The organism is Paenibacillus sp. NPDC056933 (assembly GCF_042674385.1).
Lineage (GTDB): Bacteria > Bacillota > Bacilli > Paenibacillales > Paenibacillaceae > Paenibacillus.
Genome location: NZ_JBHUQN010000012.1, coordinates 1 through 50826, shown reverse-complemented (window position 1 = coordinate 50826; position 50826 = coordinate 1). Strand labels below are relative to the sequence as shown.

Annotated in this window: 46 protein-coding genes, 1 tRNA gene, 1 other RNA gene and 1 riboswitch; of the genes, 37 read left to right on the top strand and 11 right to left on the bottom strand. The window is 46.9% G+C overall.

Going from position 1 to position 50826, the window contains the following annotated elements:
- Positions 1–390: 390 nt before the first annotated feature.
- The 10 genes from guaB to ACFTRD_RS31995 all read left to right on the top strand — a co-directional run bounded on the left by guaB (position 391) and on the right by ACFTRD_RS31995 (position 9573).
- Positions 391–1848, top strand: a complete 1458-nt coding sequence (gene guaB, locus ACFTRD_RS32040) for an IMP dehydrogenase (protein ID WP_192272285.1) — start codon at positions 391–393, stop codon at positions 1846–1848.
- A 422-nt stretch (positions 1849–2270) separates the two neighbouring features.
- Entirely contained in the window at positions 2271–3659 is a 1389-nt protein-coding gene (locus ACFTRD_RS32035; RefSeq protein ID WP_379387003.1) for a D-alanyl-D-alanine carboxypeptidase family protein, read from the top strand.
- A gap of 244 nt (positions 3660–3903) precedes the next feature.
- On the top strand, positions 3904–4785 hold the full coding sequence (gene pdxS, locus ACFTRD_RS32030) for a pyridoxal 5'-phosphate synthase lyase subunit PdxS (protein ID WP_056698065.1): 882 nt from the start codon (positions 3904–3906) through the stop codon (positions 4783–4785).
- A gap of 17 nt (positions 4786–4802) precedes the next feature.
- Positions 4803–5384 (top strand): pyridoxal 5'-phosphate synthase glutaminase subunit PdxT, encoded by a 582-nt coding sequence (gene pdxT / locus ACFTRD_RS32025; RefSeq protein ID WP_379387000.1) that lies wholly within the window; start codon positions 4803–4805, stop codon positions 5382–5384.
- 275 nt (positions 5385–5659) lie between these two features.
- Positions 5660–6943, top strand: a complete 1284-nt coding sequence (serS, locus tag ACFTRD_RS32020; protein ID WP_379386998.1) for a serine--tRNA ligase — start codon at positions 5660–5662, stop codon at positions 6941–6943.
- A gap of 320 nt (positions 6944–7263) precedes the next feature.
- A tRNA-Ser gene (locus ACFTRD_RS32015) sits at positions 7264–7352 on the top strand.
- Positions 7353–7496: 144 nt separating this feature from the next.
- Positions 7497–7838: a hypothetical protein gene (locus ACFTRD_RS32010; protein ID WP_379386996.1), complete on the top strand. Its 342-nt coding sequence runs from the start codon at positions 7497–7499 to the stop codon at positions 7836–7838.
- A gap of 25 nt (positions 7839–7863) precedes the next feature.
- Positions 7864–8040, top strand: a complete 177-nt coding sequence (locus ACFTRD_RS32005; protein WP_192272293.1) for a hypothetical protein — start codon at positions 7864–7866, stop codon at positions 8038–8040.
- 24 nt (positions 8041–8064) lie between these two features.
- Entirely contained in the window at positions 8065–8217 is a 153-nt protein-coding gene (locus ACFTRD_RS32000; RefSeq protein ID WP_024628810.1) for a small acid-soluble spore protein P, read from the top strand.
- Positions 8218–8478: 261 nt separating this feature from the next.
- Positions 8479–9573 (top strand): hypothetical protein, encoded by a 1095-nt coding sequence (locus tag ACFTRD_RS31995; RefSeq protein ID WP_192272297.1) that lies wholly within the window; start codon positions 8479–8481, stop codon positions 9571–9573.
- A gap of 95 nt (positions 9574–9668) precedes the next feature.
- Here ACFTRD_RS31995 and ACFTRD_RS31990 read toward each other — a convergent pair whose 3' ends face one another.
- Positions 9669–10238: a GNAT family N-acetyltransferase gene (locus ACFTRD_RS31990; protein ID WP_379386992.1), complete on the bottom strand. Its 570-nt coding sequence runs from the start codon at positions 10236–10238 to the stop codon at positions 9669–9671.
- Between the two features lie 33 nt (positions 10239–10271).
- On the bottom strand, positions 10272–10772 hold the full coding sequence (gene tadA, locus ACFTRD_RS31985; RefSeq protein WP_192272301.1) for a tRNA adenosine(34) deaminase TadA: 501 nt from the start codon (positions 10770–10772) through the stop codon (positions 10272–10274).
- 335 nt (positions 10773–11107) lie between these two features.
- On the opposite strand from tadA, the gene ACFTRD_RS31980 reads away from it, so the two are divergent.
- A complete protein-coding gene (locus ACFTRD_RS31980; protein WP_379386990.1) occupies positions 11108–13447 on the top strand; it encodes an ATP-binding protein in 2340 nt (779 codons plus the stop codon).
- A gap of 18 nt (positions 13448–13465) precedes the next feature.
- Positions 13466–14167 carry a 23S rRNA pseudouridine(2604) synthase RluF gene (gene rluF / locus ACFTRD_RS31975; protein WP_192272305.1) on the top strand — a complete coding sequence of 234 codons (702 nt, stop codon included), beginning with the start codon at positions 13466–13468 and terminating at the stop codon, positions 14165–14167.
- 127 nt (positions 14168–14294) lie between these two features.
- On the opposite strand, the gene motB is transcribed toward rluF, so the two are convergent.
- Both motB and motA read right to left on the bottom strand, forming a co-directional pair.
- A complete protein-coding gene (gene motB / locus ACFTRD_RS31970; RefSeq protein ID WP_192272307.1) occupies positions 14295–15113 on the bottom strand; it encodes a flagellar motor protein MotB in 819 nt (272 codons plus the stop codon).
- Positions 15100–15900 (bottom strand): flagellar motor stator protein MotA, encoded by an 801-nt coding sequence (motA, locus tag ACFTRD_RS31965; protein ID WP_192273033.1) that lies wholly within the window; start codon positions 15898–15900, stop codon positions 15100–15102. Before motA ends, motB begins: the two co-directional genes overlap by 14 nt.
- 234 nt (positions 15901–16134) lie before the next feature.
- Between motA and ACFTRD_RS31960 the strand changes: the two genes are divergently transcribed.
- The 3 genes from ACFTRD_RS31960 (at position 16135) to rbsK (ending at position 18005) form a co-directional block, all read left to right on the top strand.
- Positions 16135–16428, top strand: coding sequence for a hypothetical protein (locus ACFTRD_RS31960; RefSeq protein ID WP_379386986.1), 294 nt, complete (start codon positions 16135–16137; stop codon positions 16426–16428).
- 248 nt (positions 16429–16676) lie between these two features.
- Positions 16677–16973, top strand: a complete 297-nt coding sequence (locus tag ACFTRD_RS31955) for a 4a-hydroxytetrahydrobiopterin dehydratase (protein ID WP_192272309.1) — start codon at positions 16677–16679, stop codon at positions 16971–16973.
- Between the two features lie 45 nt (positions 16974–17018).
- A complete protein-coding gene (rbsK, locus tag ACFTRD_RS31950) occupies positions 17019–18005 on the top strand; it encodes a ribokinase (protein WP_379386984.1) in 987 nt (328 codons plus the stop codon).
- Positions 18006–18339: 334 nt separating this feature from the next.
- Here the strand turns inward: rbsK and ACFTRD_RS31945 are convergent, their stop codons facing one another.
- The 5 genes from ACFTRD_RS31945 to ACFTRD_RS31925 all read right to left on the bottom strand — a co-directional run bounded on the left by ACFTRD_RS31945 (position 18340) and on the right by ACFTRD_RS31925 (position 23450).
- Positions 18340–18699 (bottom strand): c-type cytochrome, encoded by a 360-nt coding sequence (locus tag ACFTRD_RS31945; RefSeq protein WP_192272313.1) that lies wholly within the window; start codon positions 18697–18699, stop codon positions 18340–18342.
- Positions 18700–18848: 149 nt separating this feature from the next.
- Complete coding sequence (locus ACFTRD_RS31940) at positions 18849–19343, bottom strand: GNAT family N-acetyltransferase (protein ID WP_379386981.1); 495 nt, start codon at positions 19341–19343, stop codon at positions 18849–18851.
- Positions 19344–19740: 397 nt separating this feature from the next.
- Positions 19741–20211, bottom strand: coding sequence for a C40 family peptidase (locus ACFTRD_RS31935; protein ID WP_379386979.1), 471 nt, complete (start codon positions 20209–20211; stop codon positions 19741–19743).
- Between the two features lie 3 nt (positions 20212–20214).
- Positions 20215–20352, bottom strand: a riboswitch (cyclic di-AMP (ydaO/yuaA leader).
- Between the two features lie 253 nt (positions 20353–20605).
- The gene (locus tag ACFTRD_RS31930; protein ID WP_379386977.1) at positions 20606–21448 is read right to left on the bottom strand and encodes a hypothetical protein; all 843 of its coding nucleotides are present in this window, start codon (positions 21446–21448) and stop codon (positions 20606–20608) included.
- A gap of 10 nt (positions 21449–21458) precedes the next feature.
- Positions 21459–23450: a M1 family metallopeptidase gene (locus ACFTRD_RS31925; protein WP_379386975.1), complete on the bottom strand. Its 1992-nt coding sequence runs from the start codon at positions 23448–23450 to the stop codon at positions 21459–21461.
- 100 nt (positions 23451–23550) lie between these two features.
- Here ACFTRD_RS31925 and ACFTRD_RS31920 point away from each other — a divergent pair, with 100 nt between their 5' ends.
- Positions 23551–24054, top strand: a complete 504-nt coding sequence (locus tag ACFTRD_RS31920; RefSeq protein WP_062329637.1) for a YwhD family protein — start codon at positions 23551–23553, stop codon at positions 24052–24054.
- Positions 24055–24244: 190 nt separating this feature from the next.
- On the opposite strand, the gene ACFTRD_RS31915 is transcribed toward ACFTRD_RS31920, so the two are convergent.
- Positions 24245–26323 (bottom strand): transglycosylase domain-containing protein, encoded by a 2079-nt coding sequence (locus ACFTRD_RS31915; RefSeq protein ID WP_379386972.1) that lies wholly within the window; start codon positions 26321–26323, stop codon positions 24245–24247.
- A gap of 414 nt (positions 26324–26737) precedes the next feature.
- On the opposite strand from ACFTRD_RS31915, the gene speE reads away from it, so the two are divergent.
- From speE to argS, 7 genes are all read left to right on the top strand, one after another.
- Positions 26738–27565, top strand: a complete 828-nt coding sequence (gene speE, locus ACFTRD_RS31910) for a polyamine aminopropyltransferase (protein WP_379386970.1) — start codon at positions 26738–26740, stop codon at positions 27563–27565.
- Between the two features lie 14 nt (positions 27566–27579).
- On the top strand, positions 27580–28449 hold the full coding sequence (speB, locus tag ACFTRD_RS31905; RefSeq protein WP_379386968.1) for an agmatinase: 870 nt from the start codon (positions 27580–27582) through the stop codon (positions 28447–28449).
- A gap of 1184 nt (positions 28450–29633) precedes the next feature.
- A complete protein-coding gene (locus ACFTRD_RS31900) occupies positions 29634–30821 on the top strand; it encodes a beta propeller repeat protein (protein ID WP_379386966.1) in 1188 nt (395 codons plus the stop codon).
- A gap of 217 nt (positions 30822–31038) precedes the next feature.
- A complete protein-coding gene (locus ACFTRD_RS31895) occupies positions 31039–32520 on the top strand; it encodes an alpha-N-arabinofuranosidase (protein ID WP_379386964.1) in 1482 nt (493 codons plus the stop codon).
- A gap of 4 nt (positions 32521–32524) precedes the next feature.
- Entirely contained in the window at positions 32525–32818 is a 294-nt protein-coding gene (locus tag ACFTRD_RS31890) for a DUF6171 family protein (protein WP_379386962.1), read from the top strand.
- A gap of 262 nt (positions 32819–33080) precedes the next feature.
- The gene (locus ACFTRD_RS31885; RefSeq protein ID WP_192272334.1) at positions 33081–33506 is read left to right on the top strand and encodes a YwiB family protein; all 426 of its coding nucleotides are present in this window, start codon (positions 33081–33083) and stop codon (positions 33504–33506) included.
- The gene (gene argS / locus ACFTRD_RS31880) at positions 33503–35182 is read left to right on the top strand and encodes an arginine--tRNA ligase (protein ID WP_379386960.1); all 1680 of its coding nucleotides are present in this window, start codon (positions 33503–33505) and stop codon (positions 35180–35182) included. Before ACFTRD_RS31885 ends, argS begins: the two co-directional genes overlap by 4 nt.
- A 245-nt stretch (positions 35183–35427) precedes the next feature.
- On the opposite strand, the gene ACFTRD_RS31875 is transcribed toward argS, so the two are convergent.
- The gene (locus tag ACFTRD_RS31875; protein WP_192272338.1) at positions 35428–36582 is read right to left on the bottom strand and encodes a S8 family peptidase; all 1155 of its coding nucleotides are present in this window, start codon (positions 36580–36582) and stop codon (positions 35428–35430) included.
- Positions 36583–37039: 457 nt separating this feature from the next.
- On the opposite strand from ACFTRD_RS31875, the gene rpoE reads away from it, so the two are divergent.
- The 14 genes from rpoE to ACFTRD_RS31805 all read left to right on the top strand — a co-directional run bounded on the left by rpoE (position 37040) and on the right by ACFTRD_RS31805 (position 50437).
- Positions 37040–37612: a DNA-directed RNA polymerase subunit delta gene (gene rpoE, locus ACFTRD_RS31870; protein WP_192272340.1), complete on the top strand. Its 573-nt coding sequence runs from the start codon at positions 37040–37042 to the stop codon at positions 37610–37612.
- Positions 37613–38112: 500 nt separating this feature from the next.
- Positions 38113–39717 carry a CTP synthase gene (locus ACFTRD_RS31865; RefSeq protein WP_192272342.1) on the top strand — a complete coding sequence of 535 codons (1605 nt, stop codon included), beginning with the start codon at positions 38113–38115 and terminating at the stop codon, positions 39715–39717.
- 219 nt (positions 39718–39936) lie between these two features.
- Entirely contained in the window at positions 39937–40323 is a 387-nt protein-coding gene (locus tag ACFTRD_RS31860) for a response regulator (protein ID WP_379386955.1), read from the top strand.
- A gap of 260 nt (positions 40324–40583) precedes the next feature.
- Entirely contained in the window at positions 40584–41438 is an 855-nt protein-coding gene (fba, locus tag ACFTRD_RS31855) for a class II fructose-1,6-bisphosphate aldolase (RefSeq protein ID WP_062329669.1), read from the top strand.
- Positions 41439–41587: 149 nt separating this feature from the next.
- Positions 41588–42841 carry a UDP-N-acetylglucosamine 1-carboxyvinyltransferase gene (locus ACFTRD_RS31850; protein ID WP_063567653.1) on the top strand — a complete coding sequence of 418 codons (1254 nt, stop codon included), beginning with the start codon at positions 41588–41590 and terminating at the stop codon, positions 42839–42841.
- A 466-nt stretch (positions 42842–43307) separates the two neighbouring features.
- A complete protein-coding gene (rho, locus tag ACFTRD_RS31845) occupies positions 43308–44633 on the top strand; it encodes a transcription termination factor Rho (RefSeq protein ID WP_379386952.1) in 1326 nt (441 codons plus the stop codon).
- 97 nt (positions 44634–44730) lie between these two features.
- Positions 44731–46005 carry a radical SAM family protein gene (locus ACFTRD_RS31840; protein WP_379386950.1) on the top strand — a complete coding sequence of 425 codons (1275 nt, stop codon included), beginning with the start codon at positions 44731–44733 and terminating at the stop codon, positions 46003–46005.
- A 103-nt stretch (positions 46006–46108) separates the two neighbouring features.
- Positions 46109–46306, top strand: a complete 198-nt coding sequence (gene rpmE, locus ACFTRD_RS31835) for a 50S ribosomal protein L31 (protein ID WP_062329678.1) — start codon at positions 46109–46111, stop codon at positions 46304–46306.
- Positions 46307–46458: 152 nt separating this feature from the next.
- An RNA gene (ffs, locus tag ACFTRD_RS31830) (signal recognition particle sRNA large type) lies at positions 46459–46726 on the top strand.
- Between the two features lie 174 nt (positions 46727–46900).
- On the top strand, positions 46901–48661 hold the full coding sequence (dnaX, locus tag ACFTRD_RS31825; RefSeq protein WP_379386948.1) for a DNA polymerase III subunit gamma/tau: 1761 nt from the start codon (positions 46901–46903) through the stop codon (positions 48659–48661).
- A 48-nt stretch (positions 48662–48709) separates the two neighbouring features.
- Positions 48710–49021 carry a YbaB/EbfC family nucleoid-associated protein gene (locus tag ACFTRD_RS31820; RefSeq protein WP_024628773.1) on the top strand — a complete coding sequence of 104 codons (312 nt, stop codon included), beginning with the start codon at positions 48710–48712 and terminating at the stop codon, positions 49019–49021.
- Between the two features lie 34 nt (positions 49022–49055).
- Positions 49056–49655: a recombination mediator RecR gene (gene recR, locus ACFTRD_RS31815; protein ID WP_062329683.1), complete on the top strand. Its 600-nt coding sequence runs from the start codon at positions 49056–49058 to the stop codon at positions 49653–49655.
- A 212-nt stretch (positions 49656–49867) separates the two neighbouring features.
- Positions 49868–50143: a DUF2508 family protein gene (locus ACFTRD_RS31810; RefSeq protein WP_228469668.1), complete on the top strand. Its 276-nt coding sequence runs from the start codon at positions 49868–49870 to the stop codon at positions 50141–50143.
- Positions 50144–50167: 24 nt separating this feature from the next.
- Positions 50168–50437: a pro-sigmaK processing inhibitor BofA family protein gene (locus ACFTRD_RS31805; RefSeq protein WP_192272349.1), complete on the top strand. Its 270-nt coding sequence runs from the start codon at positions 50168–50170 to the stop codon at positions 50435–50437.
- Positions 50438–50826: the final 389 nt, after the last annotated feature.

Below are 50826 nucleotides of genomic sequence, written 5' to 3'. Positions count from 1 at the left end.
GGTACTTGGACCGCAGGGTCCTGGGAGAGTAGGACGCCGCCAAGCAAAGAACCACTGCCGATGTTATTCGGTGGTGGTTTTTATTTGTTTATAAGGAAGTATAGATAACTTTGAATACAGTGTTCTAACTGAATTACCATAGATAAACACCACCCGTTTGAGGTGGTGTTTTTGATATATACTAGGAACTTGTCCGCTCATGAAATACAGTTGTATGCATCAGACAACACACCTGATATAACCAGGGACTTTCCCTTGACAGTCTAAATAACGCTTTGCTAAGATGGCAATAATAAATTTTTCAGAAAACGTATTTTCGGCATAAAATACAGCCTGGGATCTTCGGGTTTTGGACCGTAAAGCTGAGCAAACATAAGGAGGAACACCCGCGTGTGGGAAGATAAATTTGGTAAGGAAGGTTTTACCTTCGACGATGTACTGCTGGTGCCACGGAAATCCGAGACACTGCCTAAAGAAGTGGACGTATCTGTTCGTTTGAGTGACAGCGTAAAACTGAATATCCCTTTGATCAGTGCTGGTATGGATACTGTTACCGAAGCGACATTGGCTATTGCGATTGCTCGTGAAGGCGGTATTGGTATCATCCATAAAAATATGTCTGTTGAGCAGCAAGCGGAAGAAGTGGATCGGGTTAAGCGTTCAGAGAGTGGCGTTATTACCAATCCGTTCTCATTGACAGCGGAACATTTGGTGTCTGATGCTGAATCCGTTATGGCGAAGTATCGCATTTCCGGTGTGCCAATTGTTGATGGAGACCAGAAGCTAGTGGGTATCCTGACCAATCGTGACTTGCGTTTCATCCACGACTTCTCCATTAAAATCAGCGAAGTCATGACTCGTGAGAATTTGGTTACTGCGCCTGTAGGGACTACATTGCAAGAAGCAGAAGGCATCCTGCAAAAGCATAAAATCGAGAAACTTCCATTAGTAGATGAGTCCAACACATTGAAAGGTCTCATTACCATTAAAGATATCGAAAAAGCAATTCAATTCCCTAACGCAGCCAAAGATGCACAAGGACGTTTGTTGGTTGGTGCAGCAATTGGTATTTCCAAAGATACCTTCGAACGTGCTGATGCTTTGGTCCAAGCTGGCGTTGATCTGATTACGGTAGACTCGGCACACGGACATCACATTAACATCATTGATGCGGTTCGTCAGCTGCGTGAGCGTTTCCCGAACCTGACGATTGTTGCAGGTAACGTTGCTACAGGTGATGCAACCCGTGAACTGATTGAAGCAGGAGCATCGGTTGTCAAAGTAGGAATTGGTCCAGGCTCCATTTGTACAACTCGTGTAATTGCAGGTATCGGTGTTCCACAAGTAACAGCAGTATATGATTGTGCAAATGTAGCACGTGAATATGGTGTACCAATCATTGCTGATGGTGGCATCAAGTACTCTGGTGAAATTACCAAGGCTCTTGCTGCAGGCGCTCATGCAGTTATGCTGGGAAGCTTGTTTGCAGGTACGGCAGAAAGTCCGGGAGAAACGGAAATCTTCCAAGGACGTAGCTACAAAGTGTACCGCGGTATGGGTTCGATGGCGGCGATGAAACAAGGAAGTAAAGATCGTTACTTCCAGGATGATGACAAGAAACTGGTTCCGGAAGGAATTGAGGGTCGCGTTGCTTACAAAGGTCCATTATCTGATACTATTCACCAGTTGATTGGTGGTCTGCGTTCAGGTATGGGATACTGCGGTACAAGCAATTTGGAGCAGCTTCGTAACAACACACAGTTTATTCGTATTACAGGTGCGGGACTTCGTGAAAGTCATCCGCATGATGTACAGATTACGAAAGAAGCCCCTAACTACTCGTTGTAATCTGAATTGTGTAAATAATTTCCAGGACAGGCTGGGCGATTTTCGCCAGGCCTGTCTTTTTTTGCGGATACCCCTGTGATAGAATAGAACAAGCGGTAATGATCCTTTAATGGATTAGGGCGTTGCGGCGGTTTTTTGACGTGGATCTATGAAACTGCTAATTACAATCCGTTTTACCTTACAGAAAAGGTTGCCCAGCTAAAAAGAAGCGCGGACGTCCTTTTACATAAGCATTCTACACAATGCTAATTAAGTGACAATCGATATTGAACTTCAGGAGCAATGTTATTGCTCTTTCGATAAAGCGCATATATTTCACATCTCACACATCATCTCCACTTGTTAGGGAAGACGAAAATATTGCAGCTCAAGCTGCACTGAAGCTTAGTATAAAAAGCTTCGGACCGAAGGGAGTATTATCATTGAAAGCTAAACAAATGAATAAGAAAAAGCGTCAAATGCTCAAAAAAAGCGTAGCCTCGGTTATGCTGATCAATATGCTCTGCATGTCTGCGGTAATGCCGGTTATGGCTGCTGCTAACGACTCCGGCCAGGTACTGACTGCTGCGGCTACAACAAAAAAGGCTGAAAAAGCCGTGGACATTCCTTCAGTGGACTCACTGGGACTCGAGGTTAAGTCAGCCATACTGATGGAGGCTTCAACGGGTCAGATTCTACTCAATGTTAATGCTGATAAAGCTATGCCGCCTGCTAGTATGACTAAAATGATGACCGAGTACATTGTGGCTGAGCAAGTCAAACAAGGGAAATTTAGCTGGGATGATGTTGTTACAGTTAAAAAGAACGCAGCGCAAAGTGAAGGCTCACGCATTTTCCTTGCAGAAGGTGATCAGCATACTATTAAGGAACTATACATCGCCATGGCTGTAGGATCAGCCAACGATGCCACTGTGGCTTTGGCTGAACACATCGCTGGTTCCGAACAAGCTTTTGTGAAAATGATGAATGATGAAGCGAAGCGTATGGGAATGAAAGATAGCTACTTTATTAACTCCACAGGACTGGATCGTGCAGATATGCCTGCGGATTTCCGCCCAACTGAAGATAAAGAAATCGTTATGTCAGCACGGGATGCGGCCATTTTGTGCAGATATATCATCATGGACCACCCGGACTACAAAGATTTTACAACGATTCAATCCTACAAATTCCGTCCCAATGATAAGGCTCCAATTGTTAACTATAACTGGATGCTGGAAGCGAATAAAAATATAACCAACTTCAAAAGCTATGCCTATGAAGGTCTGGACGGGATGAAAACAGGTCACACCACGAACGCAGGGAATAACTTTACAGGTACTGCTGAACGTAATGGCATGCGTCTGATCAGTGTGGTTATGGGTACCGATTCGGAGTCTGCGCGTTTCAGAGAAACGAAGAAAGTATTGGACTTTGGGTTCAATAATTTTGAAGTGAAACAGGCGGTTGCCGCCAAAACCAAAGTCACGGGCTGGGAAAATGTACCTTTGAAAAAAGGGAAGGAAACCACAGTGCCTGTAGTCACTGACAATGCAGTGAGTTTTGTTGTACCCAAGGGTACTCAAAACCTGAACGTGACTTTTAAAGCCAATGTAACTGCAGTGGATAAGCTGGTTGCTCCAATCAAGGCTGGAACCAAAGTGGGTACGGTTACTTATACGTATAAAGCCGAGGGAATTGAACCTCAGGAGAAAACCGTTAACCTTATCACCGCAGAAGAAGCAGAAAAAGGCGGTTGGTTCCGTCTCTTCTTCCGTGCAGTCAAAGACTTTTTCGTTGATCTGTTTGACGGTATCAAAAACCTGTTTTAATAGGCAAGAGACCAACAGTGGTCAGAGTATTATGATACTTTTAATATAGTTGGGTTAGATCACTGACAAAATACAAGTAATTCCGACCGGGTGGATTGTATATTTACAATTTTTCCGGTAAAATATCAAGTTAGAATTCTACGTATGATTCAGTTAAATAGTTTATTGTTCTCCGGCCTGGCAAGGCAGGTTATTCACCTTTTCAGAGATGAGAACGACACATACATTACGGGGGGATAGGAAGATGGAAACGGGAACATCGCGCGTTAAAAGAGGTATGGCTGAAATGCAAAAAGGCGGCGTCATTATGGATGTTATGAATGCCGAGCAAGCTAAAATTGCTGAAGCAGCAGGTGCAACAGCAGTTATGGCTCTGGAGCGTGTTCCTTCTGATATTCGTGCAGCAGGTGGAGTAGCCCGTATGGCTGATCCAACCATTGTCGAAGAAGTGATGAAAGTTGTAACCATTCCCGTTATGGCCAAAGCACGGATCGGACATTATGTTGAAGCCAAGGTATTGGAATCCCTGGGCGTGGATTACCTGGATGAGAGTGAAGTGCTGACTCCCGCCGATGAAGTGTTCCATATTGACAAGCATGAGTTCACTGTACCGTTTGTATGTGGTGCCAAAGATTTGGGTGAAGCATTGCGCCGGATTGGCGAAGGAGCTTCCATGATTCGTACGAAAGGTGAGCCGGGAACAGGAAACATTGTTGAAGCGGTTCGTCATATGCGTTTTATTAACAGCCAAATTCGTAAAGTTACCAATATGTCCAAAGACGAATTGTATGCTGAAGCGAAAAACCTTGGCGTAGCTTATGAGCTTTTGCTTGATGTACATGAGAACGGCAAGCTGCCTGTAGTAAATTTCGCCGCTGGTGGCGTGGCTACTCCGGCTGATGCTGCACTTATGATGCACTTGGGCGCTGATGGCGTATTTGTAGGTTCAGGGATTTTCAAATCGGACAGCCCTGAGAAATTTGCACGTGCCATTGTAGAAGCGACTACACATTATACGGATTACAAATTAATTGCTGAAGTGTCCAAAAACCTTGGAGCACCGATGAAAGGCATTGAGATTTCCAAACTTTCACCTTCCGAGCGCATGCAGGATCGCGGCTGGTAAGAGAAGGAGACTTGCAAATGAAGATCGGCGTTTTAGCTCTTCAAGGGGCTGTAACTGAGCATATTCGCAGTATCGAACGGGCTGGAGCAGAAGGATTGGCGATCAAACAGGTTCAGCAGCTAGAGGAACTGGATGGTCTGATCCTTCCAGGCGGTGAGAGTACCACGATTGGCAAACTGATGCGTAAATATGGCTTCATGGATGCTATTCGTGCATTCGCTGCTGAGGGTAAACCGGTATTCGGTACCTGTGCTGGTTTGATTGTTATGGCTAAGCGTATCGCAGGACAAGAGGATGCTCATCTGGAGCTGATGGATATGACCGTATCCAGAAATGCATTTGGACGGCAAAGAGAAAGCTTTGAAACGGATCTCCCGGTAAAAGGTATCGAGGAAATGGTTAGGGCTGTATTCATTCGAGCACCCCTAATCGAAAGTGTAGGGGACGATGTAGAGGTTCTTTCCACTTACAAGGATGAGATCGTTACTGCTCGCCAAGGGCATTTGCTGGCTTGCTCCTATCATCCTGAACTGACAGATGATTATCGACTGCATGCTTACTTTGTAGACATGGCCAGGTCGTATAAACAGTCTGTATAAAACCAATCGTGATTGATATACAACCTATGATCTGCCGGTGAACCGGATCAGTCCTCCAGAGGCTCACAGGCTTACTGGGTTGGGCTATCTGGTCGGATACCTGATGTTGCCCGTATCTGCTTCCAAAGCGGGAATCGCAGCGTAGGGTACCACCGGAGCTTCATAGGTTATTTTTTTACCATTGAGGAATGATGAAGGAATACGAACCTGCAAAGGTATTGGGTTGTTTTAATAAGAACGTTTCACTTTGTGGTGTTATTTAGGAGGGGTATGTAGTGCTTGATGTGAAAATATTGCGGAATGAGTACGCACGTGTTGAAGAAGCGTTGACGAAACGTGGCAAATCGCTGGATTTAATCACTGGATTCTCGGAAATGGATGCCAAACGTCGGGAATTGCTTCAAGAGAGTGAAAATCTGAAAAATCGCCGGAATACTGTGTCCGGGGAAGTCGCGAAACTTAAAAAGAGTGGAGAAAATGCGGACGAGCTGATCGTTGAGATGCGTGAAGTTTCGGATCGGATCAAAGCAATGGACGAAGAAGTTCGCGAGCTGGAAGTGAAGATTAATGATCTGACCATGGCAATTCCAAACATCCCTAATGAGAGTGTACCTGTTGGTGCTTCCGAAGAAGATAATGTGGAGATTCGTCGTTGGGAGGAGCCCAAGTCATTTTCATTTACACCAAAAGCACACTGGGAAATCGCCCAAGATCTCGATATTCTTGATTTTGAAGCAGCTGCAAAAGTAACAGGTTCCCGTTTTACGTTCTATAAAGGAATGGGCGCACGTCTGGAACGTGCCTTGATCAACTTTATGATGGATCTGCACAGCGATCAGCATGGGTATGAAGAGATTCTGCCTCCGTATATCGTTAACCGTGACAGCTTGTTTGGTACAGGTCAATTGCCTAAATTCGAGGAGGATCTGTTTAAGCTGAAAGATACGGAGTATTATCTGATTCCTACGGCTGAAGTTCCGGTAACGAACTATCATCGCGAAGAGATTCTCAATGCCGATCAACTGCCTAAACATTTTGTGGCGTACAGCTCTTGTTTCAGATCCGAAGCTGGTTCTGCTGGACGGGATACACGTGGTTTGATCCGTCAACACCAGTTCAATAAGGTGGAATTGTTGAAACTGTCTTCTCCTGAAACTTCGTATGAGGAATTGGAGAACATGACACAAAATGCGGAACGTGTTCTTCAACTACTGGGTCTACCTTACCGTGTTTTGACGTTGTGTACAGCAGATATGGGCTTCACGTCTGCAAAAACGTATGATATTGAGGTCTGGTTGCCTGAAAGCAATACGTATCGTGAAATTTCGTCTTGCTCCAACTGTGAGGATTTCCAAGCACGTCGGGCTAATATCCGTTTCCGCAGAGAACCCAAATCCAAACCAGAATTTGTTCATACGTTGAATGGTTCAGGACTGGCAGTAGGACGAACTGTTGCAGCTATACTGGAGAACTACCAACAAGAAGATGGAACCGTAGTGATCCCTGAAGCGCTGCGTTCTTACATGGGCGGAGTAAGTGTGATTACGCGTCGTTCCTAAGAGAAATGAATGAAAAAACCGTCTCCTGACAAATGGAAGAGCAGAACGTTCCGTTTGGACAAGGAGACGTTTTTTTGTTGTTTATAACCGTGGTCATTCACTACCTCATCATGGAAAAGTCTAAATTCGATTATAAAGGGAAGGTCAGAACCAATTCTGGACAAGAATAGTGGTGGTCAGGCCAGATGTTTTTTACAGTTACCACAATAAGCAGCAATTTTTTTAGATGAAAGAATTTTAAAATGATATAAAGGGTTGCTTTTTGGTATATAATTATGGTATGATCATTTTCGTGGCAAGTTTATAAAAGTTAATATCCTGGAGAGGTACCGAAGCGGTCATAACGGGGCGGTCTTGAAAACCGTTAGGGTGCAAGCCCACGTGGGTTCGAATCCCACCCTCTCCGCCATACTACAATAATGATAAGGATTCGAGCGATAAGCTCGGGTCCTTTTTTGCATTTTACAGATGAGACATAATCGAATACAACGTTGGCTACATGATGCATAAAAATAACCGAATCGCCGCACTTTATAGGAGTGGAGGTGGTAAGATGAACCGCGAATTAAACATAGATCAGACGGAGCTTGTAGATGCTTGGCAAGAGAGATTGCCTGAAGTGTTAAATGTCGGAGATCGAGCTCAGGTAATGGCAGACGAGGCTGATCAGCAGGCTATTCGAATTCACATTGCAACAGCCGGACACCAGATGTATTCTTTTGATTTCAAGTGTGCTTATGTGGACTCTCGTGAAGTCAGTGTGCAACTGATTGATGTGGAACGGGATGGACAAACGACAGATGAGCGTACAGAACCGATTCAGGAATTGGCTCAGGATTATACAAGGCACATTCATGAATGCGCCCAGTCGTTACAATCCAAAACAAGACAATAGGTTAATGTCAAAGGAGTGGTTATAAGTGAGCAAAGCAAAAGACGGAACAGACAAAAACCTGCAAAATGTAGTCGCTGATCTGGGTCAGACAGCTGTGAATAGTCATCATGCGCAGCAGATTCAGCAGGATGCGAATGATCGTCGACATCAGGATTCCCTGAATCACGATAAAACGGAAGATATGGATCCATCCCATTCCTAAATCCAATGAAGAGGGGGAAACGACATGAGCAAACCCAAAACAACACCTGTGCCTGAAGCTCAGGCCGCTGAACAGCATCGAAAACCTGAGAAGCATTCTTCCATGCAGGAACCGTTGTCAGGCTCCAAAAAGGTGAAAAACCAGAACCATGTGGATCATAACAATCCTCAAGGGTAACCTGGAAAAGATACAATCCCTTTGCACATATAATATGCATAACCATAGCCAACAACTCCGGTTAACATACCGGGGTTTTTGCGCGTTCATACATTATTTAAAGGTGGAATCCATTGATTTCTCATGCTTACATAGGTCTTTGTAGCCAATTTAGAGAGCAAAGATCACAAATTTCCCAAATCGTGTTTCCGTTTCAGAATAAATGGTATATCATTGATGTTGAACTATTTTTTTGGGGTTATCACGAGAGGAGAGAAACAAATGACTAAACGTATGGGGGCGCTTCTTCTTACGTTGCTGTTAACCGTATCTTTGGCACTGACAGCATGTAGCAGCAAGCAAGAACCAAAAGAGGCATTGAAGACGGCGGCAGCCAATGCTTCCAAACTGACTTCGTATGAGATGAGTTCCAATTTCACAATTAATGAATTGAGCTATAAACCTGCAGACGAATCACAACAGGATCCAACGATGTCTCAGTTTATGAACATGCTGAAGGATGCCCAGTTGAATGTAACTGGTGTATACCAAAACGAGCCAATGCAAACCGAAATGACGGTAGGCATTGAACTCAAGGGTGATATGGGGATGACATTTAATATTCCAATGGTTATGACCGCTGAGAAATTATATGTTAAGGTACCAAGTATTCCATTCTTCCCAATCCCAGAAACGGTTGTTGGTAAGTTCCTGGAGCTGGATCTGAAAGAACTGGCTGAACAAGAAGGAACCGAATGGAACCCGGATGCTATGGATGCAGCGAAGACACAAAAGCTGAGCAATGAAGTCATGGATGCTGTTCTGGGCGAGTATGATCAGGATAAATTCTTTAAAAACCTGGATGTGAAGGATGCACAGCTTCCTGAAGGTGTGGATGCCAAACAGGTGGTACAATTTTCGGTCAACAATGACAATGTGAAAGAAGCAGTTACTGTTCTGGTAACCAAAGCATTGCCAAAAGTGCTGGATATTATCTCTAAAGAAGAATATCGTGACATGTTGCAAATGAGTCAGGAAGATATCAATCAAGCCAAAGAGGATCTGAAGATCTCTGAAGCGGATCAAGCTGAAATGGCTAAGGATCTCGACAAACTGAAAGACACCCTGACCATTAATCAGTTCCACATTGATTTCGCATTGGATAAAAAGGACTTCCCGGTATATCAAAAAATGGTTGCTGATATGTTGATCAAACAACCGGATACCAAAGATGAAATTAAACTTGCATTCACGGGTTCAAACACATACACCAAAATTAACGAGAAGCCAGCTTTCAAAATCAATATCCCTACTGGTGAAAACGTAATTACAATGGATAAGTTTGAAGAACTGATGAATGCATCTTACGGATACTAAGTTCTCCGATTCATTAGTTAAATCAAAGAGCCGCTCGACCTTAGGGTTGAGCGGCTCTTTGTATGTTTTCCATAGTCTGTTCAATTACTGTGCATTTACTGCAAAGATTCACCCAAGTCCTCGGCCAGCACAGCGTATATCTGATGATCCTGATACTCTCCATTAATCTTGAGGTATTTACGAGCGATACCCTCCGCTTGGAACCCGTTTTTCTCCAGAACCCGTTTCGAACCCGTATTGGATAACAGGATGGCTGCCTGAACACGATTTAACTTCAAAGCACGGAAAGCGTAGGATACAGCAAGCTTGACGGCTGCAGTCATCCGTCCACCGCCCTGATAGTCTGGATGTATAAAGTACCCCATGTCTGTATAATTGGCCACGCCATGAACGACATTATTCAGGCTAACCTGGCCAATCAGAAGGCCATCATCGATAGTGAAAATCCCGAATTGATAACCGGTTCCATCCTCGGCTGCCTGCATTCTATCCTGAATACGTCTGGTTTGTGCATGAAGCGTGTAGAACTCATCATCTCGAATAGGTTCCACGGATTGATAGGGAAGGCGAGTGGTTTGAATAAGAGCAAGATACGCTTCCGTATCTTGTAAAGTAAGTAACCTAAGACTTATTCCTTTGGGTGTATCATATAGTGTGAGCGGCATGAATGCACTCCCTTTCTTAATGGATGTTAAGGTTTATTTTTTTCGTAAACGCCGGAAGAATTGAGTCAGCATACTGGAGCACTCCAGTTGCAGAATATCAGCAACGACTTCGGTTCGGTGATTAAAACGAGGTTCCTGCAGCAGATTCATTAATGTTCCTGCACATCCAGCCTTGGGATCAGCTGTACCATATATAACAATAGGCACTCTAGATTGCACAATGGCACCTGCACACATGGGGCAGGGCTCCAAAGTGACGTACAAACTGCAATCCAACAATCGCCATGCCCCGATCGCTTCACTGGCCTGCCGAATGGCAACCATTTCAGCATGAGCTGTGGAATCGAGTGTCGTCTCACGCAGATTATATCCACGACCAATAATGCGATTATGTTGAACAATTACTGCCCCAATGGGTACTTCCCCAAGAGCTTCGGCTTTGTGTGCCTCGGCGATCGCTTCTCGCATCCAGTATTCGTGTTGAGACTGTACCGGGAGATGCGAAAGATCAGGGTGAAGAGCGTCGTCTTTCATTACTATTAAAACTCCTTCCAAAAAGCACTTTTGTACGGCGAACAAACATTCGTTTGTTAACATACTGTGTATAAGTCTGTGGATAAGTACCGAGTTGCTCACAGAGTTATGAACATACTATCCACATGCCTGTGGATTTGTGTATAGTTTTTAGCGGTTATTCCCATTCAAGGCATCAAAAAGACAAAATACAATTAATTTCGCGCTTTTCAGCCAAGCGGTAACTTTTGGACAAGGGTCGATTATCCTTTTCAAATAGAGATACAACAGTTATGATGGATATAGGTTTTGCCATATATCGCCAGAGGGTACAAGCCGAGAGGTGAACGAAAAAGTTGTCTATTAAAACGAAATTATCCATGATTATGTCGTGCTCAGTGCTCGTCATTTTGGTTCTGAATATAGCTCTGAGTTATTATACTACAGAAGAGAATCTAAGGCAGGACAGCGAGAACAAAATGGTGCTTACGGCCAAGCAAATTGCAATTGCTGTCGAACAAAGCCAATCCAGTTCGGAATATGTAAAACGGCAGATTGGGAACAACCTGTGGCTGGCATCAATCATGGCGGCAGCAGAACTGGACCCGGATATTAATAATATCACAAATGAAGATCTGGTTCGCATGAGCGAAAAGGTTGGGGTCTCCCATATTTCTTTGATGGAGCAGACAGACGATGATATCGTTGTTACACGTTCTTCCGATCCAAGGGAGATCGGATTGTCTACAAAGTCTATGACGTATTGGTATCAGGCATTTAAACAGCTGTTTGAAAAACATCAGGTTACTATATCACAGGGGCAGACATTTGACCATTTTTGGTCGGATGGATTTGAATATTCGACATCAAGTCCGTCAGATATTGATATCTGGGGATACTATCATGATGGGAAGAGGAATTACATAATTAATCCCTTCTATAACAATGCTGCTGTTGATGACTATGTGAAGATCTCTGGTCCAGACGAGATTCTGAACAAGATTCGTGAAGTTAATTCTTCCATTCTGGAGATCACAGGCATTAATCCACTGACCTTTGGTAGTCCAACAATGAATAATGACGGAAGGGATACAAACCATAGCAAGTTGAACAACAGACCCATTCGTTTCGGTACGTACCAATATGGTGCGGCAGAAGAGGACCATAAGGCAGTCGTACGGGCGATTCGTACCGGACAGAATGTATCTTTTGTCAGTGAAACTCATGATCAGAAGGTTCTTAAAAGTTTCATTCCGATATTCACCCCGAATGAATCGTCCTATGTCATTAGTATTGTCATGGATTATAAGCAAATATCCTCGATGGTGTCGGAACAATTGGTCAGCCATGCCTCCATATCCCTTGTGTTGCTTGAGATCGTGATCTTTGGCAGCTATTTGCTTGCAGGATATATTACTCGCCCCATTCAATTAATTCTGGGCAAAGTGAACGACGTGGCTGACGGACATTTTGATTTCCGTCTGAAAGTGAGAAGGAAAGATGAACTGGGTCAATTAGCTAATCGCATTAATGCCATGATTCGCAATTTGGGTCATTATACGAATCGCTTGAAACAGATGTATGAAGAAAATCGGGCCGTAAAAGAGCATCTGGAATCGATCATTAACCAAACGGCGGATGCCATTCATATTACCGATCTGGATGGGAACGTGCTGCGGGTCAACCGGGCCTTTGAGCAGTTATATGGCTGGCGCAGCCGTGAAGTTGAAGGCCGCCAATTGAAGATTATTCCTCCTGGCTCTGAAGAGGAAATGAAAGTGCAGCATGCTCAGCTGATTGAGGGGATGTCGATTACATCCAATGAGACAACATGGATGAAGAAGGATGGCAGCCGCGTCGAAGTCAGCGTGAGTACAGCACCGGTCAGAGATGAAGCAGGCGAGATTACTGCGCTGATTAGTGTGTCCAGAGACATTACAAGTCGTAACCGAATGGAGGAGCTGCTCAGACGTTCAGAGAAGCTCACGACGGTAGGCCAGCTGGCAGCTGGGGTTGCACATGAAATACGTAATCCACTCACAACCCTGCGAGGGTTCCTTCAACTTCAACAGGAAACGAACAAGCTTAATCATCGCCATTTGGATTTGATGTTGTCTGAATTGGATCGAATTAATCTTATTGTGGGTGAATTTTTGATCCTGGCCAAACCGCAGGCGGTTCATTTTCAGGAGCGGGATATTCGCTTCATTCTAGGTGATGTCATATCACTGCTGGACAGCCAGGCACATCTGCATGGTGTGGAATTTGTACTAAGTGCTTCATCCGATTCGGCTATGGTACACTGTGAAGAGAATCAGTTGAAGCAGGTTTTCATCAATTTGCTGAAGAATGGGATGGAGGCCATGCCAGACGGAGGCAATATTCGCATTAAACTCCATCATGATGAAAAGACGAGTCGGGTGCGGATTGAAATCAAGGATGAAGGAACCGGGATTCCTGAAGAGATGATGCCCAAGCTGGGAGAACCGTTCTTTACGAGCAAGGAATCGGGAACCGGACTTGGCCTGATGGTCAGCCAGCGCATTATTCAATCACATAAGGGCATGATGGATATTAAAAGCGTCATGAACAAGGGAACGACCGTCATTATCGACCTGCCTGCTTCCAAGCAGCAACCGGAGAGTACAGAGGAAGAAAATAAGGCGGAAAACGAACTTACAGACGAAGAGAACTAGATGAGGTGAGATCTCCTTTTGCGTATTAATAAATTTATCAGTGAAACCGGTTATTGTTCCCGTCGTGAAGCCGACAGATTGGTGGAAAGCGGGAAAGTAACGATTAATGGAGTGCAGGCCGAGCTGGGCAGTCAGGCGGAAGATGGCGATGATGTTCGAATTAATGGCCAGCCTATTAAAGAAAAAAGAAAACATGTATACATTGCACTCAATAAACCGGTTGGTATAACCAGTACAACCGAGCGGCATATTCAAGGGAACATTGTTGATTTTGTAGGGCACAAGGAACGAATCTTTCCGATTGGTCGTCTGGATAAGGATTCAGAAGGTTTGATTCTGATGACCAACGATGGCGATATCGTCAATCGAATTCTAAGGGCGGAAGGGCGCCATGAGAAAGAATATATTGTTACCGTAGACCGTGCCGTAACGCCAAGTTTCCTGAAAGGCATGAGTACAGGAGTCAAGATCCTTGGCGAAATGACGCTGCCTTGTACGGTGACTCGGATATCCGAGCGAGTGTTCCGGATAATCTTAACCGAAGGGAAAAACCGTCAAATTCGCCGGATGTGCAGTGCGTTTGGCTACGAGGTTCGGAAGTTGAAGCGGATTCGAATTATGAACATTCATCTTGGCGAACAGGCTACAGGTCATTGGAGAGAACTAACGCCTGCAGAAAAATCGGAATTGGGCGGTCTGCTGGATTATACGCTAGAATAAAAGATGGCTATCAAAGCGCTGCTTTCCTCTAAGGGGAAGCAGCGCTTTTAATATCAGCAGACAGAAAAAAGCCACTCTTCTTCGATGAAAGAGAGTGGCATGTACATTTGCTTGCTGCATTTAGTCCTTAATTACCTTGTCCGACTGATTTTACAGACGGGTTATTACTTTGATACTTCCGGATAATTGAAACTTCAACCCGGCGGTTCTGAGCTCTTCCGGCATTCGTTTGGTTGCTGGCGACTGGATGATACTCTCCATAACCGCTAGGTGTAAATTTTGCAGGGTCCAGTGAATCATTCAACAGAAGAATTTTGAGGAAATTCAGTGCCCGATCGGCACTTAAATCCCAGTTGTCCTTATATTGGCTGTTCGAAATGGGAACATTATCCGTATGACCAGATACAACCACTTCGTATTCCGGGAATTCCTGCAACATGCTGGAGATAGCTTTAGCCAGTGAGCGTGACTCCGGCTTAACATCAGCCCGTCCTGAGGAGAACAGGGCATTATCACTGATGGTGATCTTGAGCTCTGATTGATTCAGCTTGGTATTAAGCTGATCCGATAATCCGTTTTTATTGATATATTGGTCTAAGCGCTTCTTGAGCTTCTCCAGATCTTCCTGTTCTTTCTTGGCCATCTGGGCATCGGTAATCTGAGCTGGTGTATTCTTGGTGATTTCCTGCGGTTCCTTTTTACTTTTGCCTAGATCTGTACTTGATTGCGTAGGGTTCATGGAAGAATGATCTAGGACACCCGAACCACCATTCAATGCACTGCTAAGCGCCTGGGACATCTCTTCGAATTTTGCTGCATCTATGGAGCTCATAGAGAATAATGTGATAAACAGAGCAAGCAGCAACGTCATCAAGTCGGAATAAGGAAGCAACCAGCTCTCGTCTATATGTTCTTCATGAGGTTCGTGTTTTTTAGCCTTTTTCACCTGATGATCCCTCCTTCTCTTCCAGCTGTCTACGTTCGGAAGGTGTCAGGAATACAGATAGTTTTTGGTTGATGGCAATAGTGGATACTCCGGATTGTATCGATAACAATCCTTCAACCATCATCAGCTTGATCTCCATTTCTTTCTTGGACATCCGCTTCAGTTTGTTGGACATGGGATGCCACAACACGTAACCACTAAAGATACCAAGGAGTGTAGCGATAAATGCCGCCGCAATGGCGTGGGATAGTTTCTCCATGTCACTAAGGTCGGCAAGTGCCGCAATCAGACCTACAACGGCTCCGAGTACCCCGAGCGTTGGTGCGTACATCCCTGCTTGGGCGAAGATCAAGGCGCCGCCGCGATGGCGTTCTTCTGTGGCATGAATATCTTCCATTAATACATCACTTACAAATTCCTGGTCGTTGCCGTCAATGATCATACGCATTCCGCCACGTAGGAATTGATCATCAATCTCTTCTACTTTTGACTCCAGTGCCAGCAAACCTTCACGTCGGGTAGTGGAAGCCCAATCCATAAATGTGCCGATCAGTGAAACACGGTCAATCAGTTGCTGCTTTTTGAAAAGAATCCCAAAGAGCTTGGGGATTTTCTTAACTTCAGACATAGGAAATGCCATGAAAATGGTTCCTGCCGTACCAACAAAGATAATAACGTAGGCTGCCGGGTTGTTAACCAGGTTGATCAGGGGTGCGCCTTTTAGGAACATACCCAGTACAAGTGAAACCAGCCCCAAAACTAGTCCGATAATCGTTGAAATTTCCATCATACACCTCATCCATGAGATAAAATTGAATCCTTTCAAGCGGCTCTATTCGGGCTTCCGGACGAACGTTACGCCGCAATCCGCTAAACGTTAGGCATCCCCTTTAGATGCTGAAACAGTTAAAACGGTCATGTATAGTATTTATCGACCAGAAGGTCTTTTTTTTTAAGGGTTATTTTCAGGTATAATAAGATCAGATCCGCTCCGAAGGGGCCGAACAGGAGTGAAAAGCCAATGGGCGTAAAGCATGGACGGGATTATGAAGGAATATTGACAGATTTGACAGAGGCCATAGGGAGAATACCGGACCGCTACGTTTTCTTTGAAATGGATGCGGAGGAATGGTCGCGTCTGGGGGAGAGGGAGCAACTTGAAGTAGATGAAGCGTTAGCGGAAGATCTGTTCTATGCGCTGGGAACCGAGTCCCTTATACCGGTAGGAGGTGGCGTGGTTATTCACGACAAGAATCAACACCGGATTAATATTTTGATTGGGGAAGAAGAGCTGACATTTGTGCCGCTGATTTAGTAGATGACCTTCGTTATTTGACTTGAAAAATCAGGCGCTTGAATCCCCTAAAGCCTTGCGGCTATTGGGCCCAATGCCATTCGTTATATTGGATTTTGGGGCTTGTCCGTGGTAAGATGATAGTCATGAAACGGGCGAGCCGCAGGGCGGTTGACCTATGCGTTGGGTTGCTGTGATAGCGCCAAAGGTTTCGGTGGCAGCACGGCAGGTGTCTGTGATGAGCCATCATATGGGGAGGAAGATAACGTATGGTTTTTTCGCAAGAGGAAGTCGAAGCTCATCTGGGGAGGCTGGAAGGCTGGGAACTGGAAGAGGGACGGTGGATTGTCCGCAAGTTCGTATTTTCCAACTTCATGAAGGGGATTGCTTTTGTGGACGAGGTCGCAGCGATTTCGGAAGCATTCAATCATCACCCTTTTATTACGATTGACTATACAACAGTCACGCTGCGTCTCACATCATGGGATGAAGGCGGTATAACATCTGTAGACATTAAAGAAGCAGAGCAATATAACGAGGCATTTGAGAAAATGAGGTCGGAATAACCGGGATCGGTTATTAACGTACTACCGGAAATGAGTGAAGCAACCATGTCAGACGATAATCAGAACAAACCTCTTATTGCTGTCGTAGGCAGCCTGAATATGGATCTTGTGGTGAAAACCGATATCATTCCCGAAGAGGGGGAGACGGTAAGCGGGGAGGAACTGCACTATCTGGCTGGTGGGAAAGGCGCCAATCAAGCCGTTGCCGCAGCACGACTGGGCGGACAGACAACGATGGTGGGAGCGGTAGGTTCGGATGCTTTTGGTGAACGTCTGTTACACAGTCTGGCTGAGAGCGGAGCAGATGCCTCGCAGGTTCGTATACTGGATGATACCATCACTGGTACGGCCTCCATCTGGCTCTCCAAAGGAGATAATCGGATTATCGTCATTCCCGGAGCGAATGGGCGACTTGAACCTGCCATGCTGGAGGAAGCGGATACGGTAAAAAGCCTGACTGCAGCGGCAGCGGTGCTGCTGCAGCTGGAGATCCCGCTGCCTGCGGTCACCCGCGCCGCCCAACTGGCGGCTGAAGGCAGCGCACTGGTGGTGCTCAACCCAGCGCCTGCGGTGCCGGGGCTGCCCCAGGAGCTGCTGCGGTGCGTCGACGTTGTCACGCCGAACCGCAGCGAGCTCGCCGTGCTCACCGGCCGGGATGAACTCCGGCCGGAAGACGTGGATGCGGCGGTCGCAGAGCTCGCCGCATCCCTCGGGGCCGCTGTCGTCACGACGCTCGGCCCCGAGGGGGCTGTGTACGCGGCGGCACCTGGCGGCCGCGTACAGGCAGGGCGCGCCGGCGCGTGCCGTGCGCCCGGCTACGCCGTAAGCGCCGTCGATACGACCGGCGCGGGCGATTGCTTCAACGGCGCGCTGGCGGTAGCCCTCGCGCGCGGAGAGACACTCGACGCGGCTGTAGGCTTCGCCATGGGCGCGGCCGCGTTGTCCGTGACGAAGCTCGGCGCCCAGTCCGGGATGCCGTCCGCACGTGAAGTGGAGGCTTTCCTGGCTGAGCAGCAGGCAAAGACGCCGTAGTGTATGACGCTTTAGGACGTGCTATAGACGGCCGTATCGGGATCGCTTATGCGAACCGGGGTAACGATGGCACAGGTTTCTTACCAGAGGAGCACCTTATGGCGTTTACACGTGAATATGACCAAGAGGCTCTTACTCTCCCGGCAGGGGGAATAAGAGCCTCTTCTCAGTATGAACAATTGATAAACTCAGCAACACTGGAATAGGATCGACTACGTGGTGCGTCCAGAGCCATGGTGGCTTAGAGCATGCGTGTAGAGCGGAGGACGGTTGGTGTCCCTCGCTTTAACACGCGTGTAATCTGACCTCATTGATTCGCCTTGACCTTCTTGCCTTATTTCTTCTCAGCCAGCCACATCGCAACATTCGCGATTTCTTCATCCTTCAACTTGTCTTTGAACGAAGGCATACCGCCGCTTTTACCTTTGACAATGGTGGTATAAATCTTTTCCACATCGTCCTGGCTTCCAATCTTCTGCAGACTAGGGCCCATGCCCCCTTGAAGCTGATCACCGTGGCAGGTAATACAGTTTGCTTTGACCAATGTCTCAGCCTGTCCTGCATCCATTGTAACTTCCGGCATGGTTGGTTTCGCTTCTTCTGCCACTTCCTCTTTTCCTGGAAGCGTAAACATTAGTACAATAGCTAAAGCGCACGCTGCAAAAAATACCCCGCTCATGATCCATTTGTGCATCCCTTATGTCCCCTCCAGAATGAAGATCATCTAACCTGAAACTATCCATATCATTATAACGGAACCTGTAGTGACATCATAGCATTTTGTGGTAATTTTTTGAACTAATCACATAACCGGGGACTTTTTAGTGCCATTTTATGATTTATTTATCCCCGAGGACCTTCATAGACCATGCAATAAAAAGGTTTCAATCCACTTGGTGTCTGTCGCTCGTATGTATCCTTCGTGACAAATCCAGCCTTTTGATAGACACGAATAGCCCGGTCGTTCCAGGTTAACACTTCCAAATCAATTTCGTTCAGAGGATTTCGGCGAATCGCCTCCTGTACAATGGCCGATACAAAAGCCGTCCCCTGGCCCTGGCCACAACGTCCGGGATGCATACCAAGCCCAATGCGGGTGACACCCTCAAGTGGGAAGTACTGAGCGAACCCGCAGACCTGATGATCCTCTCCCAGCACCGCCGCATACTGTTCCTTCCGCAGCTGGGCATCCCCAAATTCAACTTCCAGTGCTTTCATCTGCTCCCAGGGCAGCCAGCTATAAATATTATAAGGCGGGTCATACTGCCAATCACAGATTTGCTCCGCATGTTCTTCTTGCATGGGCACAACGTGAAACGTCACAGAGGCTTCATCCATACAACTGCACGCTCCTCTCATTGTGAACAAGCTATAATGATTTTGAATTTGTCCATATAGATATGTCATTCCATAGCTAAGCTTGTTTTCACTCTACAAAAGAGGCGTTCATTTGGCAAGTCCTCGTTTTTGAAAAAAATTGAAACAAAAGTTCTGGTAAATTCGTTTATATTAGAGTGGGATGGGTAAAAACATTATAAGAGCGCGGACGAAGCAATACAAAATAGCTCTATAATAAAGTAAAGGTTAGGTTTGATAGCTTATCCCGAATACTTTTGAAGGAAACAAAGCACAAAAAAACCGCCGGATACATTCCTGCGGAGAATGTACCAGACGGTTCTATTATGCTTCGTTACAGTAGTGTTATGGTTACAGCATGACGTTGCTCAGCTTGTCCCTAGTCGATGGCCAAAGTCTCATATGCGTCCGTGCTCATAATCCGTTTAGCGCCAACATAGCGGTTGGCCCAGTAGCTTTCACTCAAAGCGCTGATTGTTACTCCCTTAGAAGAAGAGGAGTGTGCAAACTTTCCATCTCCTACGAAGATCCCTACGTGCGAAACCCCTTTACCCGTTGTATTGAAGAATACCAGATCGCCTGGTCTCATTTCCATACGGGATACCGAGTCACCCATGTCGAATTGGGAACTGGATTGGCGAGCCAGATCAATGCCCAGCTTGTCGAATACATAACTTGTGAACCCAGAGCAATCAAAGCCGTTAAGCGTTGTTCCCCCGCTTTTGTATGTAGTTCCCATTGCTGAATCAATGACTTGGTCCATTTTTGAATCTGCGAATGCGCTGCTCGCTCCAAGCGATAATGCGAATGTAAGGCTGAGAACAGCTGCGGTTAATTTCTTTTTAAACAAGAGATATACCCCTTCCAATGCCTGCGAGGTTAGCTTAAGGATTCGGTTGAAGGTCCCCTATGATCCCTCTGTTGCAAGATCAATTCACCCATAACTGGTTCCCCCGCTTCCCAGGTGCTAGGAATTTGGCTATGCTAGTTATGCACCTGTGAAATCAAGAAATGACGATTAAATTTTAAGTAGTTACAAATATGAAGGTAAAGATTACAAAGTTGTTACTAAAAACTCACTGCGATTATTGTAACAGAGGTATATCAGTTTGGCAACGTTTAGCAATAAATTTAGCAAAAAAAACCTCGACCTTTGACGGGGAAAGGTCGAGGTTTGCTTATGTAGCAACATTTGGCGAATGTAGCCTTTACATAGAGAGGTTAATCATTTTTAACCGTTCATACTAACCTTTGACCGTCTTGGACTGCCATAATCGGAAGTGCGCACATATTTTCCATAGACTGAGCAGACATCTGGCGAGTGGATACGTCTGTTGTAGTATAAGACCGGTTAAACCGGTTACTAACCATGAGGCAGAAGTAAAGGCTCCAAAGACCAGCAGATGGAGTCCGCCCAGAAGAATAGCGATACCGCTTAGAGCGATGACATGACGTAGTGCTATCCATACAGCATGTAAGGTGCCGCGGACTCCGCCTTCCTCGTCAGGAGCTGAGATACCAAACTGCATATAGAGCAGGGCATAATGGATAACCCACCCGTATATAATCCAGCCAGCCACGTAGGGAATGCCGGGCAAGAGCAGATGTAATGAATGAAAGCCGTCCATAAAAATGGAGTACAGTTTGGGTACGAGCCAGTAGGCAGGCAGCAGCAGTAATATTGTGCGAATGGTGTACAGCAACAGCATCGGTTTCCAAAGATGTTTAATTCCGCGCATGAATGGAACGCGTTCTTCTGAATGATTAAAATGCTGGAGCGAATAGAGCAGACCTGCCTGAATGAGAGGGCTAATGAGCATTCTCAGCAGCAACATGGCCCCCAGAATCCAAAGATAGCGATGAACCTCCGGACTCGTTGACAGGCTGAGCTGGCTCTCCATTTTGAATAACATCGTGCTTAACTCTCCAACATCAGGCTCCGGATAACGCAGGAGCAAAGGGACCACAGCCGACTGTACCATTTGATAGAGGAAGTATCCCCATATTAGTTGATAGATAAATAAGAGAGCTGCAATGAACATATGCTGACGGACGAGAAACCAGCCTTCACGTATTTTTGCTTTCATTGTATCCACCTCACCATGACAGACTTCCGAATATGGCCTCTATAAGTTTGGTTGCGCTCATGCTCCAGCGGGATTTGGTTGGCTCATCCAGTCCGGCTTTCAGAAAATTGTTCATATGCCGATTCTCCAGTACAATCGTGTACAGCGGATCTGTCATAGCCCAGGACACGGGAGAAGAATAGGTTAGTTTGTAAGTAATGCGTTTGTCGCTACCATCCCATTCCTTGGTCATGATCTTCCCATCCTCGAACACGATTCGAACAGGTACCTTTGTATAATCACTGCCTTTTTTCTGCAACGTAACGGAAGACTCATACAACGTTTGACCGTCTTTCGAGACGGGGTTCACGGTAATCTTCTCCACTGCAAAATCGGCCATGCCGTCCCCGTACACATACTGATTAAAATAGTCGGTCCAGGATGTACGCGTCACTTGCTCCACGACGTTTTGGAAATCAGAAGAGGTAGGGTGTTTGAAACGATACTTCTTCACATAGGTCGAGAGAATGCGTTCCATTGTTTTTGCACCAACCTGCTGTTCAATCCCAAGCAATACAAGCTTACCCCGAGTGTACACATTGGCAGCGTAATGATTCTGGGAATCAAACTTCCAAGCCTCCTGTGTTAGTGAAGCCGGAGAGATGATAAGACCTGATTGCACAGGCAGATTAGGGATCAGTCCGTATTCCTGTTCCATCAGTTTGTCTTCTGCATAAGAAGTGAATCCTTCGTCAAGCCAAGCCTCTTCAAATTCATTACTGGCAACCATGCCGTAAAAATACTGATGCCCAATTTCGTGCACGACCGTGCGTTCCAGATCGTAACCAGGAGCGGAATCATCTGCGCCGAAAGCGGTAACCAGCGTGGGGTATTCCATGCCGCCTGCACCATTTCCCGATTTTGGCGGGACCACGATGGAAAGGGTAGAGTACGGATAAGGGCCAAACCACTTGCTGTAATTGGATAGCGCTGCTTTGGCTGCGTAGAAGTACCGTTTCTTCAAATCCTGGTGAGCAGGGTCGAGGTACAGCTTGATTCGTACACCTGGCACATTGGGAGCAGAGAACGGCTCTTCTGCATACACAAAATCAGGAGAGGCTGACCATGCAAAGTCGTGTACATCATCGGCATAGAACTGATAGATTTTCTCCCCGTTTTTCACCACAGCTTGCTGGGTTGGAAATCCGGTAGCAGCCACTTTGTATGTTTCCGGTACCCGGATACGAACACTATAGATGCCAAAATCAGAGTAGAACTCCGAATTGCCGTGATACTGATGCAGGTTCCAGCCTTCGGCAGTCCGTCCTCGGGTGCCTGCTGGTTCATATACACTAAGCTTGGGGAACCATTGACCTGCCATCACAAAATGGTCCGCCGTCCCCATACGGGCAAAGATTTTCGGCAGCTTGACCTCAAATCGGGTGTGGAGCGTGATACTTTCGCCGCCTTTGACAGGTTTGGGCAGTCGTACCTTAATGAGCGTAGTATCCTTTATATTTCCGTCATCCGGTTGCACATACTGCATTCGGTGCAAGAGAGAGAGCCCGTCCTCTGTTTTCATATCTGTAATGTTCATGGAGCCATAACCGTTTGTAGGCATAGTATCACCGCGAAGTTTCCCGCCGGATTCCTTCATAAAGGTGGTGTCGGCAGAAGAGAACGCATTGGGATACATGTGAAAATAAAGCTCACTGACGGTTTTCTTTCCTGGATGTGTCCAGGTTAATGTCTGGGTGCCTTGTAGCACATTCCCGTCTACCAGCTTCACATCCATGTGATATTCCACTACACGATTGCTGAATACCTCAGCGGTTGGGGTCTGTACGCTTTCTGGAGGTGTCTGGTTATTGACGGGAGCCGGGGGCTTGCCCGATTCCGGTGCGAGCGTAGGCAATTCGGATGGATTGGAGCGTGTGGAACCCAGAGCGAGCCATATTCCTCCGGTAAGTACACATAGGGCTATAATTGCGGTGAGCCAGCTCTTGGCGCGTCGTGGAATCATCGATAAATACCTCCCGTTGACAAGCATCTACAGCATGTATATGTTTGCAATGGGACGATTATTAGTTAAAATATTTGTATCAACCCTTGGAGGCTATAAAATGGACCAAAACGAGCAAAACGGCAAAAAACAGATTGCCTTGAATATCGTTAGTGCAAAGAGCAAACACAAAGGATTCGGTGCAGGCTCCATTGATTTGAACAACCTGTCCCCCGTTATTATTGATAACGGCGAAGCGAAGATTGACGTCGGTGCGATGCACGCAAAGAGCAAGGTGGAGCGTGGCATCAAGTTTTCAACCAATCGTGAAGATGTACCTAACGGACGTCAGGTATGGCTGGTATGGGTCGCTGTGGATCGTACAGAGCAGGGACAGCTGTATGGCGGGGCAACCGCATGTGAGATGTGGATCGATACAGAAGCGAGACGTGGATGGAAACTGCTGGCGGATCATGTGAATCGAATGGATTATGCGATGAAGCGCCGTTTCATGTTGGATGAACTTGGCCCTGAAGATCGCGCAGCACTCAAGAAATTGCTGATTACCCATAATGAAGAATGGTGGAACGCTTCCCCGGACGAATTGAAGGAAGCACTCGCCTAATTTTTCTAGCTTGATCATTAAAAAACAAAAGTCCCGTAACCGAGCGTATCGGTTCGGGGCTTTTGTTATGTGGCGATGGAAGGCAGTAAAGTGAATACAGGAGTGGATACATGATCTATGAAGGGAATGGTTGAGACTAAAACCAGAAGGACAGACGCATTTACGCCATTACGTATTTGCGTCATTTTGGTTATTCCACCCACCAGCGTTTGAAATCCTTCCACCATGAATGCTTCTCTTCCTGTATTCCTTGCTGGTTTTGCACCTCAAGACTGTCTTTATCTTTTTCTGAACCTGAATCGTCCGAAGCGCTGCGACAGACCTCGGTCGGTTCCGTCCCGTCTATAAAAACTTCCAGCCGTTTCTCGGCGCAGCCATTACCAGCCAGTTTGCCGGACTCGGGATCGATATACACACTGACGACGTTATCAGGTACGGTGAAAATCTTCGGTGGAACACTTGCAAGAGCCTTTTCCGTGAACTGGGCAAACATCGGTGCTGCACGACGTCCATCCGAAGTGGAAATGGCTTTACCCTGATCATAACCGACCCAGACCGCCGTTGAGAGCTCTGGGGTGAAGCCGACCAGCCAGGCGTCCGTATTCGTTGTTCCGGTTTTGCCAGCAACAGGCCGTTTGATGGCGGCGGAGACCCGGTTACCCGTGCCACCATTTTCGAACACACTTTCCATTAAACGGGTTAATACATAGGCTGCAGCGGGTTCTACAACCGTCTCGGCCTGGGTCTGCGGTGCTTCATATAGGATACGCCCAGCGGCATCCGTCACTTGCAGGATAGCCACAGGTGGTGTACGTTTCCCGCCAGCAGCAATGACAGAAAAGGCTGAAGCCATCTCCAGTGGACTGACTGGTGAGGTGCCGAGTGCAAGAGAGGGAACCGGACTCAGGTTGCTCGTAATCCCCAGACTCTGGGCCATATCTACCACCTGTTCAGGTCCAATCTGCATAATCGTATTCACTGCATAGATATTGTCCGAAGCGGCGATGGCTTGCCTCAGGTCAATCTCACCCAGGTATTTGTCTCCGAAGTTACCGGGTTTATAGGTCTTGCGATCATTGTCATAATGAAACAGGGTTGGCTCGCTTTTAAACATGGATGCACTGGTAAGCTGTTTGGATTCCAGGGCAGCCAGATACATGATCGGTTTAAAAGCAGATCCTGGCTGGCGTGTAGTCGCCAGTACATGGTTAATCTGATTGGTGCGGTAATTTTTGCCGCCCACCATCGCTTTGATATATCCTGTACGAGGGTCGATGGACACGAGGGCGGTTTCCAGCTCACTTTTGGCGTCCATGCCGTTGGCTACGGCGTCTTCTGCCGCCTTTTGCACACGCAGATCCAGAGTGGTGTATATATTCAATCCGCCATGATCCAGCATCGCTTCACTGATACCCAATTCCTTGATGGCCAGATTCCGGATATAGTCTCTGAAGTAGGGGGCACTTTCCACGGTTTTACGTTCGCTTTCCGGTTTGAACGAGAGCATTTCCCCATAAGCTTTGTCTGCTTCGGCTTGCGTAATCTTGCCGGTTTCCACCATCGCATTTAATACGACCTTTTGCCGATCCTTGGCGTTCTTCATATGGTTATATGGAGAATAGTAGGTTGGACCCTTTGGAATGCCTGCAAGCATGGCACTTTCGGCAAGGGTCAACTGTTTGGCTGATTTGCCAAAATACATCCGCGATGCTGCTTCAATCCCGTAGGCGCCATGACCGTAATAAATTTCATTCAGGTACATCTGCAGAATTTCATCCTTGCTGTATTTCATCTCCAATTGTGCCGTGTACATGGCTTCCTTGGCTTTGCGAGTCCATGTCTTTTCATGCGACAAATACAAGTTGCGTGCGAGCTGTTGGGTCAGTGTACTTGCGCCCTGAGACATCTGCATATGTTCCAGATTAACGAGTACAGCCCGTCCCATTCCTCGGATGTCGAAGCCGACATGATCATAGAATTTGCGGTCCTCTACAGCCAGTGTGGCATGGACCAAATCGGGGGAGATGTCTCCCAGTTGCACAGGTACCGAGTCTTTGCCCCCTGCAGAGAATGTAGCGATCACTTCACCTTGGCTATCGAGAAGTCTGGAATTGCGATCCGAGTCGGCCAGCGGCAGGCTGGTTGCGTATAGATAGACCAATCCTGCTGCCATGGCGATCAGGCCGAGAATAGCGAGCAGAGTGAGGCTTTTAATGATTTTTCGTATACGGAACCCGCGTTTGCGGGTCTGTTGGCGTGGTTGGGTCATGGGACGGGCTCCTTTCTTTTCTTTCCAGTATGGGAATTCAATGACACGGATATTCAATCTGCCCGTTTAACGGTTTAAAATATAGCTTTTTTGCAGAAAAAACCGTTTTGCAGTATAAACGTCTATCGCGTATAATGCAAAAGGGTAATGAAAAGGTACGGTTCGGTACAATATATCAAAAGGCAAGCAAAGATGAACGGTACCCATTGTCAATGATTTGTTGGTCCGTCAGTCGCTATGCTCGCTGTGGTCAATTTAATCTATAAAATGAAGTGAAACGCGGACCTTTCCCGCAGCCAGCAACCATAACGCTATATGGCGCCGAACGCTGGACGTGCTTGGGCGAATCGGCAGCGCAGGGCGCTTTGTCCGGATATGGCTGATCATTAACTTTACGGAAAGAAGGTAGAGATTATGGAATTGTGGTTTACGGAGAAACAGACCCCGGTATTCGGGATCACCGCGAAAATTAAACAGACGTATGTAAGCGAAAAGACTGAATTTCAAGATTTGGCTATGGTAGAAACCGAAGAATTCGGCAACATGTTACTGCTCGACGGCATGGTCATGACTACGGTGAAGGATGAATTCGTTTATCACGAAATGGCGGCTCACCCTGCACTGAACACACACCCGAATCCGAAAAAGGTTCTGGTCGTGGGTGGCGGTGACGGCGGAGTTATCCGTGAAGTCATCAAGCACGCTGCTGTAGAAAAAGCGGTCCTCGTCGAAATCGACGGAAAAGTGATTGAATACTCCAAAAAATATTTGCCTGAAATCGCCGGTAAATTGGACGAGCCTAATGTTGAAGTGCTTGTGAATGACGGCTACATGCATATTATAGAACATAAAAATGAATACGATGTCATCATCGTTGACTCTACAGAGCCTGTAGGTCCAGCTGCTCCACTGTTCGAGCGCGGTTTCTACCAAGGTATCTATGAGGCGCTGAAAGAAGACGGAATCTTTGTTGCTCAAACGGACAACCCTTGGTTCAAAGCGGATCTGATCCAAAAAGTAAACAAAGATGTAAAAGAAATCTTCCCAATTGTACATGTGTACGGTTGTAATATTCCTACGTACCCTAGTGGTCTGTGGACATTTACATTAGGTAGCAAAAAACATAATCCGCTTGAAGTGGATGAGACGCAAATTCCGGAGATGGATACAAAGTATTACTCTCCACGTCTACACAAAGCAGCATTCGTTCTTCCTAAATTCGTGGAAGATCTGACGAAATAAGGAGGACTAAACTAATGAAACTAGATCAAGCTTATTCAGGTAACGTGTTTATTTGCAGTTCCGAGGATTATGAGAATTCCAAAGCAGTTATTTATGGTATGCCGATGGATTACACCGTCAGCTTCCGCCCAGGTTCCCGTTTTGGTCCTGCCCATATCCGTCAGGCATCGGTTGGACTTGAAGAGTACAGCCCTTATCTGGACAAAAGCATTGTGGATATGACTTATTTTGACGCAGGGGATCTGCTCTTGCCTTTCGGTAATGCTGGGCGCAGTCTCGAAGTCATCGGAGAATATATCGGTGGCCTGCTGGCTGACGACAAATTCCCGATTGGTCTCGGCGGGGAACACCTTGTCACTTGGCCTGTCATTCAGCAAATGTACAAAAAATATCCGGATCTTATCCTGATTCATATTGATGCACATGCGGACCTTCGTGAAAACTATGAAGGCGAGCCATTGTCCCACTCAACGCCAGTGCGTAAAGCAGCTGAATTGATGGGCGGCAAAAATATTTATCAGTTCGGAATTCGTTCCGGTTCCCGGGAAGAGTTCCAGTTTGGACGGGAGAACATCAACTTCTATCCGTTTGAAGTGGCAGCTCCGATGAAGGAAGCTCTTCCGAAAATGGGTAACCGTCCCGTTTACGTGACAATCGATATCGACGTGCTTGATCCATCTGCGGCTCCGGGTACAGGAACAGCAGAAGCGGGCGGTATTACGTCCAAGGAACTGCTTGAAGCCATTCACATGATCGCAGGATCAGATGTAAATGTGGTGGGTTGTGACCTGGTTGAGGTGGCCCCTATTTACGATCCTACGGAACAGACACAAATTGTGGCTGCGAAGATGATCCGTGAAATGCTGCTTGGATTTGTGAAGTAATAGCAAAATAACAGCGTCCTCTGTCTGTGCCAGGTTGAAGCCTGCGTAGGAGAGGGCGTTTTTCATTGTCAACATTTCTCTGTGTGTTCCTCAACTACTCCTGTTTGAGTAACTGACTGAATGATTGAGCCGACACTATTCTGCCAAGCGGAATAACGAAGTTAAATTAAGTTAACTTAACTTAATTTAATTTAACTTAATTTAACTTCTGCCCAGAGCTGTGTTATAATGACTACATAAGTATTCAGTAATATATTTATTGATATATTACATTCGTGAAGTATATGGTGATCGGGTTCGACCATATACTAAAAAAGAGCCTTCACCGCTGGAACGGTAAGACTCTTAGGACCTGAAAGGCTGTGGATTGCCACGGCGCGCATGAAACAAATAAATATCTCAAGCGAAACCCACCGTCAGGCGATCAACCTTATGAGGTGGGTTTTCGCTTGCTACGAAACTTTTTGCGCAACCAACGGTAAAGCTTTCGGATACTCAGCACTAGACTGAGGATCGCAGCAATCCATCGGATTACATCAAGCAACGCCACAAGTTTGACCATCGACGACACCCCCTTTCGGGAAGCTGCGCCGTGATCTAGAAAACATCCACCGTTATTCAAAAGTCCATAACATTAATTATAGCACGTACGTTCCCGTATCTCTACCATTTGTTGTATATATGATTACACCCGCACGTTAAGCGAATACACGTATGTGGGGTGACTCTATCTTAATATTTATATAATATGGAAATAGAGGAAGGTGGTTTTGATATGCATGCAATCCGGGCTCAACTGAGCATGTATCCCAAATGGTTCGTAGCGGTACTTATGATATTTACCCTTAATCTTATATTAACAATGACTGTGTTCCTCAATTTAACGCTGATACTGGTTAATCTCGCCATGCTATATGTTGCCTTTAGCGTCAGAACACTTAAATACAATAAGTTGTATTTTGCCCTGTGCCTTGTTTTAAGTATCACTTTTGTGATTATTGCTTTTAAGACATATCCCATTTAATTCAGGCTCTTAGCAGAGATTAATGATGAATCACTCAAGCCCGTGAGATAGAAAATGTGGGCATGAGTGGTTTTTTTATTGCAATAATGTCACGCGGGATAAACAAATTGTTACGTTAAATCCTGCAAAATAGGGTAAAAACATAGAAGGAGGTGTCACGATGACAACAAAGAGCAGAATGACATGGAAACGAATTGGCGCACTCGCCCTATCGGTAACACTGGCTTGGGGATTGGGACCGGTACATACTCTACCCGGCGCTAACGCTGCATCCTCCCCGACATGTGGAAGTGGAGATCATGGATTAACGGCTACGTTGAAAAAAGGCAGTGGTGTGGAAGATCAACGACTGCAATTTACGGATATCGATTTTCTAAACAGTACAACCGGACGGGCTGCTGGTGAGGGATTTCTCATTGGTACATCGAATTCAGGTTGCACTTGGCAGTCCATCTATACAGGTCAATGGCAGTTCGCACAACTTGATTTCCCGAATAATGTGAATGGATTTGCTTTGGCACAGGTAAAGGATTCTCCAACGACGTATCTCATCCGCTCAACGGATGGCGGCGCGTACTGGACACGGATGGATACTAAAGGCATACAATTTAAACGAATTGACTTTCACAATAAAAATGAAGGCTTCGGTTACACCTATAATAGTGCTTATATGACGAAGGATGGTGGTGCAACATGGAGCCCGATCTCCACACCAGCCAATACACGCGGAGCTGTGTTCACAACAGAGAAGCAAGGTTATGTGATTGTAGCGGTTCCTGGCTCGGGGTACCGAATCATGCAGACAAGTAATGGGGGCAAGAACTGGACGCAATCGTTGAAGGTGGCCTCAACAACCTGGAGCGGTGGAGATGTATACGCAAGCGGTAACCAGGTATGGGCCCTTCTGTATGGCGATGCAGGCATGTCCCAGCAGTCGTATTCCCTCTACGCGAGTGGGAATGAAGGCAAGAATTGGAGACAGGTCTTTGCTCAATCGACAGCAGGTGGTGGCCCGGCTCCAGGTGCAAACAGCACAGGAAATGGAAAAGGCCCCGCAAACCCAGGGGGCCACCCGGGGAATATGGCGTTGATCGGTAATCAAACGGCCTATCTCTCCGCAGGATCACCTGCAGCAGGCAAAGTAGGGATTGGACGTTCTTATAATGCAGGTTCCACGTGGAAAAACATCGACCTCAAAGAGCCGGGATATAGCTCTCGCATTTCGTTTCCTTCTGCCAAAACAGGTTGGCTCGTCGTAACAAGCGACAATTCACCTGCGATTTATGAGACGACAGATGGTGGAACAACATGGAAGCAAAAAATGTTATTACCCGCTGAAAACGAGTAAATGGCGTCATGCCATGGAATAATTTTAAGGCGATTTCAATCAAAAAGAGTATAAATCTTAACTTGTTTGGCCTGATGAGGCCAGCGCAATCAAACAAGCCTTTTCCGGACAATTGAAGCCGGAATGGGCTTGTTTGTGTTGAAATAAAAACGGTTGAATCCTATTCAAAAACACGTTATTGTAAGCGATAACAATTACTTTTTGGGGGGTTGAAATTATGGTTGAGGTTATTTTAAAAGCTGATTCGGAACAAGGATTAATAAACCGTAATATATATGGTCACTTTTCCGAGCACTTGGGACGCTGTATCTATGAAGGGTTGTGGGTAGGAGAGGATTCACCTATTCCGAATACGGAAGGCATCCGTAACGATGTGCTGACTGCACTGCAAAAGCTTCATATTCCGGTGCTTCGCTGGCCTGGCGGTTGTTTTGCCGATGAATATCACTGGAAAGATGGCGTAGGTCCAAAAGCGGAACGTGCCCGAATGATCAATACACACTGGGGCGGCGTAGAGGAGAACAACCATTTTGGTACCCATGAGTTCCTGAGATTGTGCGAATTACTTGGCACGGAGCCATATATCAGTGGTAATCTGGGCAGCGGTACAGTGCAGGAAATGCAGGAATGGGTAGAGTACATGACCTTCGACGGCGAATCTCCAATGGCGAACTGGCGTAAAAGCAACGGTCAGGAAGAGCCGTGGAAGTTGAAATATTTTGGCGTGGGGAATGAGAACTGGGGTTGTGGCGGCAATATGCGACCAGAATACTATGCGGATGAATATCGTCGTTACGCCACCTATGTGCGCAATTACTCGGGTAATCAAATTTACAAAATTGCGTGCGGTCCAAACAGCGATGATTATCGCTGGACGGAAGTGGTAATGCGTGAAGCTGGTCGTTTTATGGACGGGATCAGTCTTCACTATTACACCATCCCAACAGGAGATTGGGCAGATAAAGGACAAGCGACAGGGTTTGGGGAAGCCGAGTGGTTTGCGACCTTGAAGAAGACGCTCTTTATGGAAGAGCTGATTGTGAAGCACTCCGAGATTATGGATCAATATGATCCCGAAGGCCGGGTAGGTATCATCGTGGATGAGTGGGGAACCTGGTATAACGTTGAACCGGGGACAAACCCTGGATTCCTGTACCAACAAAATACGATGAGGGACGCCGTGCTTGCAGCGGTCAACCTGGATATTTTCAACAAATACAATAAAAGAGTACAGATGGCTAACCTGGCACAGATCGTGAATGTGCTCCAGTCCATTGTGCTGACAGAGGGAGAAAAGATGCTCCTGACGCCAACGTACCATGTCTTTGATATGTATCAGGTCCATATGGATGCGCAGCGATTGGAGCTGAACTATGAAAGCCCTGAATATGCTTTCGGGGATGAGAAGATCCCTCAACTCAGTCTGTCCGCTTCCCGCAACAAGGATGGCGTTATTCATGTGACAGCGAGCAATCTGAGCGCTACGGATGAACTGGAAGTTGTAATTCAGCTTGAGTCAGCGAAAGCCACCAGCGTATCGGGCACACTTTTGCATCACGCTGATTTCGGGGCGTACAATACGTTTGAACAGCCGGAGCAGGTAAAGCCTGTAAACTGGGAAGATCTCAAGCTGGAGGATCATACACTGCGGTTTGTACTTCCACCCGCATCGGTTGGGGCCCTCGCTGTAGAGGGGTAATACAATGAAATCATCCTTAATTGGAGGACGTGTCGAACGACAGGCACCTTGCAAGGGATGTGAGGATCAATACGATGTTAAAATCAGTGAAGCCAAAATAGCGCGGCTGGTGGAGCTGGCCTCGCGCTCGCGTCCGGCTGTCCAGGATGCCGAGTATGAACGGCGTTTATCCATCTGTTCCGATTGTCCAGGATTACAATACGGTACGACCTGCCGCTATTGCGGCTGTCTCGTACAGGTGCGAGCCAAACTGGCAGAGTCGGCTTGTCCGTTTCCTTATGAATCACGATGGACCTGATTTAGAACGTATTTCTTTATTAATGAAGGAAGGTGGAGCTGCACTTTACAGGTGTGGCTCTGCTTTTTTTGGCGTTGCCTGGCAAAAACTCTGAATTTGGATTTGAATTGAGCGGGTGAACTGGATATAGTTATACAGTAGAGTGTAGGGTAGCGAGCTATCCGAGAATATGAGCGCGTATAGCGGCACAACACAGGAAGGGCTGTTCTCACCGGCCGTGCCTGATTTTGCGTCGCCTCGAATATAATGGAGGTTAACATTCATGTCGAACATGCGACCGGTTCAGATCCGGCTGCACAGCCGTTATGAAGGTGAAGATGTACTGCAGGAAATGCAGGGTGAAGCCGTATTGAAGGGATCTGTGCTCTATGTTCGTTATGAAGAACCACAGGCTGGGCCCGAGGGCGGAATCACTCGAACAACATTGAAGCTGGGCGGACAATCCATCAAGATTATACGTCACGGCGAGGTGGAATCGGAGCAAACATTTGAATTACATCGCAAACTCCCTGGTTTTTATCGCTCGCCGTATATGTCGTTTGCCTTGTCCACGCATACACAGGAGCTGGAACTCTCCATTCAGGGATTGAGCGCACGCGCAGCGTGGAGTTACGACTTTTACCGCTTTGACGAAGAATCGGGACATTTCGCTATTAGTTTGCATATACAGGAGGAACCAATTTCATGACACGTAATCCATTAGATACCATTAACGAACGGGTAAGTACTGCCATCGGCAATGCCATTGTGGCTGCTGGCATCGTTGCGCAGGAGGATCTGCCGACCATCACCCTTGAAGTACCACGCGAGAAAACACATGGCGATTTGGCGACCAATGCGGCCATGCAACTGACCAAGATTGCCAAGCGTAATCCACGACAGATTGCAGAAGAGATTATTGCCAATCTCAACCTGGCTGAAGCTGGGATCGAAAAGGCAGAGATTGCCGGACCGGGATTCATTAACTTTAAGCTGGACAAGAGTTATCTCTATCCTGTGCTGGGGCTTGTGCATGAGCAGGGTGAGAATTATGGAAGAATTAATGTTGGTGAAGGGCGCAAGGTCGAGATGGAGTTTGTCAGTGCCAACCCGACAGGCAGTCTGCACCTGGGCCATGCGCGTGGAGCGGCTGTGGGTGATGCGCTTTGCAACATCCTCGACTATGCCGGATATGATGTAACACGTGAATACTACATTAATGATGCTGGTAACCAGGTGTTTAATCTGGCTCGCTCCATTGAAGCTCGTTATTTGCAGGAGCTGGGCCAGGATGCGGAGATGCCGGAAGACGGATACCATGGTGAGGATATTAAAGGATTCGCCAAGCAGCTGGTTGCTGAAAAGGGTGACGAATTACTGTCGATGCATCCTGGTGACCGCGCGGCTTATTTCCGTGACTTTGGCCTGGAGAAAGAACTGGACAAGATCAAACGTGACTTGAATCGTTTCCGTGTCAATTTCGACATCTGGTTCAGCGAAACTTCGCTTTATGATAATGGAGAAGTGCTGCGTGTACTTGATGAATTGCGTGATCGTAATGAAATCTATGAGCAAGATGGCGCAACTTGGTTGAAAACCATGCAGTATGGTGACGACAAAGAGCGTGTTTTGATCAAAAATGACGGTACGTACACGTACCTTACGCCGGATATTGCTTATCACCGTGACAAATATGCGCGTGGATACGACACGATGATTAACATCTGGGGAGCGGACCACCATGGCTACATTCCACGAATGAAAGCAGCCATGCAAGCACTGGGCAATGATCCCGAGAAACTGGTCGTGCTGATTGCGCAGATGGTGAGTCTGTTCCAGAACGGCGAGAAAGTAAAGATGTCCAAACGTACAGGCAAGGCGGTAACGATGGAAGATCTGATGGACGAAGTAGGCATCGATGCCATTCGTTACTTCTTCACCATGCGTAGCATGGACTCTCATTTGGACTTCGACATGGACCTCGCCATCTCGACGTCCAATGAAAACCCGGTATTCTATGTACAATACGCCCATGCTCGTGTATGCAGTGTATACCGCCAGGCAGAGGAGCAGGGCATTGAGCTGCTGCCGCTGGAACAGATCGATCTCTCGAAGCTGACCACGGAGCATGAATATGATCTTCTTCGCAAAATGGGTGAACTGCCTGAAGAAATCGCGACTGCTGCTACGGGTTATGCCCCTCATCGTATTGTTCGTTATGTATATGAACTGGCATCCCTGTTCCACAGTTACTATCGTGCAGAGCGCGTCATTACGGAAGACGCTGGACAAACCCAGGCGCGTCTGGCGCTGATCGGTGCTGTACGCACCGTCATCGCAACAGCGCTTCGTCTGGTGGGCGTATCTGCACCGGACAAAATGTAATTGATGCTTTGGCGGTGCTCAGCCGCCCTACAGCTTTGGCAAAAAGTCTCCACGCATCACGTTGGCACAATACAACGTGGGCATGGAGACTTTTTGCTGTGCCCGCGGCCGAGAACCCCATGGCCCCGAGGCACTCAAGGCCAGCGCTGCCTGCCGCAGAGGCAACCAACGTAAGCCTCACATCGCACAGCAGTGCTGTGCCTGTGAGGCTTCACGGTATGGCTCCCTTCTTGCAGGCAGCGTGATCACCCTCCGCCCTCCTGCATCAGCTTGAGGGCGTCAATCTCGCCACCGCGTATTTTGCTCTTCGCGGTGGTTGTCTTGCGTGCGCGCAGCGGAACGGTCGCGCGCTTTACGAGCGTTTTGATCTCGGCTGGTGACAGGCCGGGATGCTTCGCAAGCAGGAGCGCTATGGCGCCGCTAACGTGTGACGTTGCCATGGAGGTGCCGCTCATCTCATGATGCTTGCCCTGCACCCAGGAGGAGACGATCTTGTCACCAGGTGCATAGACATCCACATATGCACCACGATTACTGAAGGATGCAATTCGCCGATTTTTGTCGGTTGCACCGACGGATATCGTCTGTGGATACCGTGCGGGGTAATCAATGCTGCGTCGTTTGCCGTCATTTCCTGACGAAGCAACAATGACAACCCCGGCCTGATAGGCGCGGTTGACCACATCAAGCAATGCTTTGCTACGGGTTTTCATGCCAAAGCTCATATTGATAATATCGACCCGATTGCGCACACACCAGTCGATACCAAGCACGATATCTGACACATAGGCTGAACCGTTGTGGTCGAATGCCTTTACCGGATAGATTAGGGAACGAGGAGCTACACCGATCATGCCTGCCGTACTGTTCGCTGCGGCAATGGTCCCGGCAATATGTGTGCCATGACCGTTATCGTCATGAGGGAGCATACTGCGGTTTAATAGATTGATCCCGCGTGCCAGCGAGTAGCGAAGATCCGGGTGTTGGTAATCGGCACCGGTGTCAATTACGCCAATCTTTATCCGGTGTCCTGTGGACACGGACCAAACTTTGGGAGCGCGAATCTGTTTGACGCCCCACGGTATGCCCTGAACACTGCTCGGTTTACTGTGTAGCGCGGTGGCATGGAGCGAGATAGTTTCATCTTCTTCTACCGTGATTTCATCGTTGTACCGATATAGTTCCTCCGGGTTAAGCACCGGGGCGATAATGGAGCGGGCCAGTCGGGAGGAGCGTACCGCACCAAGATCCGTAAATTCATTCCTCATCCGCGACAGTTCCACGAGGCAGGCTTCATATTGCTTCGGTTTGGCGAACCGGATCAGGTGACGCCGCCCCTGTTCTGGTTCGGGACGTTGCATTCCTTCAACCAATTGATGTAGAAAACCAGTATAGTCCATGATGGGCAGCCCCCTTCGGGATGAACATGCTGAGGTATTCTATGAATGCGCTCATCCCGCCGCATGGGGAACTTGCCCTTTTTTTACAAAAACACGTTCCATTCGTGTCAAAACGGGCGCAGGGACATATGATGGATGGAGGGCTAGAGGGCTCTTGGGGACCCTGGTGAGGAGTAATCCTTCAAGGGTATACAGTCAGAAGGCGGAGGGGACTCCGTCTTTTTTAGTTGATGATGTCTTTTCTGCGCAAACACGATACCCCGAGTTAGACGTCCCTTACCGGTCTATATATTGCTCGGCAAAAGCCTCTTCTTGGAATTATGCGATATCCGTACATAAAAACTTGCTTTTTAACGCTAAATAGGTTTTACTTAGGTTTGTTAATGGATATGTTATACGTAACGTTCCAGTTCGTAGGGATATAAAGTGAATTATGTGTGAGAGGAAGTGTCTGTCAGTGAGTACCTCGCTCAATTTGAAAATTGATAAAGAAAAGGTTAGAGAGATCCCTTTGGTGGACCTCGCCTTTATGGTGCTGAAAGCGGCCAATACGCCGTATTACTACCGTGATTTGATGAATGAGGTAGCGAAGCAGCGCGGAATGACTGATGAAGAAATCAACGAGTTTATCGCCCAGCTATATACCGAGATTAATATCGATGGCCGCTTTGCTTGCGTCGGTACAAGTCTGTGGGGTTTGAAGCGCTGGTATCCAGTGGCTGGTTCGGAAGATACCATGACGGGTGCGAAGCGTCCGCGCATCATTAACGACGAAGACGATGATCTGGAAGATGAGGACTTCGGCGAAGAGGAAGATAGCTATAACAGCGACGAAGACTTCGATAATTCCGATGATGATCAGGACGAAGATGATGATGACGACGATGATGACGAAGACGACATCTTTGATGAAGAAGACGGCGAAGAAGAAGTGCTGGTTGAAGATGACGATCTGGAAGATGAAGACCTCGAGGAAGACGAAGAAGAGTCCGAAACCGAGGATGAATTTGACGACGATTCCGATAAGTAACCGTCATTTTTGATGTCGATATTTTACCCGTTTTCCCCGGATAGTCAGCCTTGACAGCAGACGGGGTAACGGGTAAACTATTGCATGGGCTTATGAATGAGCGACAAAATATTTATGTTTTTTATAAAAAGTGCCCCGTCCTGCGGGAGTACTTTTTTTGTATTTTTAGAGGCAGAATTTTGCAAAATGATTTGAATTCCGTATGCTCCCGGCCAACAATCCGTGGTCTATTTTTGTATATCCAATTTTGTATCCAAAACATCAATGGACGGATCCAATGTCCTATTTTGGGACAGGCTCGGAAGTTGGCTTCCGGAAGGTTTGCACCATTCTACGCTGTAGAACAACGTTGTTACACACGGTCTTCGCATGAAAGAGCAGTTTGCAGATGCAGGGAATTTCTGCCATTGCTCTTTTTAACGATGATTACCTGGGAAACGGGTTACGATAATACCATATATCGCCTGAATTTCTGTACTTATATTAGGAGGGTAATAACAGTGACAAAGTATATTTTCGTGACAGGCGGAGTTGTGTCCTCCCTGGGCAAAGGGATTACGGCTGCTTCGTTGGGCAGGCTGCTGAAAAACAGAGGGTTGAAGGTAACCATTCAAAAATTTGATCCATACATCAATATCGACCCGGGAACCATGAGTCCTTATCAGCATGGTGAGGTATTTGTAACGGATGATGGCGCGGAAACGGATCTTGACCTTGGCCACTACGAACGTTTTATTGACATCAACCTCTCCAAAAACAGCAACGTCACGACTGGTAAAGTATACTCCTCCGTCATCAGTAAAGAGCGGCGCGGGGAATATCTGGGCGGAACAGTACAAGTGATTCCACATATCACGAACGAGATCAAAGAGCGCGTATTCCGCGCAGGACGTGAAGCGGGTTCGGATGTTGTGATTACAGAGATCGGCGGTACAGTAGGTGACATTGAGAGCTTGCCTTTCCTGGAAGCGATTCGTCAAATCAAGAGTGATGTAGGTCGTGACAATGTCATGTACATCCATGTAACACTGATCCCTTACATCAAGGCTGCCGGTGAAGTGAAAACGAAACCGACTCAGCACAGTGTGAAGGAATTGCGCAGTATCGGAATTCAGCCAAACGTCATTGTATGCCGTACAGAGTATGAGCTGTCCAAAGACATGAAGGCCAAAATCGCACTTTTCTGTGATATTGATGAGAATGCCGTGGTTGAATGCCGCGATGCGGATACATTGTACCAAGTACCTCTGAACTTGCGTGAGGAAGGTTTGGATGAGATTGTGGTAAACCACCTGAAGCTGACTACTCCTGCACCGGATATGAGCGAGTGGGAAGGGCTGGTTGACCGTATTAACAAACTGGAGCATACAGTGGAGATTGCCATTGTAGGTAAATATGTAGCTTTGCATGATGCTTATTTGAGTGTTGTTGAATCCTTGTCTCATGCAGGATTTGCATCCAATGCCGATGTGAAGATCCGCTGGATTCACTCCGAAGATATCACCGATGAGAATGTGGGCGATCTGCTGCACGGCGTAGGCGGAATCCTCGTACCAGGTGGATTTGGTGATCGGGGTATTGAAGGTAAAGTATCCGCGATTCGTTATGCACGTGAGAAGCAAATTCCGTTCTTCGGTATTTGCCTGGGTATGCAGGTTTCGGTTATCGAGTATGCACGTTCCATCGTTGGTTTGAATGGGGCGAACAGCTCCGAGATCAATCCCGCAACGGAGTTCCCGGTCATCGATCTGCTGCCTGAACAAAAAGATATCGAAAACCTGGGTGGTACAATGCGTCTGGGGCTGTATCCTTGCAAACTTCAAGAGGGTTCTCTGGCGATGGCTTGTTATGATGATGAACTGGTATATGAGAGACATCGTCACCGGTACGAGTTTAATAATGAATACCGTGAAGCGATTGAGAAAGCGGGTCTGGTTATCTCGGGTACATCCCCGGATGGCCGTCTGGTTGAAATCGTGGAACTTCCGGGACACCCATGGTTCCTGGCAGTTCAATTCCACCCGGAATTCACTTCACGTCCGAACCGTCCGCAGCCGTTGTTCCGTGAATTTGTGAAAGCTTCTCTGGAGAATGCTAAAAAATAATTAATAATCATGAAACTGGATGATTGGATGTTCCTGGCGACTGAAAAGTTGCTGGGGCATCCTTTTTTTATTACATAAGAGTTGTCGAAAATGGTTTCCAGCATTTTGGAATCAAAGCAGGATTTTAATGGGAGAGGTAGAATACTTATCATGACGACTATGGGATAGTTATCCAGATTCGGTGACGTACATGCTTTCCTAATTCTAGGAGGTTATTCAGTGGAAAATAAAAAAGTGTTGATTGTTGATGACCAGAATGGTATTCGAATCCTGTTAATGGAAGTGTTCAGCAGTGAAGGATATAACACATTCCAAGCAGCTAATGGGAAAATCGCCTTGGAAATTGTAAATAGTGACAAACCCGATCTCGTGCTGCTCGATATGAAGATTCCAGGGATGGATGGCCTGGAAATTCTCAAGCATATTAAGGAAATTGATCCGGATATCAAAGTCATCATGATGACGGCTTATGGAGAACTGGACATGATCAAGGAAGCTACAGATCTTGGGGCGCTCATGCATTTCACGAAACCGTTTGATATTGATGAGATGCGAGTGGCAGTCAATATGCAGCTTCGAGATGATGCGAAGAATAAGTGCAGCTGAATCCTGTCGATACAGGATTTTTTTGCGTTTGGGATTCCGGGATCTTACTGGTGTACACAAAGGGTATTGCGGTTAGGCTTCCGGGGAATATTGGAAATGGGGACGTCATCATGCGGTGTCTATGAAAACTGTGCTGCAAAGCACAGCATTTTTGCAAATGCTTGTTTAGTATTTGACATGGGATGTGGTATAATAAGCCCGTATGTGATTTCGGCTAAAAACCATAGACACAACCCAACACCCCTAGGAGGATTGAAACCATGCCATTAGTATCTATGACAGACATGTTGAACAAAGCACTCGAAGGAAAATATGCAGTTGGTCAATACAACATCAATAACCTTGAGTGGACTCAAGCGATTCTTGCTGCTGCTGAAGAAGAGAAATCCCCAGTAATCTTGGGCGTATCCGAAGGCGCAGCACGTCACATGAGCGGTTTCTACACAGTAGTTAAAATGGTAGAAGGACTCATTCACGACATGAAAATCTCCGTTCCAGTTGCGATTCACCTGGACCACGGTTCCAGCTTTGATAAGTGTAAAGAAGCGATTGATGCTGGATTTACATCCGTAATGATCGACGGTTCCCACCACTCCATCGATGAAAATATCGAAATGACTAAAAAAGTTGTTGAATATGCACACGCTAAAGGCGTTTCTGTAGAAGCCGAAGTAGGTACTGTTGGTGGACAAGAAGATGACGTGATCGGTGGTATCATGTACGCTGACCTGAACGAGTGTGTACGTATCGTTAAAGAAACAGGTATCGACACATTGGCTCCTGCTCTGGGTTCCGTACACGGTCCTTACCATGGCGAGCCTAACCTGGGCTTCAAAGAAATGGAAGAAGTTCGCGATGCAGTTAACGTTCCACTGGTACTGCATGGTGGTACAGGTATCCCTAAACATGATATCGACAAAGCCATTTCCTTGGGTACTTCCAAAATCAACGTGAACACAGAGAACCAAATTTCGTTCTCCAAAGTGGTTCGCGAAGTGCTTGCAGCTAAACCAGATGCTTACGATCCACGTACATTCATCGTACCAGGCCGTGATGCAATCAAAGAAACCGTTAAAGGTAAAATTCGCGAATTTGGTTCCAACAACAAAGCGTAATTTGTCTTAACCAGTTCCATACTGTGTAAGTGGAAAGAACACCGCCTAGCCGGTGTCTTTCCATTTTCACGCCTTATTTCTACATTGAAAGCCAACAGCACGTATTGCCGTTAACCGGCTGCAAAACACGTAGGGGGACATTAAGCTTTATGGAAAAATTAATGATTAGTGGCGGACGTCCGTTACAGGGAACTGTAACTATAAGCGGCGCCAAGAACAGCGCCATCGCACTTATTCCTGCAGCATTGCTTGCCGAGTCAGAAGTCGTGCTGGACAACCTGCCGCTTTTGAGTGACGTGGCGGTTTATGCAGAAATTTTGGAGGAACTCGGAGCTCGTGTACACTGGGAAGGCAGTCAGATGAAGATTGATCCTTCCGATATTAAATCCATTCCCATGCCGAACGGTCCCGTGAAGAAGCTCCGTGCTTCGTATTATATGATGGGAGCACTGCTTGGGCGTTTTAAAGAAGCAACCATTGGTTTACCCGGGGGCTGCAACTTTGAGCCTCGTCCAATTGATCAACATATCAAAGGGTTTGAAGCGCTTGGCGCAACCGTAACGAACGAACATGGCTCCATTCATTTGCATGCCAAAGAGCTGCGCGGAGCAAAGATCTATCTGGATGTAAGCAGTGTAGGTGCAACCATTAACATCATGCTGGCGGCTACTCGTGCCAAAGGCTCTACAATTATCGAAAACGCGGCTAAAGAGCCTGAGATTATAGATGTAGCAACACTATTGAATTCCATGGGTGCCAGCATCAAGGGTGCCGGTACCGAAACGATCCGTATTGAAGGTGTGTCGGAGCTTAAAGGTTGCCGTCATTCTATCATTCCGGACCGTATACAAGCTGGCACCTATATGATTGCTGCCGCAGCAACGCGCGGCGACGTTCTGATTGACAATGTGATTCCCAAACATCTGGAGGCTTTGACTGCAAAGCTGCTGGAGATGGGCGTGGGCATTGAAGAGCTGGACGAAAGTATTCGTGTCATTGGCAAACCAAGCTATAATCATGTTGATGTGAAGGCGCTCGTATATCCCGGCTTTCCAACCGATTTGCAGTCCCCGATGACCAGTGTGTTGACACAGGCAACGGGTGTGAGTGTCCTGAGCGACTTTGTATATAGCAACCGATTCAAGCACGTTCCTGAACTGGTACGCATGGGGGCAAAAATCCGTGTGGAAGGACGTTCAGCTATTATTGAAGGCAGTGCATTGAATGCGGCTAAAGTAAAAGCATCCGATCTTCGCGCTGGTGCGGCGCTGGTGATCGCAGGTCTCACCGTTAGTGAAGGTGTGACCGAAGTGACAGGCGTGGAGTTTATCGATCGTGGGTACGATCATCTAGTAACCAATCTGCGACTGCTAGGTGCAGATGTGTGGCGAGAAACCGATTAATGCTGTAATGTATGACGGATTCCGCAGTATTAAAGTGATTATTTTGACAGAATGCATATCCTTTCAGTAATTGGGCAAACCTGTTTTAATAGAGTTCTCATCTCTCCGGGATAAGACGAAAGTTCCTTTTTCCTTTACCGGAGGGTCTTTTTTTGAGTCAGACATCATATGGCTGTAAGAACATCATTTCCTTTTCCCCAACCCCCGGTTTTGTTTGAACTGCGCTCCATAGCCGGTCTGCCCGGATCGAACGCCTCATGAATTTGTGTTCACTCACTAGCGGATCTTGCCGAAAACTGGCCATCCCGCCCGGAAACTTACACTCAAAGACAAGTATTTGCATTATAACGGTTACATTCCGTACAATGGACAGAAGAGAAATGCAGAACGATGCTGCTCTTATAGCCGGAACATCAAGCGAAACTATCCATTTCACGGACTTATTAATTGAATAGGTGGTTATTATATGGATCTACAAATTTCCGATTTGGAAGAAATGAAACTAACAGACCTCTACAAACTGGCTAAAAAATATCAAATTCCCTACTACGGTACATTAAAAAAGAAAGAACTAATCTTCGCCATACTACGTGCACAGGCTGAACAGAGCGGATTGATGTTCATGCAGGGTGTGCTCGAAATTTTACCTGAAGGTTACGGATTTCTTCGCCCGATCAATTACCTGCCCAGTACGGAAGATATCTACATCTCAGCCTCGCAGATTCGCAAGTTCGATCTTCGAACAGGGGACCTCGTATCAGGCAAGTGTAGAACACCCAAAGAAAACGAGCGATACTTCGGTTTGCTGCAAGTCAACGCTGTAAATGGTGAGAATCCATCAGCGGCTGCGGAACGACTTCACTTCCCGGCATTAACCCCATTGTACCCGCAGAAGAAACTGGTTCTCGAAACATCCCCCAACCATTTGTCCACACGCATTATGGATGTGCTCGCCCCGGTAGGACTGGGACAGCGCGGATTGATCGTAGCACCTCCCAAAGCGGGTAAAACACTTCTCCTCAAAGAAATTGCCAACAGCATCTCAACCAACAACCCAGAAATTGAACTATTTGTCCTGTTGATTGATGAACGTCCAGAGGAAGTAACGGATATGTCGCGTTCGGTTAAAGGGGAAGTTGTGGCTTCTACGTTTGATGAGCTGCCAGAGAACCATATCAAGGTTGCGGAATTGGTGCTTGAACGTGCGCTTCGTCTGGTTGAAGCCAAAAAGGATGTCGTAATTCTGCTGGATAGCATTACGCGTCTCGCCCGTGCATATAACCTGGTCATTCCACCATCTGGACGTACGCTTAGTGGTGGTATTGATCCAGCTGCGTTCCATCGTCCGAAACGTTTCTTCGGTTCTGCCCGGAACGTGGAAGAAGGCGGAAGCCTGACCATCCTGGCCACAGCGTTAATTGATACGGGATCACGTATGGATGATATCATTTATGAAGAATTTAAAGGTACGGGCAATATGGAGCTTCATCTGGATCGTAAACTGGCAGAGCGTCGTATTTTCCCGGCTATCGATATTCGTCGTTCCGGTACACGCCGTGAAGAAGTGTTGCTGAGCAAGGAAGAGCTCGATACGATCTGGGCAATCCGTAAAAATATGAATGATTCGCATGACTTTGTCGAAGGATTCTTGAAGAAATTGCGTAATAGCAAAACAAATGCGGAGTTTTTGGCGGCGTTTGATACGGCTGGCAATGGCCCGACAAGCAATTCAGGGACAACAACAACCCGGCGCTCTCCAAGACAGACGGCTACTTCAGCAACAACAACTTAGGGATCAATCGAACGTTTCAACCATTTACGTAGCGCTTCTGCTGGATTTACAATACACTCGTCGTTAGATTTAACCCATTAGATGTGAGGAGAACATCATGTATTTAGTATACGCAGATGAAAAAGGTAATGTATTTGATCACCCATCCCTGTACGGACTTGCACGCAGTGGTGATATGATCGTTGAGATTATGGAGGATGAGCTGATTCCTCTGCCGGAAGGTGCAACGCTGGTTGGCCTGCCAAGTACCCGTCCCATTGGTATGGACCCCGATACAGGGGAAATGCTGCCGATGCCTAGTGACACACAAGCTGTTGGAGCTTTGCTTCCGCAAGGTTTCACGAGGTTGTGTCTGCCGGGCTATGTGAAGACCGATAAGGAGTACAAACTGCCTTTGTTTGGTTACTCGGCGGTCGTGTGGAAAGATGGTCAGTTCTACGTCACTGCCCAGATGTCTGATCATCCAGATCAATGGAACCCGTTGAACTGTGATCGGGATGACGTGCGCGCAGGGGTTAAACGTTTGACGAAGAAATATCCCGAAAATCGCCTCTATACCCATCTGTCCAATTGTGCACTCGGGTATGAATGTCTGACTTCATCCAATACCTTCCTGAATCGTTGGGAAGGCGGAGTGCCGGTATCCTATTCTTGTAATGCAGGCTGTTTCGGATGTATCTCCGAGCAACCGGATGATAGCGGCTTCGTGTCCCCGCAGACCCGGATGAATTTCCGGCCGCGTGTAGACGAGATCGTTGAAGTGATGCTGGAGCACCTAAAGACACCGGAATCGATCATCAGCTTTGGTCAGGGATGTGAAGGAGAGCCTTCCACACAGGCCAAACTGATTATTGAAGCCATTCGTGAAGTTCGTTCCATAACAGACATGGGGTATATCAACATTAACACCAATGCCGGTTTGAATGATCATATGAGAGGTATTGTTGATGCGGGGCTCGATCTAATGCGTGTAAGTACAATCAGTGCACTGGATGACCACTATAATGCATACTACAAACCTCGGGGATATACACTGGCCAATGTAGAAAAATCGATGAAATACGCTGCTTCCCAGGGTGTATATACGTCGATCAACTATTTGATCTTCCCGGGAGTGACGGATCGTGAGGAAGAGATTGAAGCGATGATTGAGTTTGCTCGCAGAACCGATCTGCGTCTTATTCAAATGCGTAATCTCAATATTGACCCGGAGAGCTATCTGGAATTGATTCCTCCAGCTCAAGGTGATATTTTGGGCATGAAGCAAATGATTGAGATCTTTGAGGAAGAGCTGCCTGATGTCGTTATCGGCTCCTATACGCATGTTCCCCCAGCTGGAATGGCACGTCCCAAACGCCTGATCACCTCTTGATAATAATGGATTGCAACCGGCATTAGGCCGTGTTATAATCTTCGATGTTGTGCCATTTACTCTGGGTCCGCTTGAGGCTCAGGGCGGAAAGAGGTGAAAGGTAATGAAAGCAGCAATTCATCCTAATTACACGATTGGTCAAGTATCTTGCGCTTGCGGGAATACTTTTGAAACTGGTTCGGTTAAAGACGGACTTCGTGTAGAGATTTGCTCCGCGTGCCACCCGTTCTTCACTGGTAAACAGAAGTTTATCGATGCTGGCGGCCGTGTTGATCGTTTCAAGAAAAAATACGGAATCTAATTCAGCAATCCTCAGGGGATTGTCTGCTAATTGCATCCAAACCACCTCTGCCACTCAGGCAGAGGTTTTTTTATATGTTTTTATGCGAGTTAATATACATCCAAATTCCCCCTGGTTGCAATTTGGACTACCTTACGTTATACTATTTCTTACCGTGCTAGATGGGGAGGTAGCGGTGCCCTGTAACTCGCAATCCGCTACAGCGAGGTTGAATTCCTGCTAGAGGTTTTGTCGATGTGAGGTTTGGTCCCTTAACGTGGTGTTGACGGTTGGGTCCTCCGCAATGAGTACTCATGAACCTGGTCAGGTCCGGAAGGAAGCAGCCATAAGTGAGATCACTCTTGTGCCGGAGGGTTGCCTAGCCCGAGCTGTTGTTAAGGGGTGCCGCTTGGATCGCAATTATCGATAGCAGGTGCACGGCTTACCATTTAAATGTAGAGACCTTTGCAGTTGTACGTATGCAGAGGTCTTTTTGATATGTCTTAAAAAACCATGCAGGAATGAGTCAGATAAAGTTTGGATTCACTCCGGAATATAGTATAATGGGGGAACGACAAAGGACTCGAATGCGAAGTGGAAGGAAGGTAACGCATCATGGAGCATATCGCGTTATACCGGGCTTGGCGTCCCCAGTCGTTTCAAGATATGGTGGGACAACAGCATATTATTCAGACCTTGCAGAACGCGATTCGTGAACAGCGAACTTCCCATGCCTATTTGTTTAGCGGGCCCAGAGGAACAGGGAAGACGAGTGCCGCCAAGATTTTGGCCAAAGCTGTGAACTGCGAACGCGGGCCTGCGCCTGAGCCTTGTAACGAGTGTGAAGCTTGCCGCAGGATTACGACGGGCGCTGTGATGGATGTGCAGGAGATTGATGCGGCATCCAACCGGGGCGTTGAAGAAATCCGCGATCTTCGGGAAAAGGTGAAATACGCCCCAACCGAAGTCCGGCAGAAAGTCTATATTATTGATGAAGTGCACATGCTGACGACAGAGGCGTTCAATGCTTTGCTTAAAACATTGGAAGAGCCTCCGCCACACGTCATGTTTATTTTGGCAACAACAGAGCCCCATCGCCTTCCGGCGACGATTATTTCCCGCTGTCAGCGATTTGATTTTCGTCGGGTATCCCTGGAAGAACAGACAGCACGGCTTAGGCTGATTTGTGAACAGGAAGGCATGGAAGCGGATCAGGACGCGCTCCAGTATATTGCTCGTCTGTCTGATGGGGGAATGAGGGACGCACTTAGTGTCCTGGATCAGATCTCTTCTTTTACGGATGGAAGAGTAACCTATCAGCAGGTTATGGATATGACCGGAGGCATTCCTTCCGAACAGTTTGCTAAGCTGGCTGCATCCCTGCTCAAGGGTGATGTAGGCCATATTTTGCAAATGATCGAAGGGTTCATGCATGAAGGGAAAAGCGCGGACAAGTGCATGGAGAATTTGCTTTATTATTTCCGTGACTTGCTTATGATTAAGATGGTGCCGAATGCAGATAAACTGACGGATCGGGTACTTAATCCCGAATCGTTCCGTGATATGGCGGAATCATTCACCAAAGAACAGCTGTTCCAGATGATTGATACACTTAATCGGTACCAGAGTGAAATGAAGTATGCCGTACAGCCACAGACATTGTTTGAAGTAGCTCTTCTTAAACTTTGCAGCATTCCGGCACAAGGAGCGGCGACGGGTCAGGTGGTGGCTTCAGCAGGCGCACCTTCAGCCGAATCAACGCAAGTTGACGGTGGGGAGATCCATCGCTTGAAGCAGCAGCTTGCCGAGTTGGAGAAGAAGCTGGATCGTGCGCTTAAGAGTGGTTTGTCTGGAGGAGAGGCTGCACCAAATGCACCTTCGCGTCCGGCAACAAGAGCGCCTGTGTCAAGGGGGAATTCGCCAGCGAAACTTCCTGCACAGCTTGATCAATATGTTGCGCATAAGGGATCTCCTGAGTTCGTAGAGGTCAGCAAAAAATGGAGCCAGATCCTGCAACGTGTAAAAGAAGAAAAAGTGACCGTTCACGCCTGGTTTATGGACGGTGAGCCGGTATCATTGCTGGAAGACAATGTTCTAGTGGCGTTTAAGAACAATATTCACCGCGAGACTACAGAGAAGCAGGCTAACCGTGAAGTGATCGAACGGGTGTTGTCCGAACAGCTTGGGCGCCCAGCTCGTTTGGTAACGATGATGCTCAAGGATTGGACTGGAGCGATGGATGGAGCTGCTGAAACGCCAAAGGAGGACTTTAAGCTTGAACCTGAGCATGAAGACGGCGGTTCAGGCAATAAGCAGCCTTGGATTGATGAAGCGATCCAGCTCTTTGGTGAGGACCTTGTAGTGATCAAAGAATAGATGTACAGGCGCCTGGCGCGATAACTATAACAAAGGAGATGAACAATCATGAACAACATGAACCAAATGATGAAACAAGTGAAGAAAATGCAGGAGCAAATGCTGAAAGCACAGGAGGAACTGGCGGACAAAACGGTCCAAGGTACTTCTGGTGGCGGTGTTGTAACTGCTGAAGTTAATGGACACAAGAAATTGCTGGCCATTACGATCAAACCGGAAGCGGTTGACCCTGAAGACGTTGAAATGCTGCAGGATCTCGTTATGACAGCTGTCAATGACGCAATGACCAAAGCTGATGAAATTGCGAACCAGGATATGGGTAAATTCACAGGCGGTATGAAAATTCCGGGATTATTTTAATTTAAATTGATCCTATCAAAGGAGACGCAATCGATTGTATTATCCCGAACCGATAGCAAAGCTGATTGACGCCTTTACCCGTTTGCCGGGTGTTGGCCCCAAGACTGCGGCGCGACTAGCTTTTCATGTGCTTAACATGAAGGAAGATGACGTTATTGATTTTGCCAAAGCGCTCGTCAGTGTGAAGCGGAATCTTCATTACTGTTCGGTGTGTTGTAATATTACGGACACTGACCCGTGCCGGATCTGTCAGGATAAGTCCCGGGATGTTTCGGTAATCTGTGTAGTTCAGGACTCCAAAGACTTGGTGGCTATGGAACGTACCAAGGAATTTGACGGATACTATCATGTGCTGCAGGGTGCAATCTCTCCTATGGAAGGAATAGGTCCGGACGATATCCGTCTGAAGGAACTTTTGACTCGATTAAGCGACGAACGGGTTAAGGAACTGATTCTGGCAACTAACCCGAATATTGAAGGGGAGGCCACGGCGATGTATATCTCTCGTCTGGTTCGTCCATTTGAGATTTCGGTAACTCGGATTGCCCATGGATTGCCTGTAGGGGGCGATCTGGAGTATGCAGATGAAGTGACTCTTTCCAAGGCGCTGGAAGGGCGCAGGGAAATGAGGTAACAGATGTGCCTGTACCTCTTAATGAGAATGAGCGCATAAATTGATCTATTTTTTAAAATTAAATGAGTTAGACTTATTTTATATGGAGAGCCCTAGGGCTCTCTTTTTTTATTGTAACTATTTCTTAAATATTATACATGGCTCAGTTCTAAGTTTGTCCCTTCCTTGATATGTATGAGAATATGTTGTGCTGATCAGGAGGGAGAGAGCTTATGTTTATATGGCGAAATGTAAGAAGCTCGATGGAGAAGCGTGAGAGGATGCTGAAGGAGCAGGAGGAGGAACAGATCTATTCAGATATTCAAAAAGCCAAGGCGGAGTGGGAAAGAGCTGTCAGGCAGTTTGAAGAGGCACAGGGGGAGGATGAGATCGATTATGCGATCTATGTGCTGGAGGCCGCAGAGCGCAAATATCAGATTCATTTGAGGCGTGCTAAGCGTGTGGGGGTTAAAAGTACAGTTATGGGCGATCGGGGGATGGGGGTGTGACATTCAAATATGGGGGTGTAGAATATGAAGAGTCTTATATTAGGCAGTGTGCTGGTGGTATCGTTACTGGGGTTAATTATCATTCTTTTTAGAAAACGGGTGGGATTATCCTTCTTTACATCATTCGGGATTCATCTGGTATTGGCTGCGGTGGGGATATATGTCGTTAATTATTCAGGTTGGATTACTGGAACTTACATTCCATTGAACCCTGCTACGATAGGTACTGTGAGCATACTAGGATTACCGGGCGTTGGATTATTGTTGGGGCTGAAAATTTCTTTGTTTGGGTAGTTGACTCTCTGGATGTTTATATGGTACATTATATCTCGTTGCTTTGCTTGCTTGGTTAAATGCTTTTGACGAAATGAACGGGTTCGATAAGAACTTGAAAAAAGAATTTCAAAAAAAGCTTGACTGAAACAAACGAAGTATGGTATATTATAAAAGTCGCCGCTGAGAGAAAACGGTGACGAAAAAGTGTGAAAATTATCGAGTTTGATCTTTGAAAACTGAACAACGAGTGAGTAACGATCTTGCTTGCAAGATCGACGCTGAGAAATCGGTACACGTCTTCGGACGGTATGATTTCAAAGCACAAATGAGATTTTTAATCTCGTCAGATTCAAAATGAGCTAATCGCTCTTTTCAATACTTTATTGGAGAGTTTGATCCTGGCTCAG

What these genes read in the sequence shown, in the direction of transcription:
- ACFTRD_RS31805 (WP_192272349.1), top strand. Translation starts at nt 50,168, where the DNA reads ATGAAGAGTCTTATATTAGGCAGTGTGCTGGTGGTATCGTTACTGGGG.
- rpmE (WP_062329678.1), top strand. Translation starts at nt 46,109, where the DNA reads ATGAAAGCAGCAATTCATCCTAATTACACGATTGGTCAAGTATCTTGC.
- ACFTRD_RS31895 (WP_379386964.1), top strand. Translation starts at nt 31,039, where the DNA reads ATGGTTGAGGTTATTTTAAAAGCTGATTCGGAACAAGGATTAATAAAC.
- ACFTRD_RS31890 (WP_379386962.1), top strand. Translation starts at nt 32,525, where the DNA reads ATGAAATCATCCTTAATTGGAGGACGTGTCGAACGACAGGCACCTTGC.
- ACFTRD_RS31875 (WP_192272338.1), bottom strand. Translation starts at nt 36,582, where the DNA reads ATGGACTATACTGGTTTTCTACATCAATTGGTTGAAGGAATGCAACGT.
- rho (WP_379386952.1), top strand. Translation starts at nt 43,308, where the DNA reads ATGGATCTACAAATTTCCGATTTGGAAGAAATGAAACTAACAGACCTC.
- pdxT (WP_379387000.1), top strand. Translation starts at nt 4,803, where the DNA reads ATGAAGATCGGCGTTTTAGCTCTTCAAGGGGCTGTAACTGAGCATATT.
- speB (WP_379386968.1), top strand. Translation starts at nt 27,580, where the DNA reads ATGAAACTAGATCAAGCTTATTCAGGTAACGTGTTTATTTGCAGTTCC.
- ACFTRD_RS31925 (WP_379386975.1), bottom strand. Translation starts at nt 23,450, where the DNA reads ATGATTCCACGACGCGCCAAGAGCTGGCTCACCGCAATTATAGCCCTA.
- fba (WP_062329669.1), top strand. Translation starts at nt 40,584, where the DNA reads ATGCCATTAGTATCTATGACAGACATGTTGAACAAAGCACTCGAAGGA.
- ACFTRD_RS32010 (WP_379386996.1), top strand. Translation starts at nt 7,497, where the DNA reads ATGAACCGCGAATTAAACATAGATCAGACGGAGCTTGTAGATGCTTGG.
- ACFTRD_RS31810 (WP_228469668.1), top strand. Translation starts at nt 49,868, where the DNA reads ATGTTTATATGGCGAAATGTAAGAAGCTCGATGGAGAAGCGTGAGAGG.
- ACFTRD_RS31990 (WP_379386992.1), bottom strand. Translation starts at nt 10,238, where the DNA reads ATGCCGCTCACACTATATGATACACCCAAAGGAATAAGTCTTAGGTTA.
- argS (WP_379386960.1), top strand. Translation starts at nt 33,503, where the DNA reads ATGACACGTAATCCATTAGATACCATTAACGAACGGGTAAGTACTGCC.
- ACFTRD_RS31900 (WP_379386966.1), top strand. Translation starts at nt 29,634, where the DNA reads ATGACAACAAAGAGCAGAATGACATGGAAACGAATTGGCGCACTCGCC.
- ACFTRD_RS31820 (WP_024628773.1), top strand. Translation starts at nt 48,710, where the DNA reads ATGAACAACATGAACCAAATGATGAAACAAGTGAAGAAAATGCAGGAG.
- ACFTRD_RS32000 (WP_024628810.1), top strand. Translation starts at nt 8,065, where the DNA reads ATGAGCAAACCCAAAACAACACCTGTGCCTGAAGCTCAGGCCGCTGAA.
- ACFTRD_RS31840 (WP_379386950.1), top strand. Translation starts at nt 44,731, where the DNA reads ATGTATTTAGTATACGCAGATGAAAAAGGTAATGTATTTGATCACCCA.
- ACFTRD_RS31915 (WP_379386972.1), bottom strand. Translation starts at nt 26,323, where the DNA reads ATGACCCAACCACGCCAACAGACCCGCAAACGCGGGTTCCGTATACGA.
- ACFTRD_RS31960 (WP_379386986.1), top strand. Translation starts at nt 16,135, where the DNA reads ATGGGCGTAAAGCATGGACGGGATTATGAAGGAATATTGACAGATTTG.
- ACFTRD_RS31995 (WP_192272297.1), top strand. Translation starts at nt 8,479, where the DNA reads ATGACTAAACGTATGGGGGCGCTTCTTCTTACGTTGCTGTTAACCGTA.
- ACFTRD_RS31945 (WP_192272313.1), bottom strand. Translation starts at nt 18,699, where the DNA reads ATGCACAAATGGATCATGAGCGGGGTATTTTTTGCAGCGTGCGCTTTA.
- tadA (WP_192272301.1), bottom strand. Translation starts at nt 10,772, where the DNA reads ATGAAAGACGACGCTCTTCACCCTGATCTTTCGCATCTCCCGGTACAG.
- ACFTRD_RS31940 (WP_379386981.1), bottom strand. Translation starts at nt 19,343, where the DNA reads ATGGATGAAGCCTCTGTGACGTTTCACGTTGTGCCCATGCAAGAAGAA.
- ACFTRD_RS31885 (WP_192272334.1), top strand. Translation starts at nt 33,081, where the DNA reads ATGTCGAACATGCGACCGGTTCAGATCCGGCTGCACAGCCGTTATGAA.
- dnaX (WP_379386948.1), top strand. Translation starts at nt 46,901, where the DNA reads ATGGAGCATATCGCGTTATACCGGGCTTGGCGTCCCCAGTCGTTTCAA.
- speE (WP_379386970.1), top strand. Translation starts at nt 26,738, where the DNA reads ATGGAATTGTGGTTTACGGAGAAACAGACCCCGGTATTCGGGATCACC.
- pdxS (WP_056698065.1), top strand. Translation starts at nt 3,904, where the DNA reads ATGGAAACGGGAACATCGCGCGTTAAAAGAGGTATGGCTGAAATGCAA.
- ACFTRD_RS31930 (WP_379386977.1), bottom strand. Translation starts at nt 21,448, where the DNA reads ATGAAAGCAAAAATACGTGAAGGCTGGTTTCTCGTCCGTCAGCATATG.
- motA (WP_192273033.1), bottom strand. Translation starts at nt 15,900, where the DNA reads ATGGAAATTTCAACGATTATCGGACTAGTTTTGGGGCTGGTTTCACTT.
- rbsK (WP_379386984.1), top strand. Translation starts at nt 17,019, where the DNA reads ATGTCAGACGATAATCAGAACAAACCTCTTATTGCTGTCGTAGGCAGC.
- ACFTRD_RS31920 (WP_062329637.1), top strand. Translation starts at nt 23,551, where the DNA reads ATGGACCAAAACGAGCAAAACGGCAAAAAACAGATTGCCTTGAATATC.
- ACFTRD_RS31850 (WP_063567653.1), top strand. Translation starts at nt 41,588, where the DNA reads ATGGAAAAATTAATGATTAGTGGCGGACGTCCGTTACAGGGAACTGTA.
- ACFTRD_RS31955 (WP_192272309.1), top strand. Translation starts at nt 16,677, where the DNA reads ATGGTTTTTTCGCAAGAGGAAGTCGAAGCTCATCTGGGGAGGCTGGAA.